Annotated in this window: 54 protein-coding genes, 1 tRNA gene and 1 pseudogene (1 of these 56 running past the window's edge); 24 read left to right on the top strand and 32 right to left on the bottom strand. The window is 62.1% G+C overall.

The window, feature by feature from the left end; all coding sequences use genetic code 11:
- Positions 1-75: 75 nt before the first annotated feature.
- Positions 76-294: pseudogene (locus FJ934_RS08390) on the bottom strand (DUF1330 domain-containing protein); the annotation flags it as partial.
- Positions 295-669: 375 nt separating this feature from the next.
- On the opposite strand from FJ934_RS08390, the gene FJ934_RS08395 reads away from it, so the two are divergent.
- Positions 670-1,605 (top strand): glycosyltransferase family A protein, encoded by a 936-nt coding sequence (locus FJ934_RS08395; RefSeq protein ID WP_140608654.1) that lies wholly within the window; start codon positions 670-672, stop codon positions 1,603-1,605.
- A 91-nt stretch (positions 1,606-1,696) separates the two neighbouring features.
- Here the strand turns inward: FJ934_RS08395 and FJ934_RS08400 are convergent, their stop codons facing one another.
- Together FJ934_RS08400 and FJ934_RS08405 are read right to left on the bottom strand one after the other, a co-directional pair.
- Positions 1,697-3,523 carry an ABC transporter ATP-binding protein/permease gene (locus FJ934_RS08400; RefSeq protein ID WP_140608656.1) on the bottom strand — a complete coding sequence of 609 codons (1,827 nt, stop codon included), beginning with the start codon at positions 3,521-3,523 and terminating at the stop codon, positions 1,697-1,699.
- 136 nt (positions 3,524-3,659) lie between these two features.
- Complete coding sequence (locus FJ934_RS08405) at positions 3,660-4,448, bottom strand: methyltransferase domain-containing protein (RefSeq protein WP_140608658.1); 789 nt, start codon at positions 4,446-4,448, stop codon at positions 3,660-3,662.
- A 140-nt stretch (positions 4,449-4,588) separates the two neighbouring features.
- Here FJ934_RS08405 and gloB point away from each other — a divergent pair, with 140 nt between their 5' ends.
- Both gloB and FJ934_RS08415 read left to right on the top strand, forming a co-directional pair.
- Entirely contained in the window at positions 4,589-5,356 is a 768-nt protein-coding gene (gloB, locus tag FJ934_RS08410; protein ID WP_140608660.1) for a hydroxyacylglutathione hydrolase, read from the top strand.
- A gap of 123 nt (positions 5,357-5,479) precedes the next feature.
- Positions 5,480-5,908: a cupin domain-containing protein gene (locus FJ934_RS08415; protein ID WP_140608662.1), complete on the top strand. Its 429-nt coding sequence runs from the start codon at positions 5,480-5,482 to the stop codon at positions 5,906-5,908.
- On the opposite strand, the gene FJ934_RS08420 is transcribed toward FJ934_RS08415, so the two are convergent.
- From FJ934_RS08420 to FJ934_RS08430, 3 genes are read right to left on the bottom strand one after another with little or no spacing between them, the layout of a single operon-like run.
- Complete coding sequence (locus FJ934_RS08420; RefSeq protein WP_140608664.1) at positions 5,905-6,579, bottom strand: lysoplasmalogenase; 675 nt, start codon at positions 6,577-6,579, stop codon at positions 5,905-5,907. The genes FJ934_RS08415 and FJ934_RS08420 overlap by 4 nt on opposite strands.
- Complete coding sequence (locus tag FJ934_RS08425) at positions 6,576-7,511, bottom strand: EamA family transporter (protein ID WP_140608666.1); 936 nt, start codon at positions 7,509-7,511, stop codon at positions 6,576-6,578. The genes FJ934_RS08420 and FJ934_RS08425 overlap by 4 nt, the downstream gene beginning before the upstream one ends.
- Positions 7,512-7,553: 42 nt before the next feature.
- Positions 7,554-8,342 (bottom strand): DUF3108 domain-containing protein, encoded by a 789-nt coding sequence (locus tag FJ934_RS08430; RefSeq protein WP_140608668.1) that lies wholly within the window; start codon positions 8,340-8,342, stop codon positions 7,554-7,556.
- A gap of 258 nt (positions 8,343-8,600) precedes the next feature.
- On the opposite strand from FJ934_RS08430, the gene rpmB reads away from it, so the two are divergent.
- The 3 genes from rpmB (at position 8,601) to FJ934_RS08445 (ending at position 10,415) form a co-directional block, all read left to right on the top strand.
- On the top strand, positions 8,601-8,897 hold the full coding sequence (gene rpmB, locus FJ934_RS08435; RefSeq protein WP_140608670.1) for a 50S ribosomal protein L28: 297 nt from the start codon (positions 8,601-8,603) through the stop codon (positions 8,895-8,897).
- Positions 8,898-9,060: 163 nt separating this feature from the next.
- Entirely contained in the window at positions 9,061-9,744 is a 684-nt protein-coding gene (locus FJ934_RS08440; protein ID WP_140608672.1) for a queuosine precursor transporter, read from the top strand.
- Positions 9,745-9,746: 2 nt separating this feature from the next.
- Positions 9,747-10,415 carry a hypothetical protein gene (locus FJ934_RS08445; protein ID WP_140608674.1) on the top strand — a complete coding sequence of 223 codons (669 nt, stop codon included), beginning with the start codon at positions 9,747-9,749 and terminating at the stop codon, positions 10,413-10,415.
- A 109-nt stretch (positions 10,416-10,524) separates the two neighbouring features.
- Here FJ934_RS08445 and FJ934_RS08450 read toward each other — a convergent pair whose 3' ends face one another.
- From FJ934_RS08450 to FJ934_RS08465, 4 genes are all read right to left on the bottom strand, one after another.
- A complete protein-coding gene (locus FJ934_RS08450; protein WP_140608675.1) occupies positions 10,525-11,541 on the bottom strand; it encodes an esterase-like activity of phytase family protein in 1,017 nt (338 codons plus the stop codon).
- Complete coding sequence (cobT, locus tag FJ934_RS08455; protein ID WP_140608677.1) at positions 11,538-13,436, bottom strand: cobaltochelatase subunit CobT; 1,899 nt, start codon at positions 13,434-13,436, stop codon at positions 11,538-11,540. The genes FJ934_RS08450 and cobT overlap by 4 nt, the downstream gene beginning before the upstream one ends.
- 11 nt (positions 13,437-13,447) lie before the next feature.
- Complete coding sequence (cobS, locus tag FJ934_RS08460; protein ID WP_056576002.1) at positions 13,448-14,434, bottom strand: cobaltochelatase subunit CobS; 987 nt, start codon at positions 14,432-14,434, stop codon at positions 13,448-13,450.
- Between the two features lie 123 nt (positions 14,435-14,557).
- Complete coding sequence (locus tag FJ934_RS08465; protein ID WP_140608679.1) at positions 14,558-15,187, bottom strand: J domain-containing protein; 630 nt, start codon at positions 15,185-15,187, stop codon at positions 14,558-14,560.
- Between the two features lie 176 nt (positions 15,188-15,363).
- Between FJ934_RS08465 and FJ934_RS08470 the strand changes: the two genes are divergently transcribed.
- A complete protein-coding gene (locus FJ934_RS08470; protein WP_140608681.1) occupies positions 15,364-15,666 on the top strand; it encodes a BolA family protein in 303 nt (100 codons plus the stop codon).
- A gap of 41 nt (positions 15,667-15,707) precedes the next feature.
- Here FJ934_RS08470 and FJ934_RS08475 read toward each other — a convergent pair whose 3' ends face one another.
- Together FJ934_RS08475 and FJ934_RS08480 are read right to left on the bottom strand one after the other, a co-directional pair.
- A complete protein-coding gene (locus tag FJ934_RS08475) occupies positions 15,708-17,261 on the bottom strand; it encodes an acetolactate synthase large subunit (protein ID WP_140608683.1) in 1,554 nt (517 codons plus the stop codon).
- Between the two features lie 184 nt (positions 17,262-17,445).
- Positions 17,446-18,246, bottom strand: coding sequence for an alpha/beta hydrolase (locus tag FJ934_RS08480; RefSeq protein WP_140608685.1), 801 nt, complete (start codon positions 18,244-18,246; stop codon positions 17,446-17,448).
- Positions 18,247-18,421: 175 nt separating this feature from the next.
- On the opposite strand from FJ934_RS08480, the gene FJ934_RS08485 reads away from it, so the two are divergent.
- From FJ934_RS08485 to FJ934_RS08495, 3 genes are read left to right on the top strand one after another with little or no spacing between them, the layout of a single operon-like run.
- The gene (locus tag FJ934_RS08485) at positions 18,422-20,371 is read left to right on the top strand and encodes a PrkA family serine protein kinase (RefSeq protein WP_140608687.1); all 1,950 of its coding nucleotides are present in this window, start codon (positions 18,422-18,424) and stop codon (positions 20,369-20,371) included.
- Positions 20,372-20,389: 18 nt separating this feature from the next.
- A complete protein-coding gene (locus FJ934_RS08490; RefSeq protein ID WP_140608689.1) occupies positions 20,390-21,700 on the top strand; it encodes a YeaH/YhbH family protein in 1,311 nt (436 codons plus the stop codon).
- 11 nt (positions 21,701-21,711) lie between these two features.
- The gene (locus FJ934_RS08495) at positions 21,712-23,256 is read left to right on the top strand and encodes a SpoVR family protein (RefSeq protein ID WP_140608691.1); all 1,545 of its coding nucleotides are present in this window, start codon (positions 21,712-21,714) and stop codon (positions 23,254-23,256) included.
- Positions 23,257-23,289: 33 nt separating this feature from the next.
- Here FJ934_RS08495 and FJ934_RS08500 read toward each other — a convergent pair whose 3' ends face one another.
- From FJ934_RS08500 to FJ934_RS08510, 3 genes are read right to left on the bottom strand one after another with little or no spacing between them, the layout of a single operon-like run.
- A complete protein-coding gene (locus tag FJ934_RS08500) occupies positions 23,290-24,180 on the bottom strand; it encodes an HlyC/CorC family transporter (RefSeq protein WP_140608693.1) in 891 nt (296 codons plus the stop codon).
- Position 24,181: 1 nt separating this feature from the next.
- A complete protein-coding gene (gene aroB / locus FJ934_RS08505) occupies positions 24,182-25,318 on the bottom strand; it encodes a 3-dehydroquinate synthase (protein ID WP_140608695.1) in 1,137 nt (378 codons plus the stop codon).
- Complete coding sequence (locus FJ934_RS08510) at positions 25,315-25,923, bottom strand: shikimate kinase (protein WP_140608697.1); 609 nt, start codon at positions 25,921-25,923, stop codon at positions 25,315-25,317. The genes aroB and FJ934_RS08510 overlap by 4 nt, the downstream gene beginning before the upstream one ends.
- Before the next feature lie 209 nt (positions 25,924-26,132).
- On the opposite strand from FJ934_RS08510, the gene FJ934_RS08515 reads away from it, so the two are divergent.
- From FJ934_RS08515 to FJ934_RS08535, 5 genes are all read left to right on the top strand, one after another.
- Positions 26,133-26,285: a histidine kinase gene (locus FJ934_RS08515; protein WP_140608908.1), complete on the top strand. Its 153-nt coding sequence runs from the start codon at positions 26,133-26,135 to the stop codon at positions 26,283-26,285.
- A 56-nt stretch (positions 26,286-26,341) separates the two neighbouring features.
- Positions 26,342-27,259 (top strand): site-specific tyrosine recombinase XerD, encoded by a 918-nt coding sequence (locus FJ934_RS08520; protein WP_140608699.1) that lies wholly within the window; start codon positions 26,342-26,344, stop codon positions 27,257-27,259.
- Between the two features lie 98 nt (positions 27,260-27,357).
- Entirely contained in the window at positions 27,358-28,308 is a 951-nt protein-coding gene (locus FJ934_RS08525; protein ID WP_140608701.1) for an acetyl-CoA carboxylase carboxyltransferase subunit alpha, read from the top strand.
- A 240-nt stretch (positions 28,309-28,548) separates the two neighbouring features.
- On the top strand, positions 28,549-29,877 hold the full coding sequence (locus tag FJ934_RS08530) for a murein L,D-transpeptidase family protein (RefSeq protein ID WP_140608703.1): 1,329 nt from the start codon (positions 28,549-28,551) through the stop codon (positions 29,875-29,877).
- Positions 29,878-29,887: 10 nt separating this feature from the next.
- Entirely contained in the window at positions 29,888-30,127 is a 240-nt protein-coding gene (locus FJ934_RS08535; protein ID WP_140608705.1) for a sulfurtransferase TusA family protein, read from the top strand.
- Positions 30,128-30,330: 203 nt separating this feature from the next.
- Here FJ934_RS08535 and FJ934_RS08540 read toward each other — a convergent pair whose 3' ends face one another.
- A complete protein-coding gene (locus FJ934_RS08540; protein WP_140608707.1) occupies positions 30,331-31,410 on the bottom strand; it encodes a GTP-binding protein in 1,080 nt (359 codons plus the stop codon).
- Between the two features lie 3 nt (positions 31,411-31,413).
- On the bottom strand, positions 31,414-32,577 hold the full coding sequence (locus tag FJ934_RS08545) for a D-alanyl-D-alanine carboxypeptidase family protein (protein WP_140608709.1): 1,164 nt from the start codon (positions 32,575-32,577) through the stop codon (positions 31,414-31,416).
- 235 nt (positions 32,578-32,812) lie between these two features.
- Here FJ934_RS08545 and FJ934_RS08550 point away from each other — a divergent pair, with 235 nt between their 5' ends.
- The 4 genes from FJ934_RS08550 to FJ934_RS08565 all read left to right on the top strand — a co-directional run bounded on the left by FJ934_RS08550 (position 32,813) and on the right by FJ934_RS08565 (position 35,031).
- Positions 32,813-33,976 (top strand): M20 aminoacylase family protein, encoded by a 1,164-nt coding sequence (locus FJ934_RS08550; protein ID WP_140608711.1) that lies wholly within the window; start codon positions 32,813-32,815, stop codon positions 33,974-33,976.
- Positions 33,977-34,059: 83 nt separating this feature from the next.
- A tRNA-Arg gene (locus FJ934_RS08555) sits at positions 34,060-34,136 on the top strand.
- Positions 34,137-34,489: 353 nt separating this feature from the next.
- Positions 34,490-34,696: a hypothetical protein gene (locus FJ934_RS08560; protein ID WP_140608713.1), complete on the top strand. Its 207-nt coding sequence runs from the start codon at positions 34,490-34,492 to the stop codon at positions 34,694-34,696.
- The gene (locus tag FJ934_RS08565) at positions 34,693-35,031 is read left to right on the top strand and encodes a DUF2958 domain-containing protein (RefSeq protein WP_140608715.1); all 339 of its coding nucleotides are present in this window, start codon (positions 34,693-34,695) and stop codon (positions 35,029-35,031) included. The genes FJ934_RS08560 and FJ934_RS08565 overlap by 4 nt, the downstream gene beginning before the upstream one ends.
- Positions 35,032-35,092: 61 nt before the next feature.
- Here FJ934_RS08565 and FJ934_RS08570 read toward each other — a convergent pair whose 3' ends face one another.
- Positions 35,093-37,576: a hypothetical protein gene (locus tag FJ934_RS08570; RefSeq protein ID WP_140608717.1), complete on the bottom strand. Its 2,484-nt coding sequence runs from the start codon at positions 37,574-37,576 to the stop codon at positions 35,093-35,095.
- Positions 37,577-38,210: 634 nt separating this feature from the next.
- Between FJ934_RS08570 and FJ934_RS08585 the strand changes: the two genes are divergently transcribed.
- On the top strand, positions 38,211-39,458 hold the full coding sequence (locus tag FJ934_RS08585; RefSeq protein WP_140608723.1) for a DNA cytosine methyltransferase: 1,248 nt from the start codon (positions 38,211-38,213) through the stop codon (positions 39,456-39,458).
- Here FJ934_RS08585 and FJ934_RS08590 read toward each other — a convergent pair.
- From FJ934_RS08590 to FJ934_RS08600, 3 genes are all read right to left on the bottom strand, one after another.
- Positions 39,427-39,855 (bottom strand): very short patch repair endonuclease, encoded by a 429-nt coding sequence (locus FJ934_RS08590; protein WP_140608725.1) that lies wholly within the window; start codon positions 39,853-39,855, stop codon positions 39,427-39,429. The two genes, FJ934_RS08585 and FJ934_RS08590, sit on opposite strands and share 32 nt — an antisense overlap.
- A 113-nt stretch (positions 39,856-39,968) precedes the next feature.
- On the bottom strand, positions 39,969-40,829 hold the full coding sequence (locus FJ934_RS08595) for a thymidylate synthase (protein ID WP_140608727.1): 861 nt from the start codon (positions 40,827-40,829) through the stop codon (positions 39,969-39,971).
- The gene (locus tag FJ934_RS08600; protein WP_140608729.1) at positions 40,829-41,539 is read right to left on the bottom strand and encodes a hypothetical protein; all 711 of its coding nucleotides are present in this window, start codon (positions 41,537-41,539) and stop codon (positions 40,829-40,831) included. Before FJ934_RS08600 ends, FJ934_RS08595 begins: the two co-directional genes overlap by 1 nt.
- A 491-nt stretch (positions 41,540-42,030) precedes the next feature.
- Here FJ934_RS08600 and FJ934_RS08605 point away from each other — a divergent pair, with 491 nt between their 5' ends.
- On the top strand, positions 42,031-42,453 hold the full coding sequence (locus FJ934_RS08605) for a hypothetical protein (RefSeq protein WP_140608731.1): 423 nt from the start codon (positions 42,031-42,033) through the stop codon (positions 42,451-42,453).
- A gap of 365 nt (positions 42,454-42,818) precedes the next feature.
- On the opposite strand, the gene FJ934_RS08610 is transcribed toward FJ934_RS08605, so the two are convergent.
- Together FJ934_RS08610 and FJ934_RS08615 are read right to left on the bottom strand one after the other, a co-directional pair.
- On the bottom strand, positions 42,819-43,172 hold the full coding sequence (locus FJ934_RS08610; protein ID WP_140608733.1) for a cupin domain-containing protein: 354 nt from the start codon (positions 43,170-43,172) through the stop codon (positions 42,819-42,821).
- A 142-nt stretch (positions 43,173-43,314) separates the two neighbouring features.
- Positions 43,315-44,325, bottom strand: a complete 1,011-nt coding sequence (locus FJ934_RS08615) for a sugar-binding transcriptional regulator (RefSeq protein ID WP_140608735.1) — start codon at positions 44,323-44,325, stop codon at positions 43,315-43,317.
- A 155-nt stretch (positions 44,326-44,480) separates the two neighbouring features.
- Here FJ934_RS08615 and FJ934_RS08620 point away from each other — a divergent pair, with 155 nt between their 5' ends.
- A complete protein-coding gene (locus FJ934_RS08620; protein WP_140608737.1) occupies positions 44,481-45,281 on the top strand; it encodes a hypothetical protein in 801 nt (266 codons plus the stop codon).
- A 23-nt stretch (positions 45,282-45,304) separates the two neighbouring features.
- Here the strand turns inward: FJ934_RS08620 and ptsP are convergent, their stop codons facing one another.
- The 5 genes from ptsP to FJ934_RS08645 form a co-directional block, all read right to left on the bottom strand.
- Positions 45,305-47,290 (bottom strand): phosphoenolpyruvate--protein phosphotransferase, encoded by a 1,986-nt coding sequence (gene ptsP, locus FJ934_RS08625; RefSeq protein WP_140608739.1) that lies wholly within the window; start codon positions 47,288-47,290, stop codon positions 45,305-45,307.
- A gap of 159 nt (positions 47,291-47,449) precedes the next feature.
- Positions 47,450-47,830, bottom strand: coding sequence for a PTS glucitol/sorbitol transporter subunit IIA (locus FJ934_RS08630; RefSeq protein WP_140608741.1), 381 nt, complete (start codon positions 47,828-47,830; stop codon positions 47,450-47,452).
- A gap of 28 nt (positions 47,831-47,858) precedes the next feature.
- The gene (locus FJ934_RS08635) at positions 47,859-48,857 is read right to left on the bottom strand and encodes a PTS glucitol/sorbitol transporter subunit IIB (RefSeq protein ID WP_140608743.1); all 999 of its coding nucleotides are present in this window, start codon (positions 48,855-48,857) and stop codon (positions 47,859-47,861) included.
- 16 nt (positions 48,858-48,873) lie between these two features.
- Positions 48,874-49,641, bottom strand: coding sequence for a PTS glucitol/sorbitol transporter subunit IIC (locus FJ934_RS08640; RefSeq protein WP_140608745.1), 768 nt, complete (start codon positions 49,639-49,641; stop codon positions 48,874-48,876).
- Positions 49,642-49,692: 51 nt separating this feature from the next.
- Positions 49,693-50,130, bottom strand: a complete 438-nt coding sequence (locus FJ934_RS08645) for a transcriptional regulator GutM (protein ID WP_140608747.1) — start codon at positions 50,128-50,130, stop codon at positions 49,693-49,695.
- A 190-nt stretch (positions 50,131-50,320) separates the two neighbouring features.
- Here FJ934_RS08645 and FJ934_RS08650 point away from each other — a divergent pair, with 190 nt between their 5' ends.
- Entirely contained in the window at positions 50,321-50,962 is a 642-nt protein-coding gene (locus FJ934_RS08650) for a hypothetical protein (RefSeq protein WP_140608749.1), read from the top strand.
- A 103-nt stretch (positions 50,963-51,065) separates the two neighbouring features.
- Entirely contained in the window at positions 51,066-51,740 is a 675-nt protein-coding gene (locus FJ934_RS08655) for an HAD family phosphatase (protein ID WP_140608751.1), read from the top strand.
- 4 nt (positions 51,741-51,744) lie between these two features.
- On the opposite strand, the gene FJ934_RS08660 is transcribed toward FJ934_RS08655, so the two are convergent.
- The 4 genes from FJ934_RS08660 to FJ934_RS08675 form a co-directional block, all read right to left on the bottom strand.
- The gene (locus FJ934_RS08660) at positions 51,745-52,917 is read right to left on the bottom strand and encodes a DUF930 domain-containing protein (RefSeq protein WP_140608910.1); all 1,173 of its coding nucleotides are present in this window, start codon (positions 52,915-52,917) and stop codon (positions 51,745-51,747) included.
- Between the two features lie 238 nt (positions 52,918-53,155).
- Complete coding sequence (locus FJ934_RS08665; protein WP_140608753.1) at positions 53,156-54,520, bottom strand: pyruvate dehydrogenase complex dihydrolipoamide acetyltransferase; 1,365 nt, start codon at positions 54,518-54,520, stop codon at positions 53,156-53,158.
- A gap of 3 nt (positions 54,521-54,523) precedes the next feature.
- The gene (locus FJ934_RS08670) at positions 54,524-55,522 is read right to left on the bottom strand and encodes an alpha-ketoacid dehydrogenase subunit beta (protein WP_140608912.1); all 999 of its coding nucleotides are present in this window, start codon (positions 55,520-55,522) and stop codon (positions 54,524-54,526) included.
- Positions 55,522-55,748, bottom strand: the 3' end of a protein-coding gene (locus FJ934_RS08675; protein WP_140608755.1) for a thiamine pyrophosphate-dependent dehydrogenase E1 component subunit alpha. Its footprint extends 802 nt past the window's final position; the window shows 227 of its 1,029 coding nt (coding positions 803-1,029); its start codon lies beyond the right edge, outside the window; it ends in the stop codon at positions 55,522-55,524. The genes FJ934_RS08670 and FJ934_RS08675 overlap by 1 nt, the downstream gene beginning before the upstream one ends.

Here is a 55,748-nt window from a genome sequence, read left to right on the forward strand (position 1 = left end):
CGCCGACCAAATCCTCGCGTCGGTCAAGCGCTTCTGCCAGAAGACAATGAACCGAACTTCAGATTCAGGTGACTAGGCGGGCGAGTCGTACCAGCCGCGCGCATGTTGCCTGTCGGGAAACTCGATTATGATGAGGTTGCCCGGCCAGTCGTTCTCGACCACCTCCACATCGCCGCCATGGATCAGGAACCGGCCGCCGAAAGGCTCCAGCGTGGCATCGATCCTGTGCAGATACTCGGCGATCTGCGGCCCCATCTTGACTTGGCGCATATGGGCAACAGCATAGGCGGTCATGACATAACTCCCTCTGGTCGAGGCCAGCGACCGGCCTCGCAAGGACCAATCTGCCCCAACATCGACGGCGAAGCGATTACCTCTGACGTCATGGAGAATAGAGGCGATCCGCGACAGGCAGCGACATCTTCGTATCGGCGGTTCGCAAACATGCCGAGCGGCGATGGTGTTGCACTTGAAGCGCTCGGCACGGAATTCATCACTCCTCATGGGTTGAGCCTCGGTGCGATGGGGTGACATGGGCGGCTGGTTTTTGTACCCTTCGAACGAATATGATGAAGGTCACGGAAAGGGACATCCGATCCATTCGACCATCCTGAAGATCGAAGGAACAGACAGGACGCGCATTTTTGCGCTGGAACCGGCTGACGCGGCATGACCGGGAAGATGGAGTGCTCTCCCCTCATTACGGTCATCACGCCGACCCACAACCGGCGCGAAACGGTGTTGCACGCCGTGGAGAGCGTGCTTTCCCAGAGCATGCCGAGGCTTGAGCATATCGTCGTCGACGATGGTTCCACCGATGGCACGGAGGAGGCGCTGGCCCGCATCAGCGATCCGCGGCTGATCTATGTCGGCGCGAAATGGCGAGGCGCCAACGCCGCGAGGAATGCTGGAATCGAGCGTGCGCGGGCACCGGTGGTGACATTCCTTGATTCCGACGACGTCTACCTGCCGCATCGGCTTGCGCGCACCCTGGCCCGATTCGATGAAGATCCGGCGCTCGAAGTGCTGATCAGCTCATATGTTTCCGTGAAGAGCGGCCGCGCCACCAACTGCGTCAACCCCGAGGCCTTCGTGAGCCCCATGATGCTCGAGCGGACGCTCGTGGCGCAGACGATCTTCCTCGCCGGTTCCGCGATAACCGCCCGCCGCGAGGCCTTGCTGGCAATCGGCGGCTATGACAGCGACATCACCCGGATGCAGGACCGGGAATTGCTGCTGCGCTTGGCGCGGCGGTGCGGCGCGCAATTGTCCGGGGATATCGACTGGACGAAATACAATTCGCAGAATTCGATTTCGCGCCGTCGCGGCGGCTATGTCGAAGCCTATGCGAACCTGATGGACAAGCATCCGTATATCGCCCACGCCTATCCGCACATCCCGCCCTACATGGTTTCGCGGCAGATCATTGCCGATATTCTCAGGGGCCGGATACCGGAGGCATTCGAGGGCTACATGGCCAACCGCTCGTCGAAGGCGCTTGGCTATTCGCTGCCGGAACTGATCAACGGTTATGTCTGTGGCCGGCGCTGGCGCCGCGATCTCTACAATGAGTTTCGCGACACCTTTGGCGCCCGGCCTGCCTGATTGCCTCTCGCCCAAAACGACCAGCGGACTTTGGGGCAACGACATGCACAAGGAGTCCCCGCGAACCTACCGGTCAAGGTCCGAAAGCAGTCTACTTCTTGCGGCGGGTGGCGACAGGCGGCGGTTCGATGGCGCCAGCCCTGACGCGGGCAGGCTTCAGCGCAGGCGCGCCGGAATCCTTCACAATTGCCAAGCCGCGCGGAAAGAACTGATTGTTGTGCTGGCCGCGCCCGATGTTAAGGATGGCCGCTTCCGGCAAATGCTTTTCCAGCACCGACAACACCCGCCTCAGCGTGGGGCCATCGAACGCGTCCATCGCTTCGTCAATGATGACCCATTTCGGTTTGCGCAAGGCGAGCCTTGCGAAGGCAAGCGAACGCTGTTCGTCATCGCCCAGCTCACGCTCCCAGCGGGCCGACCGATCCAGCGAAGACGACAGTCGTCCGAGACCGACTTCGGCAAGCACCGCCGAAATTTCGGCATCGCTGGCCGGAGCAACCCCGTTCGGATGATCGAGGACCTCGCGCAGCGTGCCGGCCGGAAAATACGGGACGCGCGGCACAAAGATGGGGGCTTCTCCCGCCGGCATGCCGATCTTCCCGCTTCCCCAAGGCCACAGGCCGGCAATGGCACGGAAGAACAGCGTCTTGCCGGCGCCCGGCTCGCCGGTGATCATCACACGTTCGCCGGTACGGATTTCGACATGCTGGTCGGCAAGCTTGGCGCATCCTTCCGGCGAGGCCACCTGGAGATTCTCGAAAGTCATGCTGCCATTCGCGTTCTCACTGAAGGTGATGCGTTTTTCCGTGCCATGCAGCGCATCGGTCTCGACGAGCGCGATGCGGAAGTCGGCGACACGCATCAGCGTGGCGCGCCAATCCGCGATGCTGCCGATGTTGTTGATGAACCAGCGCAATGAGGAGTGGACCTGGTTGAAGGCGCCTACCGCCATCATCAGCCCGCCGAAGCTGATATCGCCCGAAAAATAGACCGGTGAGGCGACGAGGATCGGCGCCACCAAGGTAATCCAGCCATAGGTGTCGGTCACCCAGGACAGGTTGATCTGGGCGGTATAGATGCGCCGCATGGCGCCCAGCACCGTGCCAAGGTCGAGTTCGAGCCGCCGCTTGGCGTCGGCCTCGCCATGGTACAGCGCAATGGCATCGACATTCTCGTTGACGCGCACCATCGAGGAGCGCAGCTCCGCTTCCCTTGTGTACCGGTCGCTGTTGAGATGGATCAGCGGTCGCCCGACCAGCCAGCTCAGCCAGGAGGCGGTGCCGGCATAGAGGAACGCGGCCCAGACCATGTAGCCCGGTATGGCCAGCGACCAGCCGTTGACGTGAAACACAAAGCCCGAAGACAGCTCCCACAGCACGCCAACGAAAGACACGAGCAGGATGAGCGACTGCAGCAGGCCGACGCCGAGATCCGTCGACAGGTCGGAAAGATGCGCCGCATCCTGCTGCATGCGCTGGTCGGGATTGACCCCGATGGCGCCGGCATTGGCCAGCCGGAAGGCGCGCGCCGGCCGCATCCACTGGTCGATCAGGTCCAGCGTCAGCGCCTCGCGCAGCCTCAGCCGGATCATCTGGTTGAGCCACGTCTGGCCGATATTGAACACCAGAAGCCCGCCAGCGATCATTGCGAAGACAAGAAGCTGGTGCAGAAAGGCCGCCATGTCCCTGCGCGCCAGCGCGTCGTAGAAGGGCTGGTTCCAGCGGTTGAGCAGGACCTGGCCAACCGACGTCGCGATGATGACGGCCATGATGCCGACCGAAATCCACAGCAACCACTCGCGAACCGGCGATCCCACCAGCGCCTGCTTGATCGTCATCACCTGGTCCCGCAGGCTGCTGGTTTCGACGGCCGCAACCACCGGCCGGGAGTGGACAGCGTTGTCTGGTTGATCAGCCATACCCAATGTCCTTGCGTTCAGAAGCGACGCTGAAACCAGATGAAGAAAACCGAAGGCATCCGAATATCAACCAGGCTGCGCGTTGACCACGACAGATAGGCCGGGAAAGGTCGCGCGGCGCGCGTTTCTACCATGATCACGAGGGTTTCACCCGGCGAGCCGGCGAGGCCGCACCCTCCGCGCCGGCCCGGCGGCCAAGCCGCGTCGCACCATGCGGCGACAGCACCGGCACGAAGACGCGGCGAGATGCGCGCTGGACCACCGGGACACCCTGATAGAGCCGCTTCTGCGCCTCGACGACGATGACGCCGGAAAAGATCGGCCACAGCCGCCGGCCGACGCGCTCCAGCACATTGTGGAAGCGCATCATGAAGTGCCGCCGCGACGGCGGGAAGAACAGCGCATCCGACCAGGCCGCTGGCGTGAAATTCGCCTCACGGAGCAATTCCGTCAGCTGGCCTCGTGAGAAAGGCCGTCCATTGCCGAACGGCGTATGCTCGAAGCGCGCCCAGACACCGCGCCGGTTGGGTACGACGATGACGACGCGGCCCGCCGGCGACAGCACCCGCCAGATCTCATTCAGCGTCTCGCGCGGATTTTCGACATGTTCGAGCGAATGGACGAGCAGCATGCGGTCGATGCAGGAATCGACCAGCGGCAGTTCCTCGTCGAAGACCAGGGCCGTCGCCGTCGGCCCCATCGCCGGCCAGACCACGGCGCCCTGCGTCGCCGGCATGAAGGCGAAGACCCGTTCGGCATCGACGCCGAAACGCTCCAGCCAGGGCAAGGTATAGCCGAGGCCGACCAGCCGTTCATTGGGCACGGCGGCCCATATGGACGACAGCGCCATGGTGATCGAGCGCTCGGCGAACCGGCCGAGCGTTGTCGAATAGAAGGAGCGAAGATCGACGATGTCGGAATGCATTTCAGGGATGTAGCCGTGATATCGGCCGGATTCAACAAAAGGTCCCGAGGCGTCTGGGATCGCGGATTTTGTTCGGTGCTTCCCACATGACATCGGCGCGCCGGCGCCCTATGTCTGCGGCAACAAAATGGAGAGATGCGATGGCGGTCGAAATCGAACAGTTCATGTGCCGCACCGACAATTTTGGCGTTCTGGTGCATGATCCCGAAAGCGGACAGACAGCGATCATCGACGCGCCCGAAGAAGCGCCGATCCTGGCAGCGATCAAGCGCACCGGCTGGACGCCCACCATGATCCTGACCACGCATCATCATCTCGACCACGTCGAGGCCAATCTGGCGCTGAAGGAGCGCTTCAAGCTGCGCATCGTCGGCCCGGAGGCGGAAAAAGCCAAGATTCCCGGCATCGACGAAACGGTCGAAGAGGGTTCCGTGATTCATCTCGGCGATGAACGCATCGACGTGATCGCCACCCCCGGCCACACCGCCGGCCACGTCTCCTATCATCTGCCGGCATCGACGGTGGCGTTCACAGCCGACACGCTGTTTGCGCTGGGTTGCGGGCGGTTGTTCGAATGCAAGCCGCCGGTGATGTACGAATCGCTAAAGAAACTTGCCGCACTTCCTGCTGCCACAACAATCTATTGCGGCCACGAATACACGCTCGCCAACGCCCGTTTCGCGCTGACCATCGACCCGACCAATTCGGCTTTGAAGGAGCGCGCCGCCAGGATCGAGGCGCTGCGCGTCGACAACAAGCCGACGCTGCCGACCACGATCGGCGAGGAACTGTCGACCAATCCTTTCCTGCGCTGGCACGATCCGGCGATTCGCAAGCATCTCGGTATGGAAAGGGCTGGAGATGCCGAGGTGTTCGCCGAGATCCGCAAGCGCAAGGACAATTTCTGAGCGCCGTGCTATGCATGCCGCCCAAAAGTGACCTGGTTTTGGGAAACGACATGCATAAAAAACAAGGACCTAAAACGCGCCGCATCGATCCGTTTCAACGCGACGCGCTTTAGCCTTCGACAGATGAACAGCTCAGCGGAAATCATCGCGACGCTCGGACTGAAGCCGCATCCCGAGGGTGGCTGGTATACGCAGACCTTTCGCGATGAAGCCGGCGGCACGCGCGGCCATTCGACCGCCATTTATTTCCTGCTGGAGCAGCATCAGGTTTCGGCCTGGCACCGGGTCAAGGACGCCGCCGAGGTCTGGCATTTCCATGCCGGTGCGCCGCTGGCATTGTCGATGTGGGAAGAAGGCAGTGCCCTGATCGAGCAGGTTCTCGGCATCGACCTCGCGGCGGGCGAACGGCCGCAGATCGTCGTGCCGGCGGGCTGGTGGCAATCGGCGCGCAGCTTGGGCGAATGGACCCTGGTTGGCTGCACGGTCGCGCCGGGCTTTGATTTCGCCGCCTTCGAACTGGCTGAACCGGGCTGGCAGCCGACGCGCCTTTAGCCCAGCAGGAACCCGAGTGTGATTGCGAGCTGGGCGGCATAGTACAAGGCCCATACCGCAAAACGCATCCACGCCCGATGCGGCGAGATGGCCGCCACCAGGAATTTTTCCGTGGCGAGCAGCCCGTCCGATGCCATGAACAGCACGGCGCCGCCAATCACCCAGGCGTTGCCTGTCGTCAGCGCCGCCATGCCCATCGCCAGGATTGCCACGACACAGACGGCGATCGGAAGACGCAGGCCGGGACCGACGCGGCGCCAGAGCGCGGCCAGCATGACGATCGCGAACACCGCCATTGCCAGTGCGGTCGCGCCCCGCCAGGATTCGGCGCCAAGCACATCCAGCCCGCCGCCGCTGCGCAGGAACAGCACGATGTAGATGATGTGGGCGGCGAGAAAACTCGCCAACCCGCCGAGAAACGGCTTTTCGCCATCGCGCGACAGGAAGGCATCGCCCACCGCGCTGAGCGCAAGGGCGGCGACCAGCATCAGCGGGCCGCCCTGCATTGCGGCGAGCACGGCAAGCATGGCGACGGCGAGCGTCTTTGCCGCCGAGCGGGCGAGCGTCGGCGACGTGCCTGATGTGAAGGCGTAGATCACCGCCGCCACCAGCGAGAAGATCAGCGTCGCATTGGCATTGGCGTCGATGCCGCCGGCAAACGGCATGATCATGCCCGGGCTCCGCCTTCGGATGCGCCAGTTCCGCTCTCGGATGCCTTGGCTCCGCTCTCGGCCGCCGCCGACTTGCGCAGGAACAGCGATTTTGCCGCCAGGGCCGCGCCACCGGTGATGAGCACGCAGGCGGCGAGGATGCGCAGCGACGGCTCGGCGACGCCGGCCGCGATCAGCACCAGCGTCGACAGCAGCGGCGCCGCATAGCTTGCCGCACCCAGCACCTGGATGTTGCCGCGCTTGACGCCGATGTCCCAGGCGTAGAAGGCCGCGCCCACCGGCATTAGGCCGAGCCCAAGCACGGCCAGCCACTGGCCGGCGCCGTCCGGCAGCACCGTCTGTTCCAGCGCCAGATGGCAGACGAGCGACAGTACGGCGGTCGCCGCGCAGAACCAGGTGACGATGCTGGTCGGCACCGACGGAAAGCGCCGCGACAGGAGCGAATAGGACGACCACAGCACCGCGCAGACGGCGGCCATGGCATAGCCGAAGCTGTAGCGCGCATCGAAGGCGAGGCCGCCGCCCTTGGTGACGATGAGCACCGTGCCGGCAAGGCCGAGCAGCGCGCCGACGACATGGTTCCAGGCCAGTTTCTCGCCCGGCATCAGCGCCGAACCGAGCACGATAAGCAGCGGCCACAGATAGGCGATCAGGCTTGCCTCCACCGCCGGCGCGTTACGCAGCGCGGTGAAATAGAAGAAGTGGTAGCCGAACAGGCCGGCAATGCCGACCAGCCAGACCTGCGGCGGGATCTTCCGGCTCTTGTCGGCGGCTGGCATGAACAGCCGCGCGACAAGCCCGACCCCGGTGCCGATGGAGAATGTGATCGCCGACAGAAGAAACGGCGGCACCTTGCCGGACGCGTCGGTAAGCAACGCCAGCAGGGCCCACATGGCGACCGCCGAAAAACCGATCAGTGTAGCGCGCGCCATTCCGTCTCCCGTGGCGCGCCCTCTTCTATCCTGAGAGCGTGCCTATTGTACCGCTTCGAAACGCCTGGCGCTGATGGTCAAGGTGCCGATCTGCGTTCCAACCGTGGCGTGGATCGGCGCATATACCCCGGTTTGGCCGAGTGGCGCAAACGTCACCATCATCCGGCTCTTATCCTTGAGATAGTTGAGCGCCTTGCGACCCTTGCGGTAGCCTGCCACCGGCTGGAAACCCATTCGGCAGGTAACGGTATCGCCCTTGTAGCCCGGCACCGAGATCGTTCCTTTCGAAGCATAGCTCAGCGTCAGATTGGCGCGCATCTCGCCGTCGTAAAGCCTCACGGTGCGGCCGCAGACCTTGTCGAGACTGTCGGCATGGATGACGGTCGCGGCCATCGGATCCAGCACCGATGCCAGGTCGCCGGCGCCGAGCGGCACCCAGTTGTTGGGGTCGCGCTTGCCCGGCGCCGGGATGACCTGCGTCGAGGTCACATTGCCATTGGCAAAGCGGATGTCGATCGATGACGCCTTCTTACCCGAAGTGTAGTCGGCGCGGAACGCCTGCGGCACCATCTTCTGGCCCGAAATCGTGCCTTTGGACGAGATCGTGCCGCGCGTGTCGTCGAACAGCCTGGCGAGACCCGCCGCCGAGACGCTGCCGTTGATCGAATAGACGCCGTTCTCATAGCGGCTGGAAAAGGTCGATTTCGCAATCGACAGGCCGAGAAATGAGACCGTGTACTCGCCCTTGAAAGATTGCGGCGAACCGGCGGACGCAGCCGATGGCAAGGCGATGGCAAGCATGGCGGCAAGGGCGGAAGTCGAACGAAGCATGGCAGGATCGGTCCTCGATCTTTTCGGCCGGAGGCGGGCAACCCGGCTTGGCATGTCCCTATGGAACGGCTTATAGGGTGAATTCCGGCCTTAATGTGAAATGCATGCCGCTTGCGCGCAGGACCGGAGCTTGACGCATTGGCGAAATGCAACTATGGAACGCCAACTTTTTCCATAAGGCCGCCTGACCAGAACCGCGCGCCACCCGGCGTGGGCACAAAGGTTTGGCAGGTCACGAGAGAACTGAAGGTTAAAACCATGTCCCGCACCTGCGAACTCACTGCCAAGGCAGTCCAGACCGGCAACAATGTGAGCCACGCCAACAACAAGACCAAGCGTCGCTTCCTGCCGAACCTCGTCAACGTGACGCTGATCTCGGAAGCGCTGAACCAGAATGTGCGCCTGCGCATCTCGGCCAATGCGCTGCGTTCGGTCGAACATCGCGGCGGCCTCGATGCCTTCCTGGCCAAGGCCGACGTCAAGGAACTCTCGCAGCGCGCGCGCCTCTTGAAGAAGCAGATCGCCAAGAAGATCGCCGAGCAGGCTGCTGCTTAATTCGTCTTTCAGGCGGGGGACGACCGCCCGGCCAACCACTTGTTGGCCTTGAACATCGGATCGCAGCCGCGTAGCGGTTGACGGATTCGATGCTCGAACAAAGCGAGCGTGATCCGGTCTTTCGGCAAAACGCTCCGCTGGTTCCATTACCCAGGATAAAAAAATGCCTTCCTTTTCGCGATACCTGCCCTTCGTGGCCGCCATGGCGCTTGTCGTCGTGGCTTCCAACATCCTTGTGCAATTCCCCATGCAAGGCCGGATCGGCGGTTTGTCGCTGGCCGACCTGCTCACCTGGGGTGCCTTCACCTATCCCTTCTCCTTCCTGGTCACCGACCTTGCCAACCGCCGCTACGGACCCGCCGTGGCGCGCAGGATCGTCTTTGTCGGCTTCATGACGGCGGTGGTCTGCTCCATCCTCGTGCCGCCCTTCCTGTTCCGCCACGGCTTCATCGAATTCGAGACCGCGGCCGACCGGCTGGTGCGCATCGCGGCCGCTTCCGGCGCCGCGTTCCTGACCGCGCAATTGCTCGATGTGACCGTGTTCAACCGGCTGCGTCGGCAGAGCTGGTGGCGGGCGCCAACCGTCGGCACGCTGGTCGGCTCGGTGTTCGACACCATGGTCTTCTTCACCGTCGCGTTCTCGGCCGCTTTCGCTTTTACCGGCCCCAACGACAGCTTTGCGCTCGAAACGGCGCCGCTGATGGGTGTCTTCCATGTCGAGGCCATGCGCTGGGTTTCCTGGGCGCTCGGCGACCTCAGCGTGAAGCTGATCATCGCCGTGGTCGCGCTCATCCCCTACCGGCTGCTCGCCGCCCGCTGGAGCCAGCCGGCCGTCGCGGTGGTCTAGGCGTGATCCCTTGGGTCCAGCTCGATTCGGCAAAAACGCCGGACGGCGGACAGGAATTGCGGCTGAAACGGCGCGGTTCCGAATTCTCGATCATGCTCGGCACCAACGAGCTGATGAACAGCCGGCTGAGCGGCTCCGAGGAGGCGTTGGCAAAACTCTCCTGCTCCAGGATTGCCGGTCATCGGCGGCCGCGAATCCTGATCGGCGGACTTGGCATGGGGTTTACCTTGCGCGCCGCGCTTGCCGAACTGCCCGATGACGCCGTAATCGTCGTCGCGGAACTGGTGCCGGCTGTCGTCGCCTGGGCGCGCGGCCCGATGGCCGAGGTGTTTGGTGGCTGCCTGGACGATCCCCGAGTGACCATCCGCGAGTGCGATGTCGGGCAGGAGATACGATCCGGTGCCTGGGATGCCATCCTGCTCGATGTCGACAACGGCCCCGAAGGCATCGTCCACAGGAGCAATGATAGTCTCTATGGCGCGGCCGGCCTTGGAGCGGCACGCGCGGCGCTCAAGTCAGGCGGCGTGCTGGCAGTCTGGTCGCAAGGCCCCGACAGCGGTTTCACACGCCGGCTGAAGCAGGCCGGCTTCGCCGCCGACGAGGTCAAGACGCACGCCAACGGCAAGCGCGGCGCGCGTCATGTCATCTGGATCGCCGCCAACAGGCAGTGACCCTGACAGGACGCCTTCGTAACTCTCTTGATGAACAGTCGACCCCACTCCGTCGAGCTCCGCTCGACACCTCTCCCCCGATCGACGGGGGAGAGGAAAGGTGCGCAGCTCAGTCCTGGTGGACAATAAATTCCAGATACAGGTTGCGCTGCAGGATCGAGTGGTTGTCGTCGGAGATCAGCGACACCATCAACGCGCCGTCATCGCGGGTCCAGACATCGAGCCCTTCCATATTGTCGATCTGGTAGCCCATGTCGGCCTCCAGCAGCACCGGCCCGTCGGCGACGGCACCCTTCTCGACGCTCTCGCCGTGGATGCGTCGCAGACGCATCCTGAGGCCGCCCTCCATCGTGAAACTGCGCTCCAGCAGCAAAAGGTCGCCATCCGGCAGGAAGGCGCCATCGGTGATGTCGAAATCGCCGTTGCGCTTGACGGTGAAGACGCCCTTATGCGGCCCTTCGATGATGGCGGCATAGATGTTGCCTGATTTGTCGAGGCTTTTCTCAGAGACCACGACCAGACCACCCTGGTGTTGGCCGTTGGCATTGGCATGAGCGACGGCCTCGAAGCCGCGGTTCTGCCGCAACTCCTGCCCCGGAACCAAGAAATCCAGCTGTTTGAATGGCGCCTTCATATCGCCGGGATCGATGTTGAACTGGGCGACGCGGTGATTGCGCTCGAAACCGACAGTGGCGACGCCGTCCTTGACCGCGAGACCTTCGGCATCGACTTCCGATTTCTCGTCGACAGGCTGGCCGTTCTGGTCGACCATCTGCTGCATGCGGAAGTTCTGGATGCCCACGGGCCGCCTGTCGGCGTCGCGGGCCACCGTACCGAAGAACCAGTAGCCGGTATCGGCCACGCCGATGAAATCGCCGCCCGCTTTCAGGAAACGAAGAGCCGACAGCCCTCCGAAATCGCGCGATGGCGAGGTCATCTCCAGTCCGCCGACGAATTCGAGCGGACCGAACTGTTTCTCGTCATGTCCTATTCTGAACTGGCTTATTGGTCTTGCCGAGACCTCGACCGAAGCCGGCCCGCTGGCATTGGCCGGCGAAAAGACCACACTGGCGAGCGCGCAAGCGGCGAAAACCGTTTGCCGAAAGCCGCCCTGCGAAAGGATCATCCGGCGCGCCGGATGCCGCCGCGCCGCGTGTCGCGCGCGCTTTCCTCGGCAAACAGCGAGGCCAGTTGCTCGGTCATGGCGCCGGCGAGTTCCTCGGCATCGACGATGGTGACGGCGCGCCTGTAGTAGCGCGTGACGTCATGGCCGATGCCGATGGCCAAAAGCTCCACCGGCGAGCGCGTCTCGATCAGTTCAATGACGGCGCGCAGATGGCGTTCGAGATAATTGCCCGGATTGACCGACAGCGTCGAATCGTCGACCGGCGCGCCATCCGAGATCATCATCAGGATCTTGCGCTGTTCGGGCCGGGCGATCAGGCGGTTGTGTGCCCACAGCAGCGCCTCGCCGTCGATGTTTTCCTTGAGCAGGCCTTCGCGCATCATCAGGCCGAGATTGCGCCGCGCCCGCCGCCACGGATGGTCGGCGGATTTGTAGATGATGTGGCGCAGATCGTTAAGCCGGCCCGGGTTGGGGGGCTTACCGTCCTTCAGCCACTTCTCGCGCGCCTGTCCGCCCTTCCATGCCCGTGTGGTGAACCCAAGGATCTCGACCGAGACGCCGCAGCGTTCCAGCGTGCGCGCCAGGATGTCGGCGCAGGTCGCGGCAACCGTGATAGGCCTGCCGCGCATGGAGCCCGAATTGTCGAGCACCAGCGTCACCACCGTGTCGCGGAACTTGGTGTCGCGCTCCTGCTTGAAGGACAGCGGCTGCATCGGATCGATGACGACGCGCACCAGCCGCGCCGGGTCGAGATAGCCTTCTTCCAGGTCGAAATCCCACGACCGGTTCTGCTGCGCCATCAGGCGGCGTTGCAGGCGGTTGGCGAGCCGGCCGACGACGCCGGACAGATTGGCGAGCTGCTTGTCGAGGAATGCGCGCAACCGGTCGAGCTCTTCCTCTTCGCAAAGCTCCTCGGCGCCGACCGTCTCGTCGAAAGCGGTGGTGAAGACCTTGTAGTCGATTTCCTTTGGCAGGTTGGTGAAGGGATTGTCGTTGCGCCGCGCCTCGCCAGGCGTCTCGGCATCGGCATCGTCATCGTCCGACAGATCGTCGGCGGTGGCGTCGGAGGCTTCCGTCTCGGCCGACTGCTCGTCGTCGGCGGACGCCTCGGCGTCCTCGGATTGCGACTGCTCGGAGCCGGAATCGTCCTCGCCGCCCTCCTCGCTCTGCTCCTCGCCTTGCGGCTGGTTGTCATCATTGTCCTCGGAGTCTTCCGTCTCCTGGTCGTCGCCGAGTTCCTCGGCCATTTCCATGGAGGCGAGCATGTCGCGCACGACGCGGGCAAAGGCCTGCTGGTCGTCGAGCTTGGCCGAAAGCCCGTCGAGGTCGGCGCTTGCCTTCTCCTCGACCCAGGGCCGCCAGAGTTCGACCAGCCGCTCGCCGCTCTTCGGAATGGCGCGGCCGGTCAGCTTCTCGCGCACCATGAGCGCAAGCGCTTCCTCGATCGGCGCGTCAGCCTTGTCCTTGACGTCGACGAGGTTGGCCTTGGCGTATTTGTCTTCCAGCATCGAGCCGATATTGTCGGCGACGCCCTGCATGGCGCGGCTGCCGATCGCCTCGACGCGGGCCTGTTCGACCGCGTCATAGACGGCACGGGCTGCCTTGCCTTCCGGCGCCAGCCTGGTGTGGATGCGGACATCATGGCAGGCGCGCTTCAGCGCCATGGAATCACCGAGCCCGCGGGTGATGGCGATATCGGTCTTTGACGCCTTCTTCGGCAGCTCTGGCAAACGCGCGCGGCTGCCGGCCAGCGCCGGCCTGTCCTTGGCGAAGCTGACTTCCATGTCCTTGTCGCCGGCAATGGCGCGCATGCAGACGGTGACGGCGCGCTTGAAGCTGTCGGCTTCAGACCCCGTCTTCGACTTGTTGCGCGTGTTGTCGCCTGGACCCGCCATCGAGGCTCTGCTTAGCCCAGCACCACGTTGGCGGCACTCTCCGGTAGATCCTCGCCAAAGGCGCGCTGGTAGAACTCGGCAACCACCGAGCGCTCGAGCTCATCGCACTTGTTGAGGAAGGTCAGCCGGAACGCCATGCCGATATTGCCGAAGATCTCGGCATTCTCGGCCCAGGTGATCACGGTGCGTGGGCTCATCACGGTCGACAAATCGCCATTGATGAAGGCCGAGCGCGTCATGTCGGCGACGCGCACCATCTTGTTGACGATGTCCTTGCCCTTGCCGTCGCGATAGTGCTTGGCCTTGGCCAGCACGATGTTCACTTCATTGTCGTGCGGCAGGTAGTTCAGCGTGGTGACGATCGACCAGCGGTCCATCTGTGCCTGGTTGATCTGCTGCGTGCCGTGATAGAGGCCGGTGGTGTCGCCTAGGCCGACCGTATTGGCGGTCGAAAACAGCCGGAACGCCGGATGGGGACGGATGACCCGGCTCTGGTCGAGCAGCGTCAGCCGGCCCGACGATTCCAGCACGCGCTGGATGACGAACATCACGTCCGGGCGGCCGGCGTCATATTCGTCGAAGCAGAGCGCGACATTGTGCTGGTAGGCCCAAGGCAGGATGCCGTCGCGGAACTCGGTGACCTGCAGCCCGTCCTTGACGACGATCGCGTCCTTGCCGACGAGATCGATACGGCTGACGTGGCTGTCGAGGTTGACGCGCACGCAGGGCCAGTTGAGGCGCGCCGCGACCTGCTCGATATGGGTCGATTTGCCGGTGCCGTGATAGCCCGAGACCATGACGCGGCGGTTATAGGCAAAGCCGGCGAGGATCGCCAAGGTCGTCGCCTTGTCGAACAGATAGTCGGGATCGACATCGGGCACATGCTCGCTGGTGACCGAATAGGCCGGTACCACCATCTTGGAGTCGAAGCCGAATTTCTCCTTCACCGACACCGTCGTGTCGGGCAGGTTGGCAATGTCGCGATCGACCTTGTTCATATCTCTCAACGTCTCCACGGGCGAAACGTCCCGTTTCGCCGGCAATCGATTTTGTTCGGGGGCGGTCTTAGAGCCTTTTCCACCCTTATGAAAGTTGGAAAACGACACAAACCATAGGGTCGCTCAGCACAGGCCCGCCTGTTTGAGCACGCGATAGGCTTGCAGCACATCGCGGAACCGGTCTTCCGAACCTCTGTCGCCGCCATTCGCATCCGGATGGTGACGCTTCACCAGTTCCTTATAGCGCGCCTTGATATCCTTGCCAGTCGCCTTTGTATCAAGGCCAAGCGTTTCCAGCGCCTTGGCCTCAAGCGGCTTGGCCTTGCGCTCGCGCGCCTCGCGCGGATCCTTCGGTCCCTTGAACAGGTCGAACGGGTCGCGCATGCGGTTGTAGTAGCCGGCGCGGCCGGAGCGCATCTGCGCCATATCGGGCGACGAACGCGTCGAGGCGCCGTTGATGCCCATCTTCCAGGTCGGCCGGTGACCGGTCATCGCCTCCTTCTGGAAGCGCGCCACCTCGGTGTCCGGCACACCGGAGAAGTAGTTGAAGCCCTTGTTGTACTCGCGCACATGGTCGAAGCAGAAGCGGAAATACTCGCCCTCCTTCATGCGCCCGACCGGCGCGCGATGGGTACCCGGCTCCTTGCAGCCATCCCATTGGCAGATCGGCGAGTGCGACTTCACCTCCGCGTCCTTCTCCGGGCGGATGCGAATCTTCTCGAAATATTTGGGATACGGCTTCATCTCACCCATTTATGGGGCGTTCGCAGATGCGAAACAAGAATTGACATTTTCGCGATCATCGCCCTAACCGCTGAATCGCGGCTTAAAAGCGGACGAACGATCCATTTTGTTCGAACGATCTATTTGTTGAAGCGTTGCAGCGGCCCCAGGCTGACGCACCAGCCAAATGGTGAAGGGAGATGGCGATGTCCATACAGGCGATCATGGAAGACAAGCTCAACAAGGCATTTTCGCCCGAGCGGCTGATCATCATCAACGAAAGCCACCTCCATGCCGGCCATCACCATCATGGCTCCGACCATCACGGTGCCTATGACGGTACCGGCGAGACGCATTTTCGCGTCCGCGTCGTCGCGTCCGCCTTTGCCGGCATGAGCCGCATCGACCGCCACCGCGCCGTCAACGAACTGCTTGCCGACGAATTGAAGGCCGGTGTGCATGCGCTGGCAATCGAACCGGCGGCTCCCGGCGAAAAGACCCGCTGGTAGGTCGTTCAGCCGGCGAGCTACGGCTCGCCTTTCGCAAACGTTCAGATCACCGCTTCGATGAGGAACGGACCGCGCCGCGACAAGGCGCTGTCCAGCAGCGCGTCGAATCGCTCGCATGTGTCGGCGCGCGCCGCCTCCACGCCCATGCCTTTGGCCAGCGAAACCCAATCCAGCGCGGGCTGGTCGAGGTCGAGCATGCGCTTGGCGTTCTCGCCGATGGCATTCACGCCGACATTGCGCATCTCGCCGTGCAGGATCGCATAGGTGCGGTTGGAGAAGATGATCGTCACCACGTCGAGGTTTTCCCGCGCCTGCGTCCACAGGCCCTGCACCGTGTACATGCCGCTGCCATCGGCCTCCAGATTGATCACCTTGCGGTCGGGACAGGCGATCGCGGCTCCGGTTGCCATCGGAATGCCGCCGCCGATCGATCCGCCCGTGCCCATCATGTAGTCGTGCGGCGCCGCGAAGGCCGACAGCGCGAAGAAACGGCGCGCCGAGGTGACCGCCTCATCGCAGACGATCGCGTTGTCAGGCAGCTTGCGCGCCACCGACAGCGCGATGGCATCATCCGTCAGGCTGCCGCTCGGGGTTGCCTCCTCAGGAAAGGCGGTCGCGGACATCATCTGCCGCGACGGCTTGACACCGAGCTCATCGCGGAGCGCCTCCAGCGCCGCTTGCAGGTCATCGCCATGGGCGGCAAGTGTCATCACCTGGCAGTCTTCCCTGACAAGCCGTCCGGGCTTTCCCGGATAGGCGAAGAAGGCGACCGGCTCTCGCGCGCCGACCAGCACCAGCACGTCGATATCCCTGAGCAACACCGTCGCCGCATCGATTGGATAGGGAATGCGTGTCGGCGCCACGCGCCCGCGCCCACGTTGCATCCGCGCGATCAGCACCTCGCTGAACAGACGGACATCGCTGGCGGCTGATATCTGGCCGGCGATCTCGAGCCCATCGGCCCGTGCGGCCCGCCCGCGAACGACCATGCCGACGCGGCCTGGAGCGCTCCGGATCGCAGCGGCGACCTTGCGCACGGCGTCCATGCCGACGGCAGGCGGCGGCGGAAGGACGACCTTGCCCGACGAGGCCATCGCAGCGTCGCCCCAGGCAGCATCAGCCGGCAGGATCAGCGTCGTGACGCCCGGCGGCGTGAGCGAGGCGCGAAAGGCCGCCTCCGTCGCCGGCTGAACATCGGCCGGCCCCTCGATGCGGCGAACCCATTTGGACATCGGCGCCGCAAGGCCTTCGATATCACTGGTGAGCGGTGCGTCGAGCGGCAGGTGATAGGAGGCATGGTCACCGACGATGTTGATCATCGGGCTGAACGCACGCCGGGCATTGTGCATATTGGCCAGCCCATTGGCGAGACCCGGGCCGGTGTGCAGCAGCGTCGCTGCGGGACGATCGGTCATGCGCGCATAGCCGTCGGCGGCACCGGTCACGACGCCCTCGAACAGGCCGAGCACGCAGCGCATTTCAGGCTTGCGGTCGAGCGCGGCCACAAAATGCATCTCGGAGGTGCCGGGATTGGCGAAGCAGACCGTCACATCATTGGCCAGCAGCACATCGCACAGGACAGCGGCACCGTTCATGCAATTTTCTCCCGCTCACGATCGAGGAGCAATTCCGGGAAAAGCGTGAATCGGTTTTCCGTCCGGAGTTGCGTCAAGACAAACAGATAGCGCAATTGCACCCACGGACGTCCGCGCGGCAATATCCCGCCGCCGCTTTTGGCATGATCCAGTGACAGAGGGGGCGGACGGAAATCGGCAGGGATCAGCCGACCGTCGATTTCAGGAACGCCAGCGCGGCGGCGGTCAACGCGTCGCCGTCTTCGCCGAAATCGCGGTTGATCGACAAATGCGTGTAGGCGCTGCCGTCGAACAGCGTCACTTGCGTGCCCGTGGCGCGCAGGCGCTCGGCGAAAGCCTTGGAGTCCTGGCGACGACCCTCGGCGCGGGAATAGGCGATGAAGGTCGGCGGATGCTTGCGGCCGTCGACATAGCTGGCCGGCGACAATGCCGCCCATTGCGAGGGATCGGAAAAAACCCGCGCATAGGCCCGCACCATGCCGCCGTTTTTCTCGAGTGCTGCAAGGTCATAGGCCCTGGTGTCGTCGAGGATGAGCGCCGCCACGCCAGGCAATCCGCCGCGCATGCCGGTCAAGGCAATCAGATGGCAGCCGGCCGAATGACCCATACCGACGATGCGGCTGGGATCGCCGCCAAGCCGGGCGATGTTGGCCCTGACATAGGCATAGGCCCTTTCGACGTCGCCGGCCTGGGTCGCGACATCGGCTTGCGGCAGCATGCGGTAGTCGATCGAGACGAAGCAGAACCCATTGGCGAGCAGGAAGGCCGGCTTGGCGTTCACCTGCGTACGTTTGCCGAACTGCCAGGTGCCGCCATGGACGAAAAAGACGACCGGCAAGCCCCTGGCGCCATCGGGCGCATAGATGTCGAGCTTGGCCGGCCCGTAGTCGAAGGTCCTTGGCACCGGGCCGCGCAAGGCGGCCGACCCGCGCCGTGGCAGCATCGTCGCCATCGAAGCCAGGACAAATCTTCGTCGGTCAATCATTGTGCTCCCGCCATCTCTCCTGTTCCATGGCGAGCGTCCAACGCATGGGCAGCATCCCCGGTTTCATGTGCAGTGCACGTACTCCCGTTGATGTGAAGGGAACAACAATGCGTTCCGACAGTTGAATAGGTAAGTGGCCGTTCGACAGCCAAAAACGGCTCTGAGGGTAAGCATCATGGGTGAGAACCAGTCTGACGTCTTCAATCTGTTCTCAGAGATTTATACCAAGGCGGCTCAGGAGGAGATCAGTCTCCAGCAATATCTCCTGGCCTGCCGCGAAGACAAGTCGATGTACGCCTCGGCCCCCGAGCGCATGGTCGAGGCGATTGGCGAGCCGAACCTCGTCGACACCAGCAAGGATGAGCGGCTCGGGCGCATCTTCTCCAACCGCACCGTCAAAATCTATCCCTCCTTCTCCGACTTCTATGGAATGGAAGATACGATCGAGCGGATCGCCGGATATTTCCGCTATGCCTCCCAGGGACTGGAGGAGCGCAAGCAGATCCTCTACCTTCTCGGCCCCGTTGGCGGCGGCAAATCCTCTCTTGCCGAAAGGCTGAAGAAACTGATGGAAGAGCGACCGATCTACACGCTCAAGGTCGGCAACCAGATCAGTCCGATTTTCGAATCCCCGCTTGGCCTTTTCCATCCTGATCGCATGGGCGACCTGCTGGAGGATAAATACGGGATAGCCCGGCGCCGCCTCAACGGACTTATCTCGCCTTGGGCGGCCAAGCGGCTGGACGAACTGTCCGGTGACATTTCCAAATTCAGCGTCGTCAAGCTGATGCCGTCGAGGCTGCGCCAGATCGCGATCGCCAAGACCGAGCCCGGCGACGAGAACAACCAGGACGTCTCGGCTCTGGTCGGCAAGGTCGACATCAGACAGTTGGAAAATTTCAGCCAGTCCGATCCGGACGCCTATTCCTACAGCGGCGGCCTGAACCGGACCACGCAAGGCCTGCTCGAATTCGTCGAGATGTTCAAGGCGCCCATCAAGGTCCTGCATCCGCTGCTCACCGCGACCCAGGAAGGCAGCTACAATGGCACCGAGAATTTCGGCTCCTTCCCCTATCAGGGCATCATCATTGCCCATTCGAACGAATCGGAGTGGCAGCAGTTCAAAAACAACAAGAACAACGAGGCGTTTCTCGACCGCATTCTCGTGGTCAAGGTGCCTTACTGCCTGCGCATCACCGAAGAACGGCATATCTACGAGAAGCTGTTGCGCGAGAGCGAACTGGCTGGCAGCCCCTGCGCGCCTGAGGTGCTGGACATTCTCAGCCGGTTCACGGTCTCGACCCGTCTTGCGGCGCATGAAAATTCGCCGCTCTACACCAAGATGCGCGCCTATGACGGCGAAAACCTCAAGGAGGTCGATCCCAGGGCCAAGTCGGTTCAGGAATATCGCGACGCCGCGGGGGTCGACGAGGGCATGACCGGCGTAAGCACACGTTTTGCCTTCAAGATACTGTCGCAGACTTTCAACTACGACACCAACGAGGTCGCGGCGGACCCCGTGCATCTGATGTATATTCTTGAAGAGGCGATCAAGCGCGAGCAGTTCCCGAAGGAGACGGAAGCTGCCTATCTCGAATTCATCAAGTCGGAACTCGCGGCGCGCTATGCCGAGTTCATCGGCCATGAAATCCAGAAGGCTTATCTGGAATCATACAGCGAGTATGGCCAGAACCTTTTCGACCGCTACATCGCCTATGCCGACGCCTGGATCGAGGACCAGGACTACAAGGATCCCGACACGGGACAGATCCTCAACCGTGAGATTCTGGACAAGGAATTGTCGCAGGTCGAGAAGCCGGCCGGCATCGCCAATCCCAAGGACTTCCGCAACGAAGTGGTCAAGTTCACGCTACGGGCACGGGCGCGCAATCATGGCCGCAACCCGTCCTGGACAAGCTACGAAAAGCTGCGCGAAGTCATCGAAAAGCGCATGTTCGGCCAGGTCGAGGACCTGCTGCCGGTGATCAGCTTCGGCTCCAAGCAGGACAGTGTCACGGAAAAGCGCCACAATGAATTCGTGCAGCGCATGGTGGAACGCGGCTATACGGAGCGGCAGGTGCGCCGGCTTGTCGACTGGTACATGCGCGTGAACAAGGCGGGTTGAGGCAAGCCCGAACGCTCCATGCCGATTTTTATCGACCGCCGCCTGAATCCGAAGGACAAGAGCCTGGGCAATCGCCAGCGCTTCCTAAAGCGCGCGCGCGAGGAACTCAAGCGAAGCATCCGCGACAAGGTCCGCGAGGGCCGCATCGCTGAGGTCGGCCGCGAGCATGCCGTGCCCATGCCGCATAAGGACACCAGCGAGCCGGTGTTCAGCGATGCCGGAAACAGCGGCCGGCGCCAGCACGTCCTGCCCGGAAACAGGACTTACATTTCCGGGGATCTGATCCCCAAGCCCGGGCGGGGAGGCATGGGCTCCTCCGCTCCCGGAAACAAGGAATCCGAAGACGATTTTCGTTTCGTGCTGTCGCGCGAGGAGGTTCTCGACCTCTTCTTCGAGGATCTGGAACTGCCAGATCTGGTCAAGCTCAATCTCAAGCAGATACTGACGTTCAAACCAAAGCGGGCGGGCTTCGCGTCCAGCGGCTCGCCGACCAACATCAATGTCGGCCGCACCATGCGCAACAGCCATGGCCGCCGCATCGCGCTTCGGCGTCCCAAACAGGCGCAGTTGGACGCGATCGCCATGCAGATCGCCATACTGGAAGCACAACCGCTCGACACGGCAAGGCGCGAGCGGATCGCGGCTTTGCGCGAGGAATTCGACCGGCTGGAACGTCGCCGCAGGCGAGTTGCCTATGTCGATCCGGTCGACATCCGCTTCAATCGTTTCGACCCGCGGCCACAGCCCAATGCAAGCGCCGTCATGTTTTGCTTGATGGATGTGTCCGGGTCCATGGGAGAGCGCGAAAAAGATCTGGCCAAACGGTTCTTCGTGCTGCTGCACCTGTTCCTGACGCGCCGTTATGAGAGGACGGACATCGTGTTCATTCGACACACTCACGAGGCCCAGGAGGTGGACGAACAGACGTTCTTCTATCACACCCAGAGCGGCGGCACCGTCGTTTCCACGGCACTTGAGGAAATGCATCGCATCATCGAACAGCGCTACCCGGCCAAGGAGTGGAACATCTATGCAGCCCAGGCGTCCGACGGCGACAATTTCGCCACCGACTCCGAGCGCTGCATAGAGCTTCTCGGCGGCAAGCTCATGCGCCTGTGCCAGTATTTCGCCTATGTGGAGATCATCGATGAACGCGAGAGCCATATTTTCGGTTCGACCGAAAACGGGACCTCGCTCTGGCGCGCCTACAGCACTGTCGATGGAAAATGGCCAAATTTCCAGATGAAGCGCATTGCTGCTCCAGCCGATATCTATCCGGTCTTTCGCGAACTCTTCGCCAGGCAGCCGGCACTGCGCAAAAGCGCATGAGGACAAGGCGGATGGGCACTCCAGCGCGCAAATCCGAATTGCTCTTTTCCGGGGCGGACTGGGACTTCAAGAAACTGTCGCGGGTCTACGACGAGATCGAAGCGCTTGGGATGGAAGAGCTTCGCCTAGACGTTTACCCCGTGCAGATGGAGGTCATTTCCTCCGAGCAGATGCTCGACGCCTATTCCTCGGTCGGTATGCCGCTGATGTATCAGCATTGGTCGTTCGGCAAGCATTTCCTCTACAACGAGCTTCTCTACCGCAAAGGCAGACGTGGGCTGGCCTATGAATTGGTCATCAACTCGAATCCGTGCATCGTCTACCTCATGGAGGAAAACACCATGGCGTTGCAGGCCCTGGTGACGGCCCATGCCGCGCTTGGACACAATCACTTCTTCAAGAACAATCATCTCTTCCGGCAATGGACGGACGCAGGGGGGATTCTGAGCTATCTGAACTTCGCCAAGAGCTATATATCCCGATGCGAGGAACGACATGGCCTCGCCGCCGTGGAGGCAATCCTCGATTCCGCCCACGCGTTGATGGACCAGGGCGTCTTCCGATATCATCGGCCACCGAAGCCGTCAGGGGAACAGCAGCGCGAAGAGCTTCGAGAGCGCCTCGAATACGAGGAACGCTCCTACAACGATTTGTGGCGTACGCTGCCTCCTTCGCAAGAGGACGACAAGACCGAAACTAGCGAAGACGGCGTGTCGGAGCGGAAGAAATCGCTCCATCTGCCGGAGGAAAACCTGCTTTATTTCCTTGAGAAAACCAGCCTTGTCCTTGAGCCCTGGCAGCGTGAGATTGTCAGGATCGTCCGCGTCATTGCCCAGTATTTTTATCCGCAGCGGCAAACCCAGGTGATGAACGAGGGTTGCGCCACCTTCGTGCACTACACGCTCATGAACACGCTTTTCGACCGTGGCCGCATCAGCGAAGGCGCCATGCTCGAAATCCTGCGCAACCATTCGAATGTGATCTTCCAGCCGTCCTTCGACGACCCGCGGTTTTCCGGCATTAATCCCTATGCTCTGGGTCTGGACATGATGCAGGACATCCAGCGCATCTCGACCGAACCCACAGCGGAGGATCGCGATTGGTTCCCCGACATTGCCGGCCGTGGCGACTGGCTTGAAACCTTGCTCGACGCCTGGGCCAATCACCGCGACGAGTCCTTCATCCGCCAATATCTCAGTCCGACCCTGATCCGGAAATGGCGGTTCTTCGTGCTGGGCGACGGAGCCGAGCAACCGCACTACGAGGTCGCTTCGATCCACAACGAGCGCGGCTACAACAGGATAAGGGCCGCGCTGGCCCAGAGCTATGATTTGGGTGCAAGCCGGCCGGATATCCAGGTCGTGGACGTGGCCCTGCTCGGGGACAGGCATTTGCGGCTGCAGCACAAGGTGAAGAATGGCATCATGCTCGAGAATGAAAGCCGCGACGCAACCCTTCGCCACATCCGAAATCTCTGGGGTTACGAAGTTAGCCTGGTGGCGATCGACGCCGAAACGGGGGCGACGCTCAGCGAACGCTGGACCAAGGACTGCTGAGCGTAAGCATGATCCTAATCCGACAATCCTGGTCTAAGCGTCGGCCGCGGGTCTGATTCTGAGCCTTGCGATCCGGTTCTTGTCGCGCTTCATGACGATGAAGCGCTTGCCGTGGAAGGTGAAAGCCTGCTTCTCCTCGGGGATCGATTGCGTCTCGTGGATGACGAGGCCGGCAATCGTGGTCGCCTCCTCGTCCGGCAGGTTCCAGTCGAGCGCCCGGTTAAGGTCGCGGATCGGCACCGTGCCGTCGACGACGACCGAACCGTCGGCCTCCTGCTTGACACCCTGGATGTCGACATCGTGCTCGTCGGCGATCTCGCCGACGATCTCCTCGATGATATCTTCCAGCGTCACCAGTCCCTCGACCTCGCCATACTCGTCGACGACGACGGCGAAATGCGCCTTGCGGCGCAGGAAGGCGTTGAGCTGTTCCTGCAAGGTCGTCGTGTCGGGCACAAACCACGGTTTCGAGGCGATCTTCATCACGTCGATTTGCGAAAAATCATTGCCGACTTCGTTCAGCGCGCGCAGCAGATCCTTGGCGTGCAGCACACCGACAATGTTGTCGAGCGAGCCTTTCCACAAAGGCATCCGGGTGTGCGGGCTTTGCAGGATCTCGCGCACCACCGCTTCCGGCGCGTTGTCGGCATTGACCGAGCGCATGTTGGTGCGATGCACCATGATGTCGGAGACTTCGAGCTCTGCGAGATCGAACAGGCCGCCCACGCGGTCGCGATCCTCGCGCACCACCTGGCCATCGCGGCGGAAATCATCGACCGCGCCGCGCAATTCGGCCTCACTCGAGCGCTGCGGCTCGATGCGCGACAACTCATAGCCGAGCACGGCCAGCAGGCTCTTGCGCAACGCAAGGGCCAACAGGACGAGGACGGCAAGGACAGCGGCAACGATCCAGCCGGTCTCCATCTCAGCCGGCCTTCCTGCTGACCGGATGGTTTTCCCTGAGGAATGACAGCACTTCCGAAGCCGGCACGTCCTTGGCGATGAAGGCCTGGCCGATGCCGCGCGTCAGGATGAAGGTCAGTGCGCCCCGCGACACCTTCTTGTCCTGGGTGATGAAGGCAAGCAGCGCCTCGGCATTGGGCAAGTCGCCCGGAATGTCGGCCATCCGCCACGGCAGGCCGACGGCGCGCAGATGCGTCTCGACGCGCGCCGCGTCATCGGGGCTCGCCAGGTTGAGCCGCGACGAGAACCGATGCGCCAGCGCCATGCCAATGGCGACGCCTTCACCATGGACAAGGCGGGTTCCGTCATACTGCGTGGCGGCCTCCAGCGCATGGCCGAACGTGTGGCCGAGGTTGAGCAGCGCCCGGTCACCGGTCTCGAACTCGTCGCGGGCGACGACATCGGCCTTGGCGCGGCAGGCCTCGGCAATCGCCTGCGCCCTCTCCGGACCGCCGGCGAACACCTTGGCCCAGTTCGCTTCCAGCCAGGCGAAGAATTCCGGCCGGTCGATCAGCCCGTATTTGGCAAGCTCGGCATAGCCGGCGCGGAATTCGCGGACCGGCAGCGTGTCGAGCGTTTCGGTGTCGGCCAGCACCAGCTTGGGCTGGAGGAAGACGCCGACAAGATTCTTGCCGCGCGGGCTGTTGATGCCGGTCTTGCCGCCGACCGAGGAATCGACCTGCGCCAGCAGCGAGGTCGGGATCTGCACGAAATTCATGCCGCGCCGCACAATGCCGGCGGCAAAACCGGTGAGATCGCCGATGACGCCGCCGCCAAGCGCGACGACCACGTCGCCGCGCTCCAGCCTGGCGGCCAGAACGCCATCGACCACCTCCTCGAGATGGGCGAAGCTCTTGGTCTTCTCGCCGGGCGGCATCGTGATGACAACGGGCTGGATGCCGCCCTTCTCGAGCCCGGCCTTCAGCGTATCGAGATGCGCGGCGGCGACATTCTCGTCGGTAACGACAGCGGCGCGCGTGCCCGGCAGGCGGCGCGCGATCTCGGTGCCGGCGCGCGAAAGCAGGCCGGAGCCGATCAATATGTCGTAGGCCCGGTCGCCGAGCCCGACTTCGACGGTGACTGGCTGATCCGCGCTCATGATTCGACCTCGCCCGTCGCGACGATCGCATCGATGCCGAAATGCCGGCACAGCGCCTCCACCACCTCGGCCGCGATGACCTCCTTGCGGTCGTCGCGGGTGGGCACGGTGACATCCGATGTCGCATAGACCGGATAGCGCTCCCCCATCAGTCGCTCCAGCACGGCGCGCGGATCGGCGCTTTTCAGGAGCGGCCGGTTTTGCTTCTTGGAAACACGGTCCATCAGAAGGTCGAGCTCTGCCTTCAGCCACACCGACACGCCACGGGCGGCGATGGCCTCGCGCGTCTGCGCGTTCATGTAGGCGCCGCCACCGGTGGACAGAACCTGCGGGCCGTTCTCCAGCACGCGCAGGATGACACGCTGCTCCAGGGCCCTGAACTCGGTCTCGCCGTAGCGCTCGAATAGTTCAGGGACGGTCATGCGCGAAACGCTTTCGATCTCATGGTCGCTGTCCATGAACGGCAACGCCAGCATCGTCGCCACCTTGCGGCCGATCGCCGTCTTGCCGGCGCCCATCAGCCCGACAAACACGATGGACCGGTTGCCCAACTGGCCAAGCAGCGCGGCATGGGTCTCGCCTGGAGGATTTGCCTGTGCGTTCATCGGCGTTTCTTGGGCCCTCTTTGCCGGCGTATCGACATGAAAAGCCGGTTTGCGTCAAGCGTGCCGAACGCCCTAAGCCCGATATGGGCAGACGGACGCCCGCATCAGAAGTTGCGAACAGGCCTCCGCTTGTTCTTGAATTGGCCGGATTGGCGTCCCATAAGGGCACAGGGTTTGGAAACGCAGAACAAGAAGACGAGCGAAAATTGATGCCGACATTGTTTCGCTTTGTCGTGACCCTCGCGATTCTGGCCGGCATTGCCTATGGTACGATGTTCGCGCTTGTGATGTTCGTCGAGCCGAAAAAAGCGGAGATGAGCGTGCGCATCCCCCAGGAAAAGCTGAATCCCCGGAAAAACTGAGCTCCAGGAAAAACTGAGCTCCAAGAAGAAACCGATCTCGGAACCGCCTGAAGGAAATGAACAGCGCCGCCCGCATCGAAGCCTTCCTGGAAATGATGAGCGCCGAGCGCGGCGCTGCCGAGAATACGCTTTCCTCCTACCGCCGCGACCTCGAGGACGCTTCGACCGAAATCGATGGCGGGCTCGCCGGTGCGGCCGCGGCCGATATCCGCGCCTATCTCGACGAGATCGCCGCGCGCGGCTTCGCGCCAACATCGCAGGCGCGCAAACTGTCCGCGATCCGTCAGTTCTTCAAGTTCCTCTATGCCGAGGGTCTGCGCGGCGACGACCCGACCGGCACGCTGGACAGCCCGAAAAAGGGCCGCCCGCTGCCCAAGACGATGAGCGAGGCCGAGACCGGCCGCCTGATCGACCGCGCAGCACTCGAGGCCGGCGATGCCGCGCTCGGCCATGGTGACAGGCTGGCGGCGCTGCGCCTGCATGCCTTGGTCGAAGTGCTCTACGCCACCGGACTGCGCGTTTCCGAGCTTGTCGGCTTGCCTGTAACGGTGGCGCAGCGGGACGACCGTTTCTTCATAGTGCGCGGCAAGGGCGACAAGGAGCGCATGGTGCCGCTGTCGGGCAAGGCGCGCACCGCAATGCGTGCCTGGCTTGCCGCCCGGGCCGGGGTGCCCGCCTTCGTCGAAAGCCCGTTCCTGTTTCCGGCAGCATCCGACAGCGGCTATCTCTCGCGCCAGGTCTTTGCCCGCGACCTCAAGGGGCTGGCGGCGCGCGCCGGCATCGCCTCGGCCAAGATATCGCCGCATGTGCTGCGCCATGCTTTCGCCAGCCATCTCCTGCAGAACGGCGCCGACCTCAGGGCCGTGCAACAGCTGCTTGGCCATGCCGACATATCGACGACACAGATTTACACCCATGTGCTGGAAGAGCGGCTGGTGCGGCTGGTCAACGATCATCACCCGCTTGCCGACTAGGCCTCATATCGCTATGTGAGGACGACATTTCACTGCCCGGAGCCTTGGTTTCAAGGGTTCCGCGGTCCTTGCCTTCCGACGTATCGGTCCGCTCAAGCATGTACAATTACCTCGATTTCGAAAAGCCGGTGCAGGATCTTGAGCTCAAGATCCTCGAGCTGAAGAAGCTTGCCGAGAACGGCGAAGCGGTCGACGTCGCCGATGAGATCACCAGGTTGGAAAAGCGGTCGCGCGACGCGTTGCGCGATCTCTACAAGGCACTGACGCCGTGGCAGAAGGTGCAGGTGGCGCGCCACTCCGACAGGCCGCATTGCGTCGACTACATCAAGGGCCTGTTCAGTGACTTCACGCCGCTCGCCGGCGACCGCAATTTCGGCGAGGACCAGGCGATCGTCGGCGGTTTCGCCCGTTTCCGCGGCGAGCCGGTGGCGATCATCGGCCAGGAAAAGGGTTCGGACACGACAAGCCGCCTGAAGCACAATTTCGGTTCTGTGCGCCCCGAGGGTTATCGCAAGGCCGTGCGGCTGATGGAGCTTGCCGACCGCTTCAAGATTCCGCTCCTGACGCTGGTCGACACCGCGGGCGCCTATCCCGGCGTCGGTGCCGAGGAGCGCGGCCAGGCCGAAGCCATTGCCCGCTCGACCTCGGCCTGCCTTGCGCTCAAGGTACCATCGATCTCCGTGGTCATCGGCGAAGGCGGCTCGGGCGGCGCCATCGCCATCGCCACCGCCAATCGCGTCTATATGCTCGAACATGCCATCTATTCGGTGATTTCGCCGGAGGGTGCGGCTTCGATCCTGTGGCGCGACACCACGCGCTCCAAGGACGCGGCGACCAACATGAAGATCACCGCGCAGGATCTTTTGGAACTGAAGATCATCGACGCCATCATCCCCGAGCCGATGGGCGGCGCCCAGCGTGCGCCCGAGAAGGTGATTGCCGCGACTGGCGACCTCATCGCCAAGACGATGAAGGAATTCGCCGGCGCCAACACCGATTTCCGCGAACAGCGCCGCGAGAAATACCTGGCGATGGGCCGCAGCCTCTGACCGCCTGACAGCGCAAAGAGGCCATCGGAAGCTGCCTGCCCACCGCAATGTGGCGGCAATGAGCGCTTTCGCCACAAAAATGCCGCCGGATTCGGTTCAATGAAATTGCCGTGAGGGGTTGGTCGAAGCTTGCGGTAAGGAATTTTCAAGGTTAACGGGCTTACGGTCCGTCGGTGTTCAGCATGCGGGCTTGGCTGTTGCGAAGCCATTGGCCCGAGGAAAAAAGACATAGCCCTATCCATGTTTGCCAAGCTCGCCCGCACCGGAGTCGTCGCCGCCTCGATAGCCATCGCCGGCTGCAATGATTCGTCGATGAAGGATTTTGCGCCTGAGGCCAACAAGCCGCTGCCCGACAAGATCCTGGCCGACATGAGGGCCAAGGGCATGGTGCGCACCTCTTCGGTGATGGCGCGTATCTTCAAGGAAGAGGGCAAGCTGGAGATCTGGAAGGCCAAGACCAACGGCCGCTACGACATGGTGGCGAGCTACGACATCTGCAAATGGTCGGGCAAGCTCGGACCGAAATACACCGAAGGCGACCGCCAGGCGCCGGAAGGCTTCTACACGGTCCGTCCGGCGCAGATGAATCCGCGCTCGAACTACCATCTGTCCTTCAACATCGGCTTTCCCAACGCCTATGACCGCGCCAACGGCCGCACTGGCCAGAATCTGATGGTGCACGGCGCCTGTTCGTCGTCGGGCTGCTATTCGATGACGGACGCGCAGATCGAGCAGATTTATGCCTTCGGCCGCGACGCCTTCCAGGGTGGCCAGACCGAATTCCAGGTTCAGGCCTTCCCGTTCCGCATGACCGCCGCCAACATGGCGCGCTACCGCAACGACCCGAACTATGAATTCTGGAAGATGCTGAAGGTCGGCTACGACAATTTCGAGATCACCAAGGTGCCGCCGAAGGTTGATGTCTGCGAGAAACGCTATGTCTTCAACCAGGTCGCCCCCGAAGGCACGACCTTCAATCCAACCGGCCCCTGCCCGGCGATGTCGCAGCCGGATTCTCTCAAGACGGCCTACGCCGATTATGAGAAAAGCTATGACGCGGCATTCAGCGGCGCGCTGAAATCCAGTACGCCCGCCCCCAAGCCGACCATCGCCGGCATCAAGGAAGCCAGCATCGTCTCCGACTGGTCGAAGCGCCGGGCGCGCGGCGAGCGTGTGCCGATCGACCCGCCGTCACTCAATGCCGACGGCTCGGTCACCGAGACGATGCGCATGGGCCGCATCGATTCGCCCGCTGGCCGCAAGATGGCGGCACTTGAGGCCGAGAAAGCCGCCAAGCAGAAGGCCGAGGAACAGAGGCTGGCCGCCATAGAGGCCGCCAAGCAAGCCAAGGAAGCCGCCAAGGCGCAGGCTCTGGCCGAAAAGGAAGCTGCCAAGGCGCAAGCCGTGGCGGCAAAGGAAGCAGCCAAGCAAGCCAAGCAAGCCCCTGTCGCCACAGCGACCATCGCGGCCCCCACCGAGGCGCCACCGGCCGAAACGCAGGCGGCGAGCGCCGAGGAGAGCCGGGTTACCAAGCTGAAGAACAAGCTGCTCGGCATGTTCGGCGGCTGAGGTTGTCACCTTGGCCGAAGTGACAGCCATCTACGACCTCAAGGGACTGAACTGCCCCCTGCCCGTGTTGAAAGCGAAAAAGCGTCTGGCTGGGATGCAGCCGGGCGGCCGGCTCTGGCTTGAGACCACCGATCCGCTGGCTGTCATCGACATCCCGGCATTCTGCGCCGATAGCGGCCATCAACTGATCGAGACTTCAGCCATTTCCGGAGGCCACCGCTTTCTGGTCGAGCGCGGCGAGACGATCTGAGAGCGCTTTCTGCTGGGTTGGCGCTGCCCCTCATTACCCCGCCGGGCATTTCTCCCGTAGAGTAACGGGGAAAAAGACGCTGCCGCCGACCGCTTCGCCAACCGCCAGCGTTGTAGAAGCACCGGCGTTGCGGCCATCTCCCTTCTCCCCGTCACTATACGCCGAGAAGGTGGCGGCAGCCGGATGAGGCGCGGCGCGACTCTCTACCGCCCGGCGATCGCCAGCGGATTGTTTTCCAACGCCGCGCGGTCGGGCGTGTCGATCGATGGCTGGTTGGTGAAGGCAGCGAACAGCCGGCGCACATAACCTTCCGGCATGTCGAGCGTGATCAGCACCAGCCGCGTGCCACGCTGGCCGTCCGGCCAGGAAGGCAGCCGCGCCGGCGGATGCAGGATTTTCTGCACGCCATGTACGACCAGCGGCCGCGACGGATCCTCCTTGAGTTCGATGACCCCCTTCATGCGCAGCAGGCGCTCGCCATGCGCGGAACGCAAAAGGTCGAGGAACATCTCGATCGCCGAGAATGGCACCGGACCGTCATGCACCAGCGAATAGGAGCGCACGCGCTGATCGTGCCGGTGGCCATGATGGTGATGGTCGTGATCGTGCGCCGCCTCCTCGCCGAGCCAGCGCCGCACGTCGGCGGATTTGGTGGCGGGATTGTAAAGGCCGCAGTCAAACAGCGCCGCGACGCCTGTCCCAGTATCGGCGGCATCAAGCAGTTCGGCACCCGGGTTGATCTGCCGCAGGCGTGCCCGCAACCTGTCGAGGTCAGCGGGATCGGTCACCAGCTCGGCCTTGCTCAAGACGATGCGGTCGGCGACCGCGACCTGCTTGACCGCCTCGACATGGGCGTCGAACGTGGCATTGCCATTGACGGCATCGACCAAAGTGATGACGCCGTCGAGCCGGAAGGCCTGGACCAGCGCCGGATGCGCCATGACCGACTGCAGCACCGGCGCCGGATCGGCAAGCCCCGTGGTCTCGACGATGACGCGCGCGAGCCGGGCGAGGCGGCCGGTCTGCAGCCGGTCAACCAGGTCGGCCAGTGTGTCGACCAGTTCGCCGCGCACCGTGCAGCACAGGCAGCCGTCCGAAAGCTGGATGATGCCGTCGGACGCCTGCTCCACCAGCAGATGGTCGATCGCCACCTCGCCATATTCATTGATGACGACCGCCGTGTCGGCCAGCGCCGGATCCTTCAGGAGCCGGTTGAGCAGTGTCGTCTTGCCGGCGCCGAGGAAGCCGGTCAGCACCGAGACGGGAATGGGGAAGCCGCTCATTGGCTAATTCGCGGCTTTGACCGGCTGGTCGCCCTGGGCAGCCGAACCCGCCAAGGTCGGACCGGCGCCGACCGGCACCGGCATGTCAGGCCGCCAACTTGGAATCGGCACGTCGGCATACTGCTGCTCGCCCTCGTCGGGCATCGCCTTCGGTGTCGGACCGGTGGCGCCGCCAAGGCCGACGGCAACCAGCGTCGGCACATGATCGAGCTTCTCCCGATAAGGCGATTTCGACCCGTCCTTGGCGGCCGCTGGCGGCGCCTCGGACTGCTCCTGCCGCTTCCTCTTCTTGCAGATCTCGTCATGCATGTCGTTGGGAGAGACGGTGTCGCCGTAAGGCGCCAGCGTGGTGATTGTTGTAGAGCCGGCGGCCGGCGTGTCAAAACCCTGGTCGAGCAGCCTGGCCGCGGCTTCGGCACGGCTGACCGCCGATTTCTCGCCGAGCACAACCGCCACCAGCGTGCGGCCGTTGCGGGTCGCCGAGCCGATCATGTTGAATCCGGAAGAGCAGACAAAGCCTGTCTTCATGCCATCGGCGCCGGGATAGCGGCCGATCAGGAGATTGTAGTTCGGGATCGCCTTCTTGCCGACCGCAAGCCCCTCGATAGAGAACCACGGCGCATATTGCGGAAACTCGCGGCGGATCGCCATCACCAGGATCGAAAGGTCGCGCGCCGTCGTGTACTGGTCGGGCGAGTAGAGGCCGTTCGGATTGACGAAATGGGTGCCGTTCATACCGAGCCGGGCCGCTTCGGCGTTCATGCGTTCGGCGAAGGCGGCTTCCGAGCCGCCGACATTCTCGCCGACAGCCATGGCGATGTCGTTGGCCGACTTGACCAGCATCATCTTCAGCGCATTGTCGAGTCGCATCACTGAACCCGGCTTGAAGCCCATCTTGCTCGGCGGCTCGGCGGCGGAATGTTTCGTCACCTTGATCGGCGAATCAAGCTGGACTTCACCGGCCGCGATCGCCCGGAAGGTCACGTAAGCGGTCATCAGCTTGCTGAGCGACGCCGGATACCAGCGCTTGAACGCATCCTGCTGCTGCAGGATCTGGCCGCTTTTCAGGTCGAAGACAACCACCGGATTGGCCAGCGCCGGCCCGGCCAGGACCGACAGCACGATTGCGCCGGCCGAGAATAGTCTGAGGAAATGCCTGTGCCGCATGATCTAATCCGAAATCGCCTCTTGCCCTGATTGCCCCTGGCTCCGTAAGATTTCGTTACGTGACCGCCAGCATAATGGGTCCGCCCCTCAAAAGCGGACCGCATCGTCGCGGTGCTATTTACCCTATGTGACGCCAACATGGCAAAGTGCCTGACAATCACAATTGCAGAACACCGGGCACAATTGCAAAATACCAGGCTGAAACCGGCCGCTCCAACAACGAAATGGAACCATCATGCCAATCCTGAACCGCGCCGCCGAAATGCAGGACGAAGTTGCCGGCTGGCGCCGACATCTGCACCAGACGCCGGAGCTGAACTTCGATGTCTTCAAGACGGCGGCCTTCGTCGTCGAAAAGCTGAAGGAGTTCGGCTGCGACGACGTGGTGACCGGCCTTGGCAAGACCGGCGTCGTCGGCATCATCCGCGGCCGTCAGGGCGAAGGCACCACAATCGGCCTGCGCGCCGACATGGATGCGCTGCCGCTCAATGAGATATCGGGCAAACCCTACGCTTCGACCGTTCCGGGCAAGATGCATGCCTGCGGCCATGACGGCCATACCGCGATGCTGCTCGGTGCCGCGAAATACCTTGCCGAGACGCGCAATTTCGCCGGCTCGGTGGCGGTGATCTTCCAGCCGGCGGAGGAAGGCGGCGGCGGCGGCCACGAGATGGTCAAGGACGGCATGATGGAGCGCTTCGACATCTCCAGGGTGTTCGGCATGCACAACATGCCGGGCCTGCCTGTCGGACAGTTCGCCATCCGCCCAGGCCCGATCATGGCGGCGACGGCCGAATTCACCATCACCGTGAAGGGCCGGGGCGGCCATGCCGCGATGCCGCATGGCACGATCGATCCGATCGTCATCGCCAGCCAGTTGGTCGGCGCGCTGCAGACGATCGCCTCGCGCAGCACCGATCCAGTCGAAGCCGTGGTTGTCTCGGTGACCAAGTTCCATGCCGGCGACGCCTACAACATCATCCCCGAATCGGCCGAGATCGCCGGCACCGTGCGCACCTTGCGCAAGGAGGTCGCCAGGAAGTCGGAAGAGCGCATCCGTGCCATCTGCGAGGGACTGGCGACCGCCTTCGGCGCCAGGATCGAAGTCGACTACGATGCCAACTATCCGGTGACGTTCAACCACGCGGAAGAGACCGTCTTCGCCAGCGATGTGGCGGCCGACGTGGCGGGCGACGCCCATGTCCACCGGGGCATCCAGCCGGTGATGGGCGGCGAGGATTTCTCCTATATGCTGGAAGCCCGGCCCGGCGCCTTCATCTTCATCGGCAATGGCGACACGGCCGGTCTCCACAACCCGGCCTACGACTTCAACGACGAAGCCATCCCGCACGGCATGAGCTACTGGGTGAAGCTGGCGGAAACGGCGCTGGCCGCCTGACGGCTGCCTGCGGGTGCCGGCCGAATTGCCTTCGGCCGGCCTCTTGGCGAAACGGTCCGAAGCGGCTATGTGTCGGGCCGCGTGGTCCCGTAGCTCAGTAGGATAGAGCGGCAGATTCCTAATCTGTAGGTCACAGGTTCGATTCCTGTCGGGATCACCACGCAACCACTCGAAATGTCACAGTAAATCGCCTTGATCGAAATTGGGCGAGAGACTGGATTTTGCCTGCTTTACCACGGGACCAACCTGGGACCAAGTTCTCTGTCCTGATTCCTTTGCCTTGCCTCCATCTCTGGGCATCGTGACTGCTTTCGGTTGGGCATCGCCCTTCCCGCCATAACCTCCTGAGGCCGACCGCTCCGCGCCGTTCTTCCTGCCTTCCTACGTCGTTCGGATGGTCCGGCCATGGCCAAGCGCAAAGCGTCCTTCGGAGCCAGCTAGACCCTCCTGAAACCTTCCGTTGACGGCTTCCAGAACGATCGCATGGGGCGGTCGGCAATGGAGGCCAGCAAATTGAAGGAAACAGCAGCGGCACCGAAGCATCTCCCGTCGCATGGCGTTTACGTCATCGAGGGCGAGGGCGAAAAGGCCTTCTGGACGAAGGTCGGTTCGGCTTGGGCTCACGGCGACGGCAACGGCTACAATGTCCAGCTTTCGGCACTGCCGATCAGCGGACGCCTTGTTCTCCGCGTCCGTTCCGAGAAGGAGGGCGACGAATGATCCCGCCCATCCTCCTCTCCGAGCTCCTGGCCAACGGCTGTACGACAGCCCGAGGCCGGGAAGTCGATCACCGCCCAGTGGTCAAAATCTTCGATCCGAACGGCAGCGCCACATGGTTGCTGTGCGAAGTCAGTCCCGCAGACCCGAAAATCGCCTTCGGCCTCTGCGATCTTGGCCACGGGTGCCCCGAGCTCGGCTACGTCGACATCTCGGAGCTCGCCATCATCAGAACGGCGATGGGCCTCCGGCTCGAAATCGATCGACACTTCCGGCCGGCGAAAACCCTGTCGGAATACGCAGCCGATGCCCGGCGTCGCGGCAGGATCGTCGCCTAGCGCGGCGATCCACCTTCCCCGCACATCATCTCAATTTGAGAATGTCACCGATCGGTGACATTCACTCCACCTGCTCTGCCTGTTGAACTGAAGATGCGTCGACGATCTTCGGCAAGTTCTCCGCCAAGGCCAGCACAGTGGATGCCGCGCCCCTGGCGGCCATACGGCGAAAGTCATCCATGAACTCCCCTATGCCACTGTTTCCGGAGCCGTCGGCCGGATGCATGCTGCGAAGCGCATGCTCGCAGCCTAACAGCAGAATGCGCATTCCGAGGATGTACTTCTCGGTAATGACGTCGCGGGCAACGCCGTCCTTCGCCGCTTTTCGATATTTGATATGATAGACGTTGTCATAGTTGATCTTGTAGACGCTCTCCTTCCCGAGGTCCTGAATCAGGCCGCCATCGGTCTCCGAGAAGTCCTCCGGCCATTCTTCGGTCTGGTAGCCGGGCACATCTCGGCCGTCCTTGGTCAAGAGAATGACGGCCGGCAATCCGTGGGTCGGGGCATCCTCCCCATCGCCTGCTTTCTTATCCCCACCGCTGACATCAGGCTTCGGCTTCGGCTTCGGCTTTACTTTATTCTCATCGTCTTCATCGATGGCGGCGACGATCAGCACCCTCACTTCTTCCGATCCAACGGCCTCGGGCATCGCTTCGTCATGTAAAGCGATCTGAAATGTGAACGTGTCGTCGATGTCGACATCTTCCTTGCCGGGAGAAAGGTAGAGAGTCAGGCGACCGTCCTTCAGGTGCTCCCGCACGCCGAACTTCTTGCGAATCTCTGGGTCGAGGATCACTCGACCAGGATTGTCCGGTCTCTGCAGATAGTCGTTGGCCGCATCCGTTCTGGCGCCCAGCGGCCGACTGCGGCCCAATGGAATCTCAACAGCGTTTTTCGCGATGCGTTCCTCCAACCGAATAAAGCTCGGGCTGTAGGATCCTTCGAATTCTTCGGCTGTTCCGCTCTCTTTTCCGCCAGTCTTGGACCCGCCGGAGGCAGGCAGCTTGATCGAAGGATCGCGGCTCGACAGCAGACCGGCGAGGCTGGGATCCCTGTCGACGAGCTTCTGGAAAAGCGAATTCCCCTCTGTCTTCGCGGCGCGTTCCAGCTCCTCGGAGGCAATCTTGGCCTGTAGGTCCTTCAGGGCCTGCGACTCTTTGATTGTCTTGGTTACCTCTTCGAGATAGCGCTCGCCATCGAGCGTATTGCTGATGTGCTCCCGATCGCCCTTCCAGACCTCGTTGTGTGCCGCGAATGTCAGATTACTGGCATCCACGATGAGGACAACGCGGTCTTTTAGGGCGGGAAATCCGCATGTGTTGGAAAGATAGCCACGGGTCTGCTTGTATTGCACCTGCCCGTTGACGGCGTGAAACACCCGGTTGTTGGAATTGTTCGGCTTGAGCCATCCAGGTATGTCCCGCTTCAACGGGATCGCACTGATGCTCACCTCCCCCAGATTTGGGTACGAAAACTTGCCGACAAAAACCCTGTCTTCGCCCGAAGCTTCGTCTTCGCCTTCAAGCCCCTCTTCCTTATGAGAATTAAGGAGCAGGAATTCCATCCCGTAAAAAGGGCGTGGGTCGACCCCCAATGCCCGGTCCGGACCGCGCTTCGGATCTGGCTTCTGCCTGAGGTCAAGGATACGGAAAGGCAGGATGGTCTCGACCAAGTTCTCGTTTAGTGCATCGCGCGAACCGCGGAAGCTGAGGAACCTAGACCCGACCTGGTAGTCGTAGAGCTTTACGATCGTGCCCGCATTCAAATGCATGCGGTCGTAGCGCTTCTTCTCAATCGTATGGTAGGGATACAGCTCCTCAGCATCGAACCTTGCGATCTTGTCGCCTGGCATGACGAAATACTCCGCCACAGGCATGCGATCAGCATCGGTTGGTCGACGCCGCATGATGGTCCATCCCCATGGACCAGACTTATCGAAACGGCGGGACACGATGAGCTTGAACCAGCGACGGCCGCAATAGCGAAGCACGCCGGAGGAGCCCATGTTGAACTTGCCCTGGACGAAATTGATCGATTTCTTGTTGCCTGCGCTCAGCGACAGAAAAGTGGTTTCAAACTCGTCCGGGTGCTGGCCTTCACCGTTGTCGGCGAATGAATAGCAGGGCAAACCTTCCGCCTTCGACTTCGCACCTGTGATACCGATGGCAAGATTGTTCTGTGCAAACTGCTTGAGCCAGGGATCGTTGGGCCCGAGATTCACGAGCTTTCCGCCGTGCATCTTGTGAACGAGCTGGTCGACCGCTTGGTACATGGTGGCGGGGGCTTTTTTGCCTTTCGGGTCGACGCCCTTGAGGTACGCGTGTTTCAGGAGCACGGCGTCGACCATGTTGGTCATCAGTTCGGTCAATGCCTTGCCGCCGTCCGATGCCTGGTTCGACGTAACGTTGAAGTTGGTTTCGCGACCGTCAAGCGGCCTCCAGTTTTTTGAGTCCTGCATCTCCGGGATTGATGTGAGAATTTTCTCGACTTCGAGTTCGGACTCGGCAGCCAGAAGTGACAGACAGACTTTTTTAGAATCCATGAATTTACCCCCTATTCCAATGTGAATTTGGTCGCCCCGTTTCTCTTTCCGGAGAGCTCAAAGCGTTTCCGACAAACGTTGATCTCTTCGTTCAGAGCTCTAAAAATTTTCGTAATATCCTCATCCGTGTAGTCATAGTTCGATCGATTCGCGAGATTTCCGATAAGTTGGATATCCTTCAGCGCCTTGGAAACGCGGGCGGATGCCAACCGTATAAATTTTGCCCTGTCTTCTTCTCGTACCATATTCGCTCTCCATGCAAGCGGTGGCCGTAGATATGACAAATGTACAATCGTGAAAAGCATAAAGTTGCACGGCTGGGTAGATGGAACGGCCCGTGCTACGTCTTTTGGATGACCGATGCCCCCGCTAAGCGATTGTGAATCCAACCAAATTTCCCCGCTCGGCCATTGACTGCATCCCGGCTATGAGTATAATTAAATATATTCACGGAGATTCGTGTGCCGAGCGAGAAGACCTACTCCACGGACGGGGCCGCAAAGGAGTTGGGAATCTCGAAAAGCACCCTCCTGCGTTGGTTCCGGGAAAAGAGAATCGAAGATGTGAAGCGCGACAGAAATGGTTGGCGTGTGTTCACGCCTGCCGACGTCAAGCGCATCAGGAAGGTGTTGTGATGAGTGTTTCCGTCGGCAAGAAAGACGAGCGAAAGGCGGCAAAGATGCCGAATTTTCTCGCAGTCGATTTTTTTTGCGGCGCCGGCGGAACGACGCGCGGTCTGATCGATGCCGGCGGGTACGTGATTGCCGGGATCGACAAGGACAATCGTTGCGGTCTCACGTACGCTGAAAACAATTTCAACGACTCGGTCGACCATTCAAACTCACGATTCCTCCACTACGACGTTTTCCCTGCGACCGAGGATTACCCAGGCGGGCAGCAGGCAGAATTATGCTCCGAACTTGATTCGTTGCTGGGCTACTATCGGTCGAAAGCTCCAGCCACTCCGCTGCTTTTTGCCATTTGCGCGCCTTGTCAGCCGTTCACTCGCCTCTCGCGAAAGAAACTGAGCGAGAAGCGGCATCAAGGACGAGAGAAGGACCGGAGCCTTCTGACGGAAGCGGCCGCGTACGTCGACCGCTATAAGCCTGAGATGGTGTTGTCCGAGAACGTCGCCGGCATCAAGGATCCCAAGTACGGCGGCATATGGGAAGATTTCAGGGTGCGCCTCAATCAACTGGGCTACGTGACCGGCTCAAAGGTTGTCTGCACTTCGAACTTCGGCATCCCTCAATTCCGCAAACGGTCGATTCTAATCGCCGTTCGGCGCGACCTCGTTCGCGAGGAGCGTTTTGCCGATCTCATGAAAACCGAGCTGTTGGTGCCGGATTCCGATCCGAACGAAACTTTGGTTTCGGTGTTCCGTGCGATCGGACACTTGCCGCCCATGGCGGCCGGCGAAGTCCATCCTGAAATCCCCAACCACAAGGCCCGTTCGCTGAGCGAGTTGAACCTCAAGCGCCTGTCTTCCGCGAAGCCCGGGGAGTCGAACGCTTACATGGCAAACACCCAATACGGCGACCTCACGCTCGACTGCCACCGTAAGGTCAACGAGCGTCTCAACGACCACTGCTTCAGCGATGTCTATACTCGTATGCATCCGGACCGACCGTCGCCGACGATCACGACGAAGTGCCACAGCATTTCAAATGGACGATTTGGGCACTTCGATACCAACCAAGTTCGCGGAATTTCCCTTCGGGAGGCAGCGATCCTGCAATCCTTCCCGGATGAATACGTTTTCTATCCGACGGAGCAGATCGAGCCCGTTGCTCGCATGATCGGAAATGCGGTCCCACCCAAGCTGGCTCGCTATTTTGCCGGATACCTGGTCAATTCGATTGAATCGTCGCGCGTCCGCTGACATCTGCTAAGTCTGACAGCAAGGCATCGGTGTCGGATTCGAGGCAGCATTCCCATATCGTCACTACGCGCCAGCCTGCGGCCGTCAGGGCATCCGAGTTGCGTCGGTCGCGGCCCATGGTTCTGTCGATCTTCTCTGCCCAGAATTCTGTATTCGAAGACGGGCGCCTACCGCGCCTGCAATCGTGACCGTGCCAGAAGCAGCCGTTTATGAACACCGCAGTCCAATATTTCGGCAGGACGATATCCGGTCGGCCGGGCAGATCTTTACGATGAAGGCGGAATCGATAGCCCGCAGCGTGGAGGATCCGCCGAACATAAAGCTCGGGACGCGTGTTCCTGCCTCGTATCAGGCTCATTATTCGCGAGCGGACTTCTGAGGAAACGCTGTCGACCATAAAGGACTTCGGGAGTGCGAATTAATGTAGCACAATGTCAGCGAGTACCGCCCACTAGGTCGCTGTCTCGCCGCATCTACGCGGTGTCGCGTACGCGACAGGGAATTAGCTCATCAGGCGACTAGGCGCTCCCGATATCCTACCAATTCTCGAACGAGCGGAGCCGAATATTCATCACCGATCACATTCAGGACTCGACCGTCTCGAATCGTCTCTTCGGCTAACAGGAGTTCCTGGATTTGCAGTAACGACTGCAGTGGCGGCATCAGACCAGAACCCGTTGGCAATTCTTGAGATATGATTTTGGCGCGATCCAGGTGCTTTTCGTACAGATGCAGCGACATAGCGAAATGCTGGTATTCCCCTAGCGGACATCCAAGTTCAAGACTCATACATTCCTGCAAGAACGTGAACAGGAACACGTCGTATGGCAGTCCAAGAAACGCGTCGTTGCTCCTCATGACAGTCATCATGTCCAGTTTCCCGGAACGAAGCGCGAACTGGATGCTACTGACGCAGCTAATATCTCGCGACTGAGTGAGGTCATCCGACTCTGATAAAAACGAAACCGCCGCACGCCTGCTGTCCGGATCTGTCCTTAATACATTCGCCAGGCGCTTCCAGGTGCTGTCTCCGGTAGGAGATGTTGCGAAGAGCTTTTTTCCATAACAGCTGCCCGCGATTGAAATCCCATCATCCGAACACTTCTCCCATGCCTTTGTGTAATAGGCGAGTGAGGCAACATCGTTGCTGCCGCGCAAATGCCAGCAGAGTTCCCCTAGCGCCAGGGGCAAGCTCCAACGGCGGGTCTCAGACGTGAGAATTCTTGCGCGGGGCTCTGTTAGCACAAAACCGATTCCTAGCAGCTCTTTGGTCCTGAGGCCCCTCGGCGACACTTCGCGACCATCATCGAGTATTCCTCTCAAGATATGAGCGTAGGCGGCATTGAGCGATGTGAATCGCGGCTGCCCCATCAGTGCTCTCCTCCTACTTTGAGATTTTGCTCAATCAGTTTCAACCGCTGATCCATGTCGCCGTATGGATTATACCGAGGAAAAGTTATCGCATAGGTAGCAACTGACAGAACTACCACAATAAGGCCAATGATTATAGAAGCAGCAGCGCCATATAAGACAATGTTGTCCTTCCTGTTTTCGATTATTCGTCGGGCGACATTTCCGGAGAGCTCATCCACATTTAGGAATGTAGAGCCAAAATTTGTCTTTGCGAGCCCAATTCGTTCCGCGATGTATTCCTTCCTCGATGAAGGAGGTAAAATTCTTGCCCGCTCGGGCTCGTTGTGCTTGAGGAACGAAAGGCGAAGGAATTTCTCTTCGATCTTCAGGAAGTACTCGGATTTTGAAAAATTGACTACGGCCGTTGAAAGGGGGCCATCCCACGTCGGATCGACTATCCCAATGTTGAGCGCGAGAAGACCATGGTTGCACAATCCTGTTCTGATGGATGCGTGCGCCGTGATGTCGGTGGGCAGCTTGATGTTTTCTCGTGATATCAGCCAGACGATTTCTTGAGGTTTGACGGCATATCCCACCTCGCTGTGTCGTTGACCGCCTGCATCGATAATTTCCCCGATGCCGAGATCATATGATGTCGCATTGTAACGAGCTTCAGACCCGTATTTGACAAGCTGGGCGGCCCTGATTTCGGAGTCGGTCAACAGCATGATGTATCCTGCCTCGCATTGCAGGCTATGGCTATCATCCAACCATCGTCTATACAATTCCGAGGAAATCTGCGGAGTAAAATGCGGCTTGTCGCTTACGCGGCTCCGTCCGTTTCCCTTTCCACGTTGATCGTCCGCAAGCTGGGTTTCGTTTCGAAGACCTCGGTCTCGCCGCCAAGGCGAGCGTTGCCTGATCCCAACGGCGATTCAGCAGCGGCCAACGAACCGAACGGCGATCGCTGAATTTTGCCTCCAGGGCTGTCGCAGGAGAGGCAGTTGAGCCCCGCCGTTCCAGAACTTGTGGCGCGATGATCCAGGCGTCGACAGCCTTTCGTGCCAGGGGAATCCCCCATACTTGGCCGCAGTGACATTCATTTTATCGACACCATGGAACTTTGGCGAGAAAGCGGGGTTCAGAAGCGTGGCGATGGCGACCGGGCCTGTCGTTATCTCGGAAAATGAGGACAATCTGGCTCAACAGGAGCTTGACCATGAAACACCAGACACTCGAACAACTAAACGTTATCGCAGAGGTGAACGCGGAATTTCCAACAATGACGCGCAGACAGCGCCTGGAGCGCTGGGCAAATCTCCTCGAGCGCCAACCGGAACGATGCCTGAGCGCGCTTCCCGGCACCGAATACATGAGTGCCAGGGAGCGCAACGAAGCGCATTGCCTGGCATCGCCGATCAGCATTGCGTTCGAAGATCCGATCCTGCGGGCGCAGGGCCTTGAAGACGACACCTACGGCGCGGCGCGGCGTTTTTTTGAACTGTCCAACTGGCAATTGCATCGCATCGTTTGCCATTGTCATGTCGGTGCGACGATGAAGGCCGGATGGGTCGCACTTGGTGTGCGGGCCGCCATGAATGACGGTGTCTTTGCCAAGCTTAGAGCCCTGTTTAGGAGTTGAGACAAAGCAGGTCGACAGGCCGGTCTCATGGCCGCAACAACCGGCGCCATAGTCCCTTCAGTTGACCTGCTACAATCGCTCGACCGAGCGTTTACTTGTTGCGTCCGGTGCGTCCCGCCGCGGCGGCGCTTCCTCATGTCTGCTCGCGGCCTCCTAATGCAGTCCGTTCTTCCTGAACCACGGAAACGGAGGAGGCGTTATCAACCTACTGAACGCGACCAGGAGTCAGACTTGGCTTCAACGCGAGCATCCGGTCGTTGAACGGGGGCACTAAAGCAACCTCTCGAAACGAATGAGGCAAAGAAAAAGCCCGCCATGGCAAACCATAACGGGCTTCTTCATGTCTCGAAGCCGATCGGGCCGCCTCAGCCGACCCTGACCACGAAATGCTTGGTCACCGGTTCGATGATCTTCCAGGTACCCTTGAAATCGGCTTCCACGACGAAGGCGTCGCCGGGGCCGACCTCGACGGGCGTGCCGCCGTCGGGGGTAATGATGATGCGGCCGGCGATCATATGCACGAATTCATAGTCGGTGTAGGTCGCGTGATAGGTGCCGGGCGTCGCCCGCCAGGTTCCCGACATCACCTTGCCGTCCTCTGTCGTGTGCTGGACGGCGGTTTGCATGGTCGGTCTGCCTTCGACCGCGATCCAGCCGGGTAGATCGCCAGCTTCCGCGTGCTCCACCGCGCCAAATTTAAGGATCGTCTTGTTTGTCATGCCGGGCTCCGTTTGCTTCATCTGTCCAAGAGGTCGGATAGCCGATGCACATGACGGGAGCAATGCGTGCACCGCGAAAACCACCGGCGTTAAGGAATCCAGACAGCACAGCTGGGCCCGGCCGGACTACCCACGGGCTCCTTCAGCTTTCGCTGACCGCCTCGAGCATGCGCCGCGCGCTCTCCTCATCGGTGATCAGGATTGTCGGCGCTATCAGGTTCATGGCACCGAGCAGAGCTTCGATCTTCTCCTCGCCGCCGGAGGTCAGGATGCGGATCGGCGCCTTGCGCAGCCGGTCGACATCCACCGACATCACCAGGCTGTTGATCGGATGGTCGACCAGATCGCCATTGCGGTCGAAGAAATGGAACAACAGATCGCCGACAGCCCCGCGCGACACCAGCGCCTCGCGCTCCGCCTCCTTGAGGAAGCCGCCGCGATAGAAGGTGGTCGCCGAGGCAATGCCGCCGATCGAGAGCAGCACGGCATCGAGCGTGTCGGCCATCTCGAAAATTTCCTGCAGGCCGCATCGTTCGACCAGCGCGATCTTGGTTTCGACACTGTCGACGACGGCGGGCGTGGGTATCAGGTAGCCGTCGCCCTGGAAGACCTGGGCGAAACGCCAGGCGAACTCCGCCGGGTTGTAACGCCGCGCGACGCCGACGCCGCCCAGCAGCGAAATGACCTTGAAATCGGTGAGCGATTTGGCGCTGATGAACGGCAGGCTTGACAACAATGTCCGGCCCCAGCCAACGCCGACGCGCATGCCTGACTTCATCGTGTCGGACAGGAAAATACCGGTCCTGGCGCTGATCGCGGGGATCGGATCGGCATTGGGGGCAGTGAGCGGCGCCACCAGCGCCTGCTGCAGGCCGAACGTGCGCTCCAGCGCGCGCTCCAGCCGCACGATCTCCGACAATTCGCTCTCGATGGTGATCTTCACCTCGTTGCGCGAGCGCGCCTCCGCCAGCATGCGCACGATGGTGACGCGGCCGACGCCGAGCACGTCGGCGATCTCGTTCTGCGTCATCTGCTCGACGAAATACATCCAGGCGGCCCGAATCCTAAGGCGGTCCGTTCGGCTTTCATTGACGACCTGCTCGGTCGCTTCGGCCCCTGCCCGCCCCTCGTCGGTTTGTCGTCGCCTGCCCAAATGAACCTCCCGCGCGGCACCGGGCGCATGCGCCGTCGCCGATTCTGCATGCTGGTCTAGTATCGCCTATTGATCTACCAATCGATAGGAACGATGTAGAGTGTGTGGCCGGCCCTTGCTGGCGGCCCTCCACTGCACTTTCGAGGCAAACCGCGATGTTGCGCCAGATCTCCGAAGACGTCCGCGTCAACTTGAAGGACCGGCTGCGGGAAATCCGCGACATCATCCGCCAGAGCCGTCATGACGGCAGCGGCGACGCCAGCATCCTGCGCGAAGCCACCAGCCATTTGCCGCCGTTTCCGGGCAAGGGCATCGAAGGCCTGCTCAGCCATGCCGCGAGCGCCTTCGACGAAGCGCTGTCGATCGCCGAGTCCTTTGTCCCGCATGAGCGTCCGATCAATGTGGACGGCACGACCGTAAAGGGCCTTGGCACCTATTTCCCGGCCGGAAACGAAGAGCGGCAGCTGGGCGCCGAGCGCATGTTCCGGCGCGATATGTACTATCTGACCAAGGCGGTGCTCGCCGGGTTGAAAATAGACCATGCCCGCATCCATGAAGCCGATTTTGCCGCTGCCCACGCCGCCATGCGCAAACGCCATGGCGATCTGTTGACCGCCCTGGCCGCCGCGGGTGCGGGACTGCAAGCAATTGCATCGACCTGCGCTGCGCTGCTGGTCGCGTTGCTCAACCAGCATCCGGTCCACTTTGGCGAAGCCGCGCCGGAAACGGCTGCGGTCGGCGGCCGGGCACTCGAGATCAGCTGCCTGGCGCCGGTCGTTCTGGCCTGCGGCCTGGCGACAACCGGCCGCGACGGCGCGCCGGAGCCGGACATGCTTGAGATCGCGATCCTGGCCGCCGATATCCGTCACGACCGGATCGTCCAGGCCTGCGCCAAGGCAAGCCCGGTCGAGGAACTGACACCTGTCTTCGCCACCTTGCTTGCCCACTTGCCGTAAGCTCCAGCAGCGGTTCCGGAACTCTATTCCCCGGCCACCATGGCCGTGATCGTTTTCTTGGCGCGCTGGATCGAGGCCGGGCTCATCGAAAGCTCGGTCAGGCCCATCTTGATGAAGGCCGGGATCAGATCCGGCCGGCCCGCCGCCTCGCCGCACATGCCCACCATGATGCCTGCCGAAATACCGGCTTTTGCCGTCAGCTCGATCGCCGACATGACGGCCGGATTGGTGACGTCGTTGAGCTTCGCCACTGTCGGATTGAGCCGGTCGGCGGCCATGATGTATTGGGTCAGGTCATTGGTGCCGATCGAGAAGAAAGCCACCTCCTTGGCCAGCGCCGGCGCGATCAGCACCGCCGCCGGGGTCTCGATCATCACGCCGAGATCGAACGTCGCATATGGCACGCCTTCCGCCTTCAGTTCGGCGGCGCATTCATCGATCAGCACCCTTGTCCGCCTCACCTCGTCAATGTCGGCGACCATCGGCAGCATCACCTTGACGTTGCCATGCACGGCTGCCCGCAGCAGCGCCCTGAGCTGGCGCTTGAAGATATCGGGCCGGTCGAGGCACATGCGGATGCCGCGCCAGCCGAGGAAGGGGTTCTCCTCGTCGGGAAACTCGATGCCGGCGATCGGCTTGTCACCGCCGATGTCGAGCGTTCGCACGATGACCGGATAGGGCGCGAAGGCCTTGGCCAGCGCCGCATAAGTCTCGGCCTGCATATCTTCCGAGGGAAGGTGCATATGGCGCATGAACAGAAGCTCGGTGCGGAAAAGGCCGACACCCATGGCGCCGGCCTCCTGGGCCGCCTCGATTTCCTCGAGCGAGCCGATATTGGCCGCGACCTCGATAACCCTTCCATCGGCGCGTTTCGGCGTCACCGTCTTGAAGGCGGTCAGGCCGGCACGCTCCTTTGCAGCCGCTTCGACGCGGCCGGCGAAGTCGGCGCGCGTCGCCGCGTCGGGATCGATGATCACATGCCCGGTGTTGCCGTCGAGCGCCACTTCATGTGCCGAACGCAAGGCATTGACCTGGTCGCCGAGGCCCAGCACCGCGGGGATGCCGTGTGAGCGGGCGATGATGGCGATATGCGAGGTGGCGCCGCCGTGGCCGCACACCACGCCGCCGATGCGTTTCAAGGGAGCGCGCGCCAGGTCCCAGGCGCCGATGTCGTCGGCGATGAGAATGGCGCCCTCAGGGATGTTTTCGAGGCTGACATCGTCCTGCCCGAGCAGCACCAGGCAGATCTGCCGTCCGACCGCATGGACGTCGTCCGCCCGCGCATTGAGATAGTGATCATCGACGGCGCTGAAATCGGCAGCGATGGTGGACGCGGCGGTGATAACGGCCGAGACCGCATCATTACCGCCCTTGATCGCCTTCTCGGCCTCGTCGGTCAGGCTATCGTCGGCGGCGATATCGCGAAGCGCCGCGACGATGCCTCGGTCGCCGGCCGACAGGCTGTCCTGCGCCAGGGCCCGGTCCATACGCGCCTGGACGGCGGCGACGGCGGCGCGGAACCTGTCGATCTCAGCGGCGATCTCGTCGGCCAGCAGCATGCGGCCCTGCCCGGCGATCTCCGGCGGGAAATGCGCGAAGGCCGGGCCGATCGCGACGCCCTCGCTTGCCGCGACACCGCGCAGGCCATTTGTCTGGCCAGGTGCGGAAGTTGCCGATTGGGGCGCTGGCGCGGGTGCCGCTTCCTGCCCGGCATCATTCGCCGGGCTCTGCGTTTCCGCTTCATCGTCAAGACCCGCCTTGGGGTTTTCGAGGTAGCCGATCAGCGCTTCGATGGCTTCGATAGCGTCGGCGCCATTCGCCCGCACGGTGACTTCCTGATTTTCCTTGACCGCCAGCAGCATCAGCTTGACCGAACTCTTGGCGCTGACCGCCTTGCCGTCCTTGACCAGCTCGACATCGGATTCGAAACCCTTGGCGAGCTTGACGAACCGCGTGGCGGGACGGGCGTGCAAACCTTCATGCACTCTGACGATGGTCGAGCGTTCCATGGCAAATACTCTGCTTTTTCTAGAGCAGTTTCGGCGTTTCAGGGGAACGGCGAACTGCTCTAACTCTTTGTTTTGACGCGATTCCGGACGGAAAACCTTTTCACACTTTCCCGGAATTGCTCTGGCCCCGTGACCAGGCAGGTCGCGGCGCGCGTGCTTTCAGGCGGCGATGGTGATGATCGCGTCCGTCTTCAGGGCGGCCACGAGCGCTTGGGCATCGACCTGCGATGCGCAGATCTCGCCCGGCCTCTCGGCCTCGGTGGCGCCATTGAACGAGATGACGACGTGGCCCATTTCGAGCACCTTGCTCCAGGCGCTGGAGCCAACCGCTGTTATAACGGCTGAAACCGGACCGACCGTGATCGAAGCGCCCTTGGGAGGCGCCCCGTCACTTGGTTCCTGCTCCGTCTTGTGCAGAACGGAGACTTCGGCAAGCTCCGGCGGCGAGCCATCCGCGAACAGGATGACCACGCCCCCTTCGGCAAGGTCCGCCACTTCGGGCCCGATGGAAGTGACCCGTGTTCTCAACAGAACCGTCATGTGGCGAACCTCATTTCCTTACTCTCTTTTAAAACACGATCAGGCTGACGACCCAGGCAATCAGCACCGAGACCGGGCCCATGATCTGGCGGCTGATGAGCACCGCCGGCACGCCGATTTCGATCGTCTTCGGCTTGGCTTCACCGAGCGCCAGGCCGACGGGCACGAAGTCGCAGCCCACCTGGGTATTGTAGGCAAACAGCGCCGGCAGGGCCATTGCCGGCGAAATCGTGCCGTTGGCGATCTGCGGGCCGATGATGGCAACACCGATGACCTGCGCGATGACAGCGCCTGGCCCGAGGATGGGCGACAGGAACGGCAGGCCGCAGATGGCCGATATGACCAGCAGGCCGACGATGTTGTTGGCCAGCGGACCCATCGGCTGCGCCAGCACGTCGCCGATGCCGGTGTAGAGGATCAGGCCGATGAGCATGGTCACGAAGGCCATGAACGGCAGCACGTTGCGCACCACCTGGTCGATCGTGCGGCGGCCGGCGTTGAAGAAGATGCCGACCACACGGCCCATGGCGCGGCCGATCGTACTGATGAAGCCGATCAGCCCGCCTTCGCTCGGCAGCGGCGCGGCGGCCGCAGTGTTGTTGCTTGAACTCATCGATGCTGCTCCCCCCGCAGTGGTGACCGCCTCGGACCCGTCCGCCATTGCGACGTTAGCCGGCTTCACGCCCGAAACGTAGATATCCTCCGTGATGAACTGGGCGAGCGGCCCAGCCTGTCCGACCGGCGTCAGATTGACGGTCGGGATGCGCTTGCGCGGATAAACGCCGCATCTGGCGGTGCCGCCGCAGTCGACGACGACGACAGCCATCTCGCCTTCGATCGGTGGTGCCTTGAAGCCGTCGACGGCCTCTGCGCCGGTCATATCGGCGATGAGCTGCGCCACCGGGTGAATGCCGCCGCCGGTGACGGAGACGACCTTGTTGCGCTGCTCGGTCGGCTCGATGACGAGCGGACCGCCCCAACCTGTGGAGCCCCGGGAGATCTTTACGGCTTTGTATGTCTTGGCCATGATGTCCTCCCCGCCCTTACAGCTCGACGCCCTGGCGGCGTGCCATGATGGCGGTGATGCGCTCGGTCAGCATGCCCTTGAGCAGGATGACGACGAGGCCGACGATGGCGTACCAGATCGCCACCTTGACGTGGTAGCCGGCGACGACGACGCCCCGCTTCTCAAGGTCGAGCAAGGCCACGAGCATGCCGCCCCAGACGAAATATTCGCCAGGGTTGATGTGCGGGAAAAGGCCGAGCGGCGGATGCACGTAGGATACGGCAGCGTCGTAGAAGGCGGGCTTGTGCTTTTCTTCCAGGAACGAGCCGAAGGTGTAGGCCATCGGATTGGTGAGGAAGAACACCGCCAGCAGCGGCAGCACGGTATAGCGGGTCAGCGCGATGCGGCCAGCACCACGCGCCAGACCGTGGACACGCTCTTCGCCGACCAGTTCGGTGACGGCGTAGAAGGCCGTCATCAGCACGACAAGTGTCGGGATGATGCCGGTGACGAAGCCGGCGAAAACCTCGCCGCCCTTCTGGAAGATGCCGATGAAGTACTTGCCGATGGCAGTCAGCCAGCCAAGCTGCTCCTCCTGCTGCACGTTTTTCAGCTGTTCCTTCAGCTGATCGGCGGTGACCGGCGCGCTGTCGGTCTGCGCCTGCGCCAGAACTACGAGATGGTCGGAAGCATGCTCGACGGCGAGCTTGCCATGCAAAGCAGCATCCGAGACCATGGCCCCTGCGACATGCAGGTTATGAACGGCCATGTCGGCATGCTGCGCCAACAACGAAAATACAGACATTTCTCCTCCTTATGCCGCCCGCCGGTTGAGCCCAGTCGGTGCGCGGCGCTACTAAGCCCTTGCTACGTTCAAGCCGGACAGGCCCGGCTTCTTCCCCGGCTCTGACCGTGCTTTGTCGATCTGTTCGATCGCCCGCTTCACGGCCTCGGCCACACCGGGTTCCCCCTCCCCCATGATCGCAGGGTTGGACCGGAGTCGATCGAGGGGAGCACCCTCGAATTCTTCATGTCGCTTGAATTTGGTGAAGACGGATCGCCCGCTCATCACCATCATGCGGCGCACCATCAGGTCGGGCGTCACCACGACGAGCGCGATAGTGCCCTTGGCCAACCGGCCGCGAAAATTGCCGGCGCCGACGAAGCCATCCTTGTACTGGTCGGTGACGCCGCGGAAGACATCCGAATAGTGCCGCATCTGCAGCCAGACGCCGAGCGACTGCAGCGCCCACACAACAACCAGCAGAAGCAGTCCCCACTGCCAAATCGCCATTCGGTTCTCCTCCCGAAGCCTTTGTCGAAGCGCACCTTGGACCGTTGCGCGACAACAGCAAAGTGAGAACATTTGTTTCCGCGGATGTCAATATGTATGATATTGACCGCATCAGCTCATCCACAGGGCCGGCGACCGATTTCGGCGGTGGCACGGCTGTGCTAGCCTGTAACCAAACGGGATGCATGCAATGGAACTACCCTTCAGGGACGAACTGGCCCTTATGCCCGACCTGCGCCACAGGTTGCGGCAGTTGCGCTGGTTCCGCGCCACCTTCCGCGGCAGCGCCAAGGTGGTTTCGGACACGTTCGGCGTGCGTTTCGAGATCGACGAGGCGAAGCTTACCCGGTCCTTTCTCGACTGGGTCGAGATCATGGAAGCGCAAAAGCGCTTCGCCGAAGTCGACCGCGCCGACTTTATCGTCTTTGCCGCCGGCCTCGTGTTGCGCGAACTGATAAAGCAGGCGCCGGCCAGGGAAATCTCCGGCCTCGCGGAACTGACCGAAACAGAGCAGAATGCCAGCACGCTGGAGATCATCCGCTTCTGGCCGGAGGGCTTCCTCTACACCAACTATTGCGTCTCTGCGATTTCAGCCATCTACGAGCAGGAGTTCGGCTCAGCACCCAGCATCGACAAATGCGCCGACGATCTGCGCACCTGGTGGTCCTATCGCGAGAACGTGACCGAGATGCCGGCCTATGCGGTGGCTTTCCTCGACCGCTTCCTCGGCGCCGAGCCGAACTGGATCACGCCGGACCGCGCACAGTCACGGCAAGCCATGCAACGGGCGCTCGGCTCCTCCCGCGCCAGCGATGCGTTGCGCCAGCTTTGACCGCCCTCCGGTTTCGTTCTCAAACGCCTCAAACCACCGCGCTATTGAACATTTGACTTTTTGCCGATAGCGATGTGCGAATCTGACTTGAGGAGACAAGCGCGTGGCGCGACCAAGGCCTATCATTTTCGATTGCGACGGCGTTCTCGTCGATAGCGAGCCGCTGGCGGCCCGAGCTTATAAGCGGGTCTATGAAAAGCACGGCATGCCCGGTGTCCATGGCGGCATCATCGCCCAGTGCATCGGCATGAAGCAGTCGGACATCATCGTCAGGATCAAGGAATTGACCGGCCATCAATTTCCGGCGGCGGCTGACGGCGACATCTGGGCGGAAACCAAGGTCCTGTTTTCCGAGGAGTTGAAACCAACGCCCGGAATTTCCGCCTTTCTCACGGCGCTCACCGGCGATCGCTGCGTGGCATCGTCGTCTTCGGTCGAGCGCATAAACCACAGCCTGGCGGTGACCGGACTGGCCCGCTTCTTCGGCGATGCGATCTACAGTTCCTCGATGGTCAAGAACGGCAAGCCTGCGCCGGACATCTTCTTGTTCGCCGCAGCAAAAATGGGCGCCAACCCGGCCGAATGCATCGTCATCGAGGATTCGCCCTTCGGCATCCAGGGCGCGGTCGCCGCCGGCATGACGGCGATCGGCTACACCGGTGGCGGCCACACCTATGCCGAGCACGGCGCGCGACTGAAAGCGGCCGGAGCCGACTTCGTCTGCGCCGACTGGCAGGAAGTTAGCCGGCAACTATCCGGGCTCGGTGTGCCGGCCTGATCCGTTACCGGTTAGGCAGTCCAAGGCGGGTCCATTCTTCGGGCGGGATCGTAGGCCCGACACGGAAGGTGAAGGACAAAACCCTCGTCGCATCGGGGTCGACCTCGCACCGGAAGCTCAGATGGTACCATTTGGTAGTTGTGCGGAAAGCGACATCCGGGGCGTCGAGAATATTGCCGGCCTTCAGCGGAACGCTTGGGATCAAGTCGGGAAAATAAGAGGCGTCCACCAATTGCTGGTCCAACGCGCTGGCGCAAAGCCTGGCAGCACGCTGGCCGCGAGTCATGCCGTTCATCGAGGTCGTGGCCAGCGCATCACCGGTCGCGCCCTGCGAATAGAGCCTGCGAACACCCGGAAGACCCGAGTAACTCGGCGATGCGGCAACGGCTGGGTCCTTGGAACTTGACCTCCCGGCGCTCCCGCTTCGGGACTTCGAAACCTTTGCCGGATTGGACTTCGGCGCGTCTGCGGGCTTGGGCGTAGGCGCTTCCGCCGATGTGGGAAGCTCGATCTCGCCGTCGCCGCCAGCGGCAGCCAACGGCGTTGGTGCCGTCGCTGCCTGCTTGCCGGCATCGTGTGCTTCCGTCTCTTGCTTGTCTGCCTGCTGTTTAGCTGGGTCCTGGATTGAAGTTGCCTGCTTCTCCTGTGCGGGCTCAGCATCCTTCGGCGCGGTTATCGGCGTCTCGCTGGCCTTGGTTGCCCGCTCTTCGGGGGCTGCCGGCGCGGCGGATTTGTTCTCTGCATCCTTCGGCGCGACAGGCGGCTTCGAATCCTCGGCCGGCGACGGCGAGTTGTCCTGAGCGCTGGCCCCGTCCAGGGATTTCCTGGGGCCGGTGTCCTTGGCGCCGAACTGAAAAACAGGTTTCAGCACCTCGATTGGCGAGGGCTTGCGCGGCTGCTGTTCCGGCGGAGGCGGCTTTTCAACCTTCTGCTCGGGCGGCTTTTCAACCTTCGGTTCCGGCGGCTTTTCCTTTGGCGGCGGCGCAGGGGCAGGTTTCGGTTTGGGTTGATCGGGCGGAGGGACGATCGCGATGTTTACCGGTTGCTCCTGCTGCGGCTGTTGGGGAGGCCTCGGCAGGCTGTAGACCAGGAGCGCTGCGATAAGCGCATGCAGGACCAGCGATGCGGACAAGCCCCATAGCAAATTCCGACGCCACTCTCGTGTCTCGTCCTTCATGCTGACCGATGTGGAATGAAATAGCGGCGGCTTCAAGCATAGGCATCGGATTGGTTTAATTTAACCGCTGACAGCTTGGTGATCCTGATCGGCACACGCAGGGCCGCGCACCCCGAAACGGGCGCGGCTCGACGATCCGCTGCAAGGGACGTCACTTGGCCGGCGACGCGCCACCAGCCCCATCCCCCGCACCTTGCAGGTACCGCCGCCTACCTCGCCACGCATCGGCGGGGAGATCCTAGACCAGCATGCCCATCGGGTTCTCGATCAGCCGCTTGAAGGCGACGAGCAGTTCCGCACCCAGCGCTCCATCGACTGCTCGGTGGTCGGTCGACAGCGTCACCGACATCACCGTGGCGATTTTGATCTCGCCATTCCTGACCACCGCCCGCTCCTCGCCGGCGCCCACCGCCAGGATCGTCGCATGCGGCGGATTGATCACCGCGGCGAAGTCCTTGATGCCGAACATGCCGAGGTTCGACACCGCCGTGGTGCCGCCCTGATACTCTTCCGGCTTCAGCTTGCGGCTGCGGGCACGGCTGGCCAGATCCTTCATCTCGTTGGAGATGGTCGACAGCGTCTTTTCATCGGCCCTGCGGATGATCGGCGTGATCAGGCCGCCGGGGATCGACACGGCGACGCCGACATCGGCGTGCCTGTGCTTGACCATGGCGCTCTCGGTCCAGGAGGCATTGGCATCCGGCACCGCCTTCAGCGCCATGGCCATGGCCTTGATCACCATGTCGTTGACCGAGAGCTTGTAGGCCGGGGCTTCACCCTTATCGGTCTTCTTTGTCGGCGCCGCCGCATTGAGCTGCGAGCGCAGCGCCAGGAGCGCGTCGAGTTCGCAATCGAGCGTCAGGTAGAAATGCGGGATGGTGGTCTTGGCCTCGACCAGCCGCCGCGCGATGGTCTTGCGCATAGTGTCGTACGGGACGAGTTCGTAGGAGCCGGGTTCGAACAGCTTCAGCACTTGGTCGTCCGACATCGCCTTGGGTGGTGCCGCAGGGGCCGGCGTGATTTCAGCCGCGACCGGCAATGCGATCTCGGCGGTCGGTTGCGCAGTGACTGCCGAGCCCTTTGTGGCGACCGCGGCCTCGACATCGGCGCGTACAACGCGGCCCCGGGGACCGCTGCCCCTCACATCGGCAATCGCAAGGCCTGCCTCACGGGCTAAGCGGCGAGCCAGTGGCGTTGCACGCGCAACGGACGGCAATTGGCTGATCTCCCCCCCTGTGGGGGAGATGCCCGACAGGGCAGAGGGGGGCGCGACAGAATGAGAGGCTGGCGGGACAGCGCCCCCCTCTGGCGACTTCGTCGACATCTCCCCCCCGAGGGGGGAGACTGGCGCCGCATAAATCTCGCCATCGGCATAGATCCAGGCCACGGGCGCGCCGACAGGAATATCGACGCCTTCCTTGCCGGTGACATCGCGCAGGATGCCGCTGGCCGGCGCGTCGATCTCCATCGCCGCCTTGTCAGTCTCGATCTCGAACAGCACGTCGCCCTTCTTGACCTGCTGGCCTTCCGTAGCGAACCAACGCGAGATCTGTCCGGTCGCCATGTCCATGTCGACCTTGGGAAGAATGACTTCGGTCGGCATCTTTCAGCGAACCCCTTTCACGAGGTCGCGCGCGGCGGTGATGATGTCGGGAACCTGCGGCACCGTGGCCTTTTCCAGTTCCGGATTGTAGGGGATCGGCGTCTCGGCGCCGCCCAGCCGCACGATCGGCGCGTCGAGATAGTCGAACGCCTCGCTTTCGGCGATCATGGCGCTGACCTCGGCACCGATGCCCAGCGTCTTGACCGCCTCGTAGACGCACATCAGCCGCGACGTCTTCTTGACGCTGTCGATGACCGTCTGCTTGTCCATCGGCCGGATGGTCCTGAGGTCGACGACTTCGACGTCAATGCCTTCAGCTTCCAGCGTCACGGCGGCGTCGAGCGCCTTCTGCACCATGATGGAGGTGGCGACGATGGTCAGGTCCCGGCCTTCGCGTCGGATGTCGGCCTTGCCGATCGGCACCGTATAATAGCCTTCGGGAACCGGCCCCTTTGCCTTGTAGAGCAGCTTGTGCTCGAAGATCATCACCGGATCGGGGTCGGCGACCGCCGCCAGAAGCATGCCCTTGGCATCATAGGGTGTCGCCGGCTGGATGACCTTCAGGCCCGGCACATGGCCGAGCCACGCCTCGAGGCTCTGGCTGTGCTGTGCCGCGGCACCCGTACCCGAGCCGGCGGGAAAGCGCATCACCACGGGCACCGAAACCTCACCACCCAGCATGAAACGCATCTTGGCCGCCTGGTTGACGATCTGCTCCATGGCGAGCGTGGCGAAATCGGAGAACTGGAACTCGAAGATCGGCCGCATGCCGGTAAGCGCCGCACCGACCGCGACGCCAGCGCCACCCAGCTCCGAAATCGGTGTGTCGATCACCCGCTCGGTGCCAAAACGATCGACAAGATCGCCCGTCACCTGGAAGGCGCCGCCATAGACGCCGATGTCCTCGCCCATCAGGAAGACGCGTTCGTCCATGTCCATGGCGATCGCCATGGCCTCCTGGATCGCCTGGGCGTAGCTCAGTTCACGCACCATCGCGTCCATCACGCCTGCTCCGTATACACGTAATTTCCGGTCTCGCGCACATCCGGCGACGGGCTCACCTTGGCGAACTCGATGCCATCGGCGATTTCCCGCGCCACCGCCTCGCGAATGGCCTCGATGCCCTTGTCGTCGATGAAGCCGAATTCGCGCAGCTCGTTCTCGAACAGCGTGATCGGGTCGCGGTTCGACATCCAGTCCTCGATCTCCTCCTTGGTGCGATAGCGGT

Source organism: Mesorhizobium sp. B2-4-12 (assembly GCF_006441575.1).
Lineage (GTDB): Bacteria > Pseudomonadota > Alphaproteobacteria > Rhizobiales > Rhizobiaceae > Mesorhizobium.

Coding starts and splice junctions, on each gene's coding strand:
- cobS (WP_056576002.1), bottom strand. CDS start 14,434: ATGAACAAGGTCGATCGCGACATTGCCAACCTGCCCGACACGACGGTG.
- FJ934_RS08595 (WP_140608727.1), bottom strand. CDS start 40,829: ATGGGGCAGCCGCGATTCACATCGCTCAATGCCGCCTACGCTCATATC.
- FJ934_RS08470 (WP_140608681.1), top strand. CDS start 15,364: ATGTCCATACAGGCGATCATGGAAGACAAGCTCAACAAGGCATTTTCG.
- FJ934_RS08500 (WP_140608693.1), bottom strand. CDS start 24,180: ATGGAGACCGGCTGGATCGTTGCCGCTGTCCTTGCCGTCCTCGTCCTG.
- FJ934_RS08425 (WP_140608666.1), bottom strand. CDS start 7,511: ATGGCGCGCGCTACACTGATCGGTTTTTCGGCGGTCGCCATGTGGGCC.
- FJ934_RS08485 (WP_140608687.1), top strand. CDS start 18,422: ATGGGTGAGAACCAGTCTGACGTCTTCAATCTGTTCTCAGAGATTTAT.
- FJ934_RS08415 (WP_140608662.1), top strand. CDS start 5,480: ATGAACAGCTCAGCGGAAATCATCGCGACGCTCGGACTGAAGCCGCAT.
- FJ934_RS08480 (WP_140608685.1), bottom strand. CDS start 18,246: ATGATTGACCGACGAAGATTTGTCCTGGCTTCGATGGCGACGATGCTG.
- FJ934_RS08630 (WP_140608741.1), bottom strand. CDS start 47,830: ATGACGGTTCTGTTGAGAACACGGGTCACTTCCATCGGGCCCGAAGTG.
- FJ934_RS08515 (WP_140608908.1), top strand. CDS start 26,133: ATGCCGACATTGTTTCGCTTTGTCGTGACCCTCGCGATTCTGGCCGGC.
- FJ934_RS08420 (WP_140608664.1), bottom strand. CDS start 6,579: ATGATCATGCCGTTTGCCGGCGGCATCGACGCCAATGCCAATGCGACG.
- FJ934_RS08490 (WP_140608689.1), top strand. CDS start 20,390: ATGCCGATTTTTATCGACCGCCGCCTGAATCCGAAGGACAAGAGCCTG.
- FJ934_RS08670 (WP_140608912.1), bottom strand. CDS start 55,522: ATGGACGCGATGGTGCGTGAACTGAGCTACGCCCAGGCGATCCAGGAG.
- FJ934_RS08440 (WP_140608672.1), top strand. CDS start 9,061: ATGCCTTCCTTTTCGCGATACCTGCCCTTCGTGGCCGCCATGGCGCTT.
- FJ934_RS08405 (WP_140608658.1), bottom strand. CDS start 4,448: ATGCATTCCGACATCGTCGATCTTCGCTCCTTCTATTCGACAACGCTC.
- FJ934_RS08450 (WP_140608675.1), bottom strand. CDS start 11,541: ATGATCCTTTCGCAGGGCGGCTTTCGGCAAACGGTTTTCGCCGCTTGC.
- FJ934_RS08585 (WP_140608723.1), top strand. CDS start 38,211: ATGAGTGTTTCCGTCGGCAAGAAAGACGAGCGAAAGGCGGCAAAGATG.
- FJ934_RS08590 (WP_140608725.1), bottom strand. CDS start 39,855: ATGGTCGACAGCGTTTCCTCAGAAGTCCGCTCGCGAATAATGAGCCTG.
- ptsP (WP_140608739.1), bottom strand. CDS start 47,290: ATGGAACGCTCGACCATCGTCAGAGTGCATGAAGGTTTGCACGCCCGT.
- FJ934_RS08610 (WP_140608733.1), bottom strand. CDS start 43,172: ATGACAAACAAGACGATCCTTAAATTTGGCGCGGTGGAGCACGCGGAA.
- FJ934_RS08400 (WP_140608656.1), bottom strand. CDS start 3,523: ATGGCTGATCAACCAGACAACGCTGTCCACTCCCGGCCGGTGGTTGCG.
- FJ934_RS08565 (WP_140608715.1), top strand. CDS start 34,693: ATGATCCCGCCCATCCTCCTCTCCGAGCTCCTGGCCAACGGCTGTACG.
- aroB (WP_140608695.1), bottom strand. CDS start 25,318: ATGAGCGCGGATCAGCCAGTCACCGTCGAAGTCGGGCTCGGCGACCGG.
- FJ934_RS08635 (WP_140608743.1), bottom strand. CDS start 48,857: ATGGCCAAGACATACAAAGCCGTAAAGATCTCCCGGGGCTCCACAGGT.
- FJ934_RS08640 (WP_140608745.1), bottom strand. CDS start 49,641: ATGTCTGTATTTTCGTTGTTGGCGCAGCATGCCGACATGGCCGTTCAT.
- FJ934_RS08540 (WP_140608707.1), bottom strand. CDS start 31,410: ATGAGCGGCTTCCCCATTCCCGTCTCGGTGCTGACCGGCTTCCTCGGC.
- cobT (WP_140608677.1), bottom strand. CDS start 13,436: ATGGCGGGTCCAGGCGACAACACGCGCAACAAGTCGAAGACGGGGTCT.
- FJ934_RS08660 (WP_140608910.1), bottom strand. CDS start 52,917: ATGAAGGACGAGACACGAGAGTGGCGTCGGAATTTGCTATGGGGCTTG.
- FJ934_RS08525 (WP_140608701.1), top strand. CDS start 27,358: ATGTACAATTACCTCGATTTCGAAAAGCCGGTGCAGGATCTTGAGCTC.
- FJ934_RS08605 (WP_140608731.1), top strand. CDS start 42,031: ATGAAACACCAGACACTCGAACAACTAAACGTTATCGCAGAGGTGAAC.
- FJ934_RS08645 (WP_140608747.1), bottom strand. CDS start 50,130: ATGGCGATTTGGCAGTGGGGACTGCTTCTGCTGGTTGTTGTGTGGGCG.
- FJ934_RS08520 (WP_140608699.1), top strand. CDS start 26,342: ATGAACAGCGCCGCCCGCATCGAAGCCTTCCTGGAAATGATGAGCGCC.
- FJ934_RS08570 (WP_140608717.1), bottom strand. CDS start 37,576: ATGGATTCTAAAAAAGTCTGTCTGTCACTTCTGGCTGCCGAGTCCGAA.
- FJ934_RS08395 (WP_140608654.1), top strand. CDS start 670: ATGACCGGGAAGATGGAGTGCTCTCCCCTCATTACGGTCATCACGCCG.
- FJ934_RS08475 (WP_140608683.1), bottom strand. CDS start 17,261: ATGAACGGTGCCGCTGTCCTGTGCGATGTGCTGCTGGCCAATGATGTG.
- rpmB (WP_140608670.1), top strand. CDS start 8,601: ATGTCCCGCACCTGCGAACTCACTGCCAAGGCAGTCCAGACCGGCAAC.
- FJ934_RS08650 (WP_140608749.1), top strand. CDS start 50,321: ATGGAACTACCCTTCAGGGACGAACTGGCCCTTATGCCCGACCTGCGC.
- FJ934_RS08465 (WP_140608679.1), bottom strand. CDS start 15,187: ATGGGTGAGATGAAGCCGTATCCCAAATATTTCGAGAAGATTCGCATC.
- FJ934_RS08430 (WP_140608668.1), bottom strand. CDS start 8,342: ATGCTTCGTTCGACTTCCGCCCTTGCCGCCATGCTTGCCATCGCCTTG.
- gloB (WP_140608660.1), top strand. CDS start 4,589: ATGGCGGTCGAAATCGAACAGTTCATGTGCCGCACCGACAATTTTGGC.
- FJ934_RS08510 (WP_140608697.1), bottom strand. CDS start 25,923: ATGAACGCACAGGCAAATCCTCCAGGCGAGACCCATGCCGCGCTGCTT.
- FJ934_RS08495 (WP_140608691.1), top strand. CDS start 21,712: ATGGGCACTCCAGCGCGCAAATCCGAATTGCTCTTTTCCGGGGCGGAC.
- FJ934_RS08620 (WP_140608737.1), top strand. CDS start 44,481: ATGTTGCGCCAGATCTCCGAAGACGTCCGCGTCAACTTGAAGGACCGG.
- FJ934_RS08600 (WP_140608729.1), bottom strand. CDS start 41,539: ATGCTGTTGACCGACTCCGAAATCAGGGCCGCCCAGCTTGTCAAATAC.
- FJ934_RS08550 (WP_140608711.1), top strand. CDS start 32,813: ATGCCAATCCTGAACCGCGCCGCCGAAATGCAGGACGAAGTTGCCGGC.
- FJ934_RS08665 (WP_140608753.1), bottom strand. CDS start 54,520: ATGCCGACCGAAGTCATTCTTCCCAAGGTCGACATGGACATGGCGACC.
- FJ934_RS08545 (WP_140608709.1), bottom strand. CDS start 32,577: ATGCGGCACAGGCATTTCCTCAGACTATTCTCGGCCGGCGCAATCGTG.
- FJ934_RS08530 (WP_140608703.1), top strand. CDS start 28,549: ATGTTTGCCAAGCTCGCCCGCACCGGAGTCGTCGCCGCCTCGATAGCC.